Raw genomic sequence first — 57671 nt, 5'->3', positions numbered from 1 at the left:
GCGGATAAACAAAAGAAGGTGGTATTTTTCCACGGGCTGGCGCGTCTGAGCGGTGCCGGAAGCGACACGGCAGCCGATGCATTCATCCGCTATGCCGGCGGGATCAATCCTCTGTCGGTTTATTCAGGCTATAAGCCCGTATCCGAAGAATGGCTGGTCAAAGCTGAGCCCGATGTCGTGCTGATGTTATCTGATGGCAACGGCGGACCAACCCGCGAAGAGGCTTTCTCTGTAAAAGCCCTACAGGGAACTCCCGCCGCCAAATATAAGGCGCTGATCGTTCTGGAAGGGCCTTACATGATGGGATTTGGCCCAAGGACTGCGGAAGCAATCCGAAAATTAGCTGCAGCACTTTACGAATAATATAAAAAGCCCCTCCGATGGAGGGGCTTTCTGTTTTCATCTGCAAGAAAGACTATTCAAAATCTTCCGGCAGCAGACCTTTCGGGAAGTTCTGGTAAGAAACAGGCCGCAGGAAGCGACGAATGGACATGGTGCCCACGCTGGTCGCGCCAAAGTTTGTCGATGCCGGATACGGTCCACCATGAACCATTGAATCAACAACTTCTACGCCGGTTGGGAAGCCATTCACCAGCACACGGCCTGCCTTGCGTTCCAACACTGGAAGAAGACGGCGTGCGTCGTCGAGGTCGCCAGCATCCATATGAATAGTGGTCGTCAGCTGACCTTCAAAGCCGCGAGCGAGCTTTTCCATTTCGTCAACAGAACCAACACGAATGACCAGACCGAGAGGACCGAACACTTCTTCACCCAGTGCATGATCAGACAAGAAGCGTTCGCCAGTCGTCTCAAACAGATTTGGTGAAGCCTGGCGACCCGATGACTCGGTTTCGTAAAGAGGCTTAACGGCATTGCGCGTATCAAAACGCTCCTTACCGTCGTGATACGCCTGTGCGATACCATTGGTCAGCATAGTCTGCGGACCAACCTTCTTGAGGCCTTCAACAGTCGCTTCCGTAAAGCGATCAGCGTCAGCACCGTCGAGAACAACGGCAATGCCCGGATTAGTGCAGAACTGGCCTGCGCCCATGGTCAGCGAACCGGCCCAGCCCTGTCCGAGCGTTTCGGCACGTACCTTCATTGCCTCTGGCAACAGGAACATCGGATTAACCGAACCAAGCTCACCGAAGAACGGAATTGGTTCCGGACGCGCTGCGCAAAGATCAAACAATGCACGGCCACCACCGAGAGAACCTGTAAAGCCTACAGCCTTGATGTTTGGATGCTGCACAAGCGCATGACCAACATCGCGACGACCGCCCTGAATGAGCGAGAACACACCCGGATGAACCCCGGTCTTGGCGATTGCAGCTTCAACGGCCTGAGCTACGATTTCGCCCGTGCCTGGATGAGCGGAGTGGCCTTTCACGACAACTGGGCAACCGGCCGCTAGGGCCGCTGCGGTGTCGCCACCTGCTGTCGAAAATGCCATCGGAAAGTTGGAGGCACCGAAAACGGCTACAGGTCCGATTGGACGTTGAACAAGGCGAATCTCAGGGCGCGGAGCAGGCTGACGATCAGGAAGCGCTGCATCAAAACGACGATCAAGGTAATCGCCTTTTTCGATATGATCAGCGAACAGACGAAGCTGGCCAGTCGTGCGCCCAGTTTCGCCCTGAAGTCGTGCTTCCGGCAGGCCGGTTTCTTGCGATCCGATGACGACGATATCGGCAATGCGTGCTTCAATTTCGTCAGCGATTGCGCGCAGGAATGCTGCACGTTCGGCGCGAGTCGAATAGCCATAAGTCCAGAAAGCATCTTCCGCAGCTTCACAAGCGCGGTTCACCAGATCAACAGTTCCAACTGCGAAAGAATGGGCAGGCCCACTTGCTGGTGCAGACTGAAATGTGCCGGCTCCGTCGAGCCATTCGCCAGCAACAAGGTGTTTTCCTTTGGGCGTGAATGCCATTCGTTCATCCTCCTGTAGAAATCGGCGTGCAATTAAGCCAGTATCCCACCGCATCTAGATTGCACTTGCCTAATGTTTGTATACATTATGTGCGCAGATATCAATTGCCTGTGGGCCCTCCCGTCAGGCATAGCCATGAAAGACGCATGATGAGCGAGACCACTATCCTGAGCATTGCAACGCTTCACGACCGCGTAGAAGCGATTTTTCGTAAAGCAGGTCTCAACGCTATACAGGCTGGAGCCGTCGCTCGTGTGATTGTTGCGGGTGAACGCGATCACTGCAAATCTCACGGCATATACCGTATCGAGGGTGCGCTTCGCACAGTCAAGGCCGGTAAGGTAAAAGCGGACGCAATTCCTGAAATCGTTACTCAGGAAGCCTCCAGTATCGTGCGCGTGAACGCAAATTACGGCTTCGCAAACCCTGCCTTCGAAATGGGTGTCCCAGCTCTGGCCGAACGTGCGCGCAAAAATGGCATTGCGGCACTCGTCATCAATGACTGCACGCATTTTTCTGCACTCTGGCCTGAAGTCGAAGCGCTGACAGCCGAAGGACTGGCCGCACTAGTCATGTGTCCGAGCTATGCAACCGTAGCACCAACTGGTGGGAACAAGCCGTTGCTCGGGACCAATCCTTTCGCATTTGGCTGGCCGCGTAAAGAAACATCGCCTTACGTTTTCGATTTTGCCACATCCGTTGCAGCGCGCGGCGAAATCGAACTGCATCGCCGTGCAGGCAAGCAACTACCTGAAGGCTGGGCGCTTGATGCTGAAGGCAATCCGACCACCGATCCTGAAACAGCGTTGGGGGGTGCCATGTTGCCATTTGGCGGTCATAAGGGTTCTGCGATCAGCACCATGGTTGAGTTGCTTGCCGCCATCATGATTGGCGACCTGACCAGCCCGGAAGTGCTTGACTTCCTCGGCACTACAACGCTTTCGCCAGTACACGGGGAACTTATTATAGCATTTTCACCTGAAGCATTCGCAAAAGGCCGCCCCGGCGACCCATTTGCCCGCGCGGAAAGCTTCTTCGAAGCAATTGTCGGTCAGGGCGCACGTCTGCCTTCGCAGCGCCGGTTCAAAGCGCGCGTTGAATCTGAAAGCGAGGGCATCAAGCTCACCAAGGCGGAAATCGATCAGCTTGATGTTCTCCTTGAAAAAGGCCTGGACGCAATTTCGTAACAAAGAAAAGCCCCGCTGAGCGGGGCTTTTCTTCACTGCTACGTCGGCGCTAACTTATCGCTCGCCCGACCCAGATCAAGATACATGCGCCGATGAAACCGGCCACCAGATAGCCGAGCCAGCCACCGAACGAGATGCCCAGAAAGCCAAAGATAAAGCTGGCAATTGCTGCGCCGATAATACCCAGAATGATGTTCATGAATATGCCAGTGTTGCTATTCATGAAGTTGGATGCAATCCAGCCCGCAAGACCGCCAATAATGATTGCAGCAATCCAGCCTACACCTGCTTCACCCATTTTAGTCTCCCTATCTAATTTGATGTATAAGGATATGTATCAGGCCACGGTTTCGACAAGGGGCTAGATCGCCGTGCAACCGACTTCTCAGCCAGCCAGCCGATTTGTAAGCGCTTGTTCTACACTTGCGCGTTCAGAGGGGGTTAAATCCAGTCTTTCGAACCGATCGTCAATCAGCACAGGCAACGTATTATCAGCGCGCACCGCGACAAGGCCGAAGGTCTCATCGCTTTTCTCATCATAATGAAGATAAGGCACTTCATGTTTTGCAAAGCTGGCAAGGACCGTTCTCCTCTTTGGGTGTGTCACCAAAGGCGTGTAGCCAAGTTTTACCCGCCCCATGCTCTCGTTGCGTGAGGTAATTTTTGCCCAGCATAGTTGCAGCATTGAGGCCGCTTTTGAGGCGGAGATGGAGCTTGCAATCAGAACAAAACGCTTGATGAAGAGGATGCAGGTGCCAATCATGATGCCAACAAGTAAGACGCCGACCGAAAGACGGTTCCAAAACTCATCCAGCGCAAGTGTGAGGGTTGCATTATTTGGGTTCGATTTTTGAACCACAACATCAGTTTCATAATCGCCGCTGGAGAGGCTGAGGAAGGAAAATTCTACGGACTTGAGTTTGTTTTCACCTTCATATCGGTAGGAGAGGGTCGCTTTGCACTCGGTGATCATTTTCTTGGTACGGCAGTTTCCGTCGAAAATAGTAGCATCCTCAATGATCAGTGGATCATTCTTGATGAGGTAATCAGCGTATAAGCCTGGTCCCCACGCAACGATGACAACAACAGATATGAGCGCGAAGATTATTGCCAGAAACAGCAGTTTCCATTTATCCGCAAAACCATGCTTTTTTACTTTGATCGGGCGGACAGGAAGGACACCAGACAAATCTGGCAATGTGTAATGATCACTCATAGATTTAACATCTTTAGTTATTGATAGGGGAGGATGTGTCATCTAGCGGAGCATTAGGTGGTGCTTAAATAGAATTATCGTCTTTCCAGTAACGTAAGGTTACGGCCCGTATATTTGAGAGAGTGGCCCCTCTTTCTAATAGGTGGTCAGTTGAGTCTTGTTCTCATAACAACACGCATATGTCGTCTGGTAAGCAGTTTTATCGGAACCAATATCCGACCGAACGCATTTTGATGGTGACAACCACGTCATAATGCCGTTCTGGAGAATCAATAATGCGTCGTATTATTCTAACTGCCGCTGCTGGTCTCGCAATGATTTCCTTCGCCAATGCACAAACCGCGACGATGACAGAGGAAACGCAAACGGAAGTATTTGTTACGGCGAAGCCCACCGATGTGCTCAGCTACAATCTGATTGGTCTTAGTATCCTGAATGGCGACAATACGAACATCGGCGAAATTAAAGATCTGATTATCTCGGAGGGCCAGCTAGCAGGATATATCGTGTCCGTAGGAGGGTTTTTGGGCGTGGGCGAGAAGTATGTTGTGGTGAGCCCTGAAGCTGTAGATATCACCTACTTCGATGATGAGAAAAAATGGTCTGCTGTGATGAACTCCACCAAGGAAGAAATTCAAAAAGCTCCAGAGTTCAAATATGAAGGCCGCTGGGCCAAGTAGCAATTCGCTCGGCCTGCGCAAAACACTATGCTTATTATGCTGAAAAACGAGTGGAACGGTTCTCTGTTTCGCTTGTTTTCTTCAGGGAGAGGCGGCTGTGTGAACCGAACACGACGGTACTAGAAAACACGGGGATTTTTTAGGTTTCTTCCCGTCGCCAACGAATTAGCAGCTGAGTTTTTGTCCCGCCAGACTGTCGCTTTTTTGTATTGATTCTTGATAAATTAATTATCGCCAACTCACAGTTTGACTAACGGATTGCGACGACCTACTGCGGAATTTTACTCATGGAATCTGCAATGAAATCCTATTTGATAAATCTTGATCGAAGTCAGGATAGGCTGGAGTTTATGGCCTCGGAGTTTGAGAGACATGGGATCCTGTTCGAGCGTGTTTCTGCTGTCGATGGCAGGCAGCTGTCTGATGTCGAGCGTAAATCTCTTGCTTCATTAAGTGAGCGATGGCCTGCACCCTTGTCGCCTGTTGAGATCGGGTGTTTTCTTTCGCATCGCCGTTGCTTAGAGCGAATCGCTACTGGAGAGGATGAGTTTGCAGTTATTTTTGAAGACGATGTCAGGCTGAGCCAAGGAGCAGCCCGGCTGTTATCGACGTCTGATTGGATTCCTGACGATGCGGATATCGTGAAAATTGAATCACATGGAGCGCAGGTGCTGATTTCGCGGACGGTAAAGCTAGAAGGACCGTATTCGATTGCGCGCCTGCTTTCGCGACATTTGCTATCTGCGGGCTACATCATTTCGCGAAAAGCAGCGCAGCGCCTACTCCCGCTGATGGAGAAGACGCCAGCACCTCTGGACCATTTTCTTTTTGATCCAGATGACGGGCCGTTTAGCAACATGATTGTCTATCAGTGTTCGCCCGCGATATGCAGACAAGCGGGCCTTGAAAGCACTCTTGGAGTAAGAGGGAAATCTAAAAAGCGTCCAACTTTATTCAGGCTGATCGGGCGTGAATTGCAGCGATCCATAAAGCGCAGCAAACGCAACATTGTAGGCGCTTGGACCAATATCACAGCCAATGGGAAATGGGGACCAGTTCCTGTCGACACTGATATCATATGATTCATGTGCGCTGGGCTTAGATCTCGCGCAACCTATTTCCGAAATTCACGAATATGAATTGACCCACATAGGCTGCGATAGCTGCTTTGAGCAGATCACCAGGCACGAACACTAGGTCTCCGACGAGAGCTGCCAACGGAGATAAGCCAACATAGACGATGAGCCAAGCGACACCGAATAGATGGTCGATGAGGACGCCTATTGTCGCTGCAAAGAAAAAGCCTACAAACGTTTTCCAGCCACCATTGGTACCTCGAGCTACTTTGTCGGAAATCCAGCCTGTCACAAATGCAGCTGGCAGGAAACCAACGAGATATCCAGCTGTTGGGCTTAGGAAAATACCGGGACCGCCTCGGCCTCCAGCCAGAACCGGTAGACCGATTGCAACGAGTGCGATCAGCAACAAGATCGAAAGTGCGCCTCCGCGTGCGCCAAGTACGACGCCAGCGAGCAAGACACCCAGGCTCTGTGCATGGATAGGGACAGGAACGAAGGTGAGCATAATCGGTGGTATCAAACCTAGCACCACGATGATTGCTGTAAATAGCGCGATCATAACCAAAGATCTCGTTTGCACGTCTTGCACCTTCTTGTTGCCGCATATTGTTGTCTAAGCGGCTATGCGTTTTTCGTGTCTGTGCTTAATTCTGTTTGCGCAGTTCATTGCGAATGCACCTGGCATCAATGGCATTCGCAATTTCGTTTGCACTTTGTAACGTGCCAATTACCATTGGTACAATCACCGTGGATAGCCGCATTTTCAGCCCCCGTGCGCGATGTGCCTCCGCCACTGATCTGTAGCGGGCGTTCACCTCGGGAACAAAGCGGATCACCAGCCCGATTGCCAGTCCGATATCGCGGGCATTACCTATGCCGATCGCCTCAAACGGTCGAGCGGCTTTGGTTATCGTGTCAATAAACTGACCAATCGACGTAGTGGCGGTAATCACGGCGGCAAAGAGGGTCAATGAGCCTAGCCGCATCAGAACAATGGAAGCTGCTTGAACACTATCTGCATAGGCGGTCCAAACGACAACTACACCAATCGTCAGGAGAAGCGGCCATGACTTTAGCCATTGGATAACAGCGGTTCGGCTCGAGACTAGCGAGCCAGCGACGACAAGTGAAGTTACAACTCCGAGATTTGCAGGAGATTTAAGGATAAACAGAACGACACTTAACCCGAAAAGGGCAATGAGCTTGACCGCTGGCGGTATTCGATGAACCGGCCCATCGCCGCGAACTTCATAAAAGTTCATGACGCGAGTGCCAGATAACGGGCAATCGTCTCGTCAGCTGGGCCGTCATCGATCAGCTTGCCTTGATGGAAGAGCAGTACGCGGTCGAAGCCTGAAAGCAGGGTTAGATCATGGCTGACCACGATAACGTTCTCTTGAAGATCACGAATAGTGCGCTCGACGATATTCCTGTTTCTCAAATCGAGCTGATTGGTTGGCTCGTCCATAATGACAATATCGGGAGATGTAACGAGAACTGAGGCGAGCGCTGCAAGCTGGAGTTCGCCACCGGATAGCTCATGTGCCCTGCGTTCTGCCAGATGCGTAATTCCGACACGGTCCAGTACGCTTGAGACTGCGACGGCTGTTTCCTGCTTGCTGAACCCACGCGATTGAAGACCCAATGCAATATCGTCTTTTATCAGCGGTAGCACGATTTGGTTGGCGGGGTTCTGGAAGATATAGCCAACAGCAGCGCGAACCTTCGCCCCATCACTCGCGGTATCGTGGCCATTTGTCACGACGCGGCCTGACGACGGAAGAACAAGCCCATTTACCATGCGCGAAAAGGTGCTCTTTCCTGAACCATTCAAGCCGATGATGCCGATACGTCGTTCCGAGAGCTCGAGCGAAAGCGGCTCCAGCACTACCTTATCGGCAAATTTCGCTTCAGCTCTATCAAACAGAATGTTCAACTTTTGATCCCACACAATGCGACTTTGCTTTGCCCTTCGCAGAAGTGGCGGTCAAGGCATTCTATGCAAAAACACATGGCTAAAGCTGGCTATAGAGTGTTGTAATAAAGGCCTTTAGGTATTCAGCTTTCCATTTCTGAGTTGCGCTACCTTTGCAAAAGTTTCAACAAAACGACGGTGGTTTCGTCGATTTGAATAAAATACTCCCACAAAATTTGTCACATCAAAGGCTTGAACGGTTGATCCATCAGTGGAACTCTGATCATCTTCTATGAAGGCGTGACTTAGGGAGGGGATCGCTGAATGTCTGTTGTAATGCCCGAATTGCGTGCTGATACCATTATTTATAACGGCACGATCTGGTGTGGATACGAAGAGGGCACGGTTGAAGCCCTGGCAATCTGGCAAGGCAAGGTACTTGCCGCTGGTAACAAAGATCAAATCTGGTCTCTCAAAGGCGACAAGACACAATTGATCGATCTGAAGGGGCGCTTTGCTACCCCGGGATTAAATGATTCTCACCTTCACCTGATATCAGTTGGGCTTACACTCAAATGGCTTGATGCGACGCCGAAGGCTGCGCCCACATTGGAAAGCCTGCTTGCTGCGATACGCGATATGGCCGCCTCCGTACCCCCAGGGACATGGATCAGGGCGCGTGGCTATGATCAGACCAAGCTCGATATAGGTCGTCATCCTCATAAATCAGAACTTGATGCTGTCGCTCCAAACCATCCAGTCATGCTGGTGCGTGCCTGCGGACACGTTTCGATCTTCAATTCGAAAGCTTTTGAACTGGCGGGTATTGATGAAAAATCACCTGTGCCAGATGGTGGTTTGATCGAACAGCAAAATGGCGTACTGACCGGAATGGTCGCCGAAAACGCACAGGGTGCGGTTCGAAAAGCGATCCCCAAAGCCACTACGGTAGAGATGATCGAGGCCATTGAGGCTGCTGGCAATCTGCTGCTTTCATATGGCATTACAAGCGTTATGGATGCAGCCGTCGGACAGGTTGCAGGGTTTGATGAAATTCGCGCTTACAATTTAGCGAAACTTCAGAAACGATTGCCGGTACGCACTTGGCTGGTGTTGCTGGGCGATCCTGGGCCGTCGATCGTACAAAAATGCTACGAGGCAGGACTGGTATCGGGCGCTGGCGACGATATGCTGACAGTTGGTGCTGTCAAAATATTTCTTGATGGTTCGGCAGGTGGGCGCACAGCATGGATGAGCAAGCCTTATCTAGGTGACGATAACAATATCGGCGTACAGATATTGCCTGATGCGGAACTGGAAGCCCTTGTCCTGGATGCCCATAAAAAAGGTTATCAGCTTGCATGTCACGCGATTGGCGATGCCGCCATCGGTCAGCTCATCACAGCCTATGAAAAGGCGCTTGCCGCTCATCCTGATCCTGATCGCCGCCACCGTATCGAGCATTGCGGCTTCTCTACGCCTGAACAGCATGAACGGATGAAAAAGGCCGGCATCTATCCGTGCCCGCAGCAGGTTTTCATCTACGACTTTGGCGATGCCTATATTTCAGTGCTCGGGGAAGAAAAGGCGTTGTCGAGCTACCCGCTCAAGACGTGGAAGGACCTCGGGTTCAAACCAGCAACAGGCAGCGATGCGCCGGTTTGCCATCCCAACCCTTACCCTAATATCTATTCGATGCTGACGCGCGAAACAGGTAAGGGAACGGTCATGGATGCGCGTGAGCGCGTTTCCATTGAAGAGGCACTCCAGGTCTATACCGAATATGGTGCATTTTCGCAAAAGCTCGAGAAGGTGAAGGGTAAACTTATACCGGGGCAGGCGGCCGATATCGCAGTCTTTTCGCGCAATATGCTCACGGCAAAACCAGCGGAAATTCTCAACGATACGCATTGCGTGCTCACCATTCGTGAAGGCGAAGTGGTGTTCGAACGTTCGTAGGGAGGCCAAGCAGCGAAGCTTTGGCCAATCTGCCTGAAACGTTCATTCGATAACAAAAACAAAGTAAAAAAGGGGACAACTATGAGAAAATTTACATTGCTTGCAGCGATGTCCGTTGCATTGATGGCGGGAACCGCAGCTTACGCTGCTGACGAGCCACGTTCTGGAGGCGTCATCAATTTTGTTGCGCCTTATGGGGACAGCTTCTCGACGCTGGATGTTCAATCGTCGCCAGCGACACAGGACGAATTTTACGCGAAAGCCATTCATCGCACGCTTTATGATTGGGATGCGGATCAGAACAAGCCTGTTTTGGGTCTCGCAACAGATGTGAGCGTTTCGGAAGATAAGCTCCTCTATACTTACAAGCTGCGTCAGGATGCATTTTTCCATGACGGTAAACCGCTGACAGCAGATGATATTATCTGGAGCTATACCCGGATAATGGACCCAAAGAAGGCATTCCCACCCGCGCGGTACATTGCGGAGATCAAGGGAGCGGAAGAATACACGCAGGGTAAGGCCAAGGAAATTTCCGGCCTGAAGAAGATCGATGATCATACGTTGGAAATCACACTCAAGCAGCCAATTGATCCCGGCTATCAGTTCATGCGCAACAATACTGCAATCTATCCAGCGGGTCAGGGCGACAGCGACGAATTCCAGCGGCATCCGATTGGTCTAGGACCTTACAAGTTTGCCCAGTATGTGCCGGGATCCCGTCTGACAGTTGAAAAGTGGGACAAATATTACGAAAAAGGCAAACCTTACGCCGACAAAATCAACATCATGATCATGGGGGATGCCTCCGCACGCGACGTTGCGTTCCGTAATAAGGAAATCGACGTGGCGGTGCTTGGACCGGCGCAATACACCGCCTATCTCGCGGACCCTGAGCTTTCCAAGAACATGGTCGAGGTTGCCGAGGTTTACACTCGCGCCGTCGGCTTTAACCCGGATTTCAAACCATTTCAGGATAAGCGCGTCCGTCAGGCGATCAATTACGCCATCGATAGTGATCTGATCATAAAGCGTCTGGTCAAAGACAAGGCTTACCGTGCGGTTGGTTGGCTGCCGAACTCATCACCTGCTTTTGACAAGGATGCGAAGCCATATCCATATGATCCTGAAAAGGCCAAGGCCTTGCTTGCAGAAGCTGGTTATCCAGACGGGTTTGAATTTGAGCTGACCGCAACACAGAATGAAAGCTGGGGTCTGACCATTGTTCAAGCTATTATTCCGATGCTGGACAAGGTCGGGATCAAGGTGAAAGCCAAGCCTGTGGAAGCGTCAGTGCTTGCTGATGTGGTTCCTGCCGGTAATTTCCAGGCCTATATGTGGTCGCTTGAAAGCGGCCCAGATGCCTTGACGGCAATGCAGTGTTTTTATTCGACGACACCGCAATCAGCATGCAACTACCAGAAGTTCGCTAATGCTGAATTCGATAAGATTGTCGATGAAGCAAAGCTGGCTAAAACCGAAGAAGAGAAAAACGAGCTTCTGAAGAAAGCCAACAATCTGTTGCAGGAAGAAGCACCAGTCTGGTTCTTCAACTACAATAAGGCCGTCATGGCACATCAGCCATGGCTACATGGTTTGCAGCCAAACTCGGCAGAGCTCGCGGTTCAGTCCTATGAAAAGCTTTGGGTGGACGACACGGTTCCGTCCGGTCGTTAGAGCGCGTTTCGATCTGATTGAATCAGATCGGTGCACTAACCGTTTGTTTTAGCGTGCATCTTTTCGAAAACCGTTTCATATTTTTCGGGATACGCTCTAATTCAAGCTGATCTGGATCGGCCCGCTCGTTTCCGGGCGGGCCACTGATCCCCTTTGCTCCAGCGTGTTTCACGCTGATCCGAAAGGAGGACCGTGTGCTCTATTTTATTGTGCGCCGCGTTTTGCAGATGATACCGACAATTATTGCGGTATCACTGCTGATCTTTGTCATTTTCAGTGTTGTTCCTGGAAGCATCGCGACCAGCCTTGTTGCCAATGGCAAGGGTATGAATGACCCGAAAATGGTTGAAAAAATCACACAGGAGTTTGGGCTCGACAAGCCCGTTCATGTGCGGTTTGGCAACTATTTGGTTCAGTTGGCACAATTCGATCTTGGCACCTCCTACCGGTCAAGGCAGCCGGTTGTTTCGCTCATTCAGGAACGTATGTGGCCGACGCTTAAACTAGCCTTTGCTGCCATGGGCTTTGCTATTCTGCTCGGTGTGCCACTCGGGTTTCTGGCAGCGCTCAAGCCCGGAAGCATTCTTGACAGCGTAACGATGATAAGCGCGGTGTCCGGCCTCTCGCTGCCGCAGTTCTGGCTTGGCTTGCTTGCCATGTACCTCTTCGCTCTGACGCTCGGGTGGCTGCCAAGTTTTGGCTATGGAGATGGCGGCATACGCAACATCATCCTGCCGGCTCTTACATTGGGCGTTGCACCACTTGCATTGCTGGCACGGACGACACGTGCGGCAGTGCTTGAAGTCATGGGTGCCGATTTCATCCGCACTGCACGTTCGAAAGGCATGAACAGTTTTCGCCTTGTGAAGTGGCATGTCATGCGCAATGCGCTGGTGCTGATCATCACGACCATTGGCCTGCAGTTCGGGTCGATGATGGGGCAGGCCGTAGTGGTTGAGAAGCTGTTCTCCTGGCCGGGGCTCGGTTCGTTGCTTATCGACAGTGTTTCGATGCGTGACATTCCTGTTGTTCAGGGGGCAATTCTCGTGATTGTATTGTGGTTTCTCACCATCAATACGATCGTTGACATCCTCTACGCGGTCATTGATCCGCGCATAAGCCACGAGTAAGCCCATGAAACTCCGTTTCAATCTCGTATTCGGCGGCCTTGTATGCGCTATCATTATGACGGCTGCAGTGTTTGCGCCGCTACTGGCCCATTATAATCCGGTTCTCGATGCTGACCTGATGAATGCAGAACTGCCTCCAGACGCGCAGTTCTGGTTCGGCACTGATGCGCAAGGGCGCGACGTCTATTCTCGTATCCTTTATGGTGCGCAGGTCTCTTTGACCGTCGGTGTCGTATCGCAGTGCATCAACACAGTTATCGGGCTCTGCTTTGGCATTTCGGCCGGCTATTTTGGTGGCTGGTGGGATGATTTCGTGAACGGCCTCACCAATCTGATGCTGGCTATACCTTCGCTGATTTTTGCTCTGGCGATCATGGCAGTTCTCGGACCCGGTCTGCCGAGCCTCCTGCTTGCACTCGGTTTGACGAACTGGTCATGGACATGCCGCATTGCGCGTAGCTCAACGCTATCGCTTAAAAAGCAAGGCTATATTCAGGCGGCGAAGATGCTTGGCTACAGCGATGTTCGCATCATGATCACACAGATTGTGCCGAATATGATCGGACCAATCCTCGTCATCGGTACGCTTGGTATGGGCGACGCCATTCTGGCGGAAGCCGCACTTTCTTACCTTGGCCTCGGTATCAGTCCCCCAGAACCAAGCTGGGGTAATATGCTCACCGATGCACGTGAGCTGATTGTCAGCGCGCCATGGGCGGCAATTTTTCCCGGCCTTGCCATCTTTTTTACCGTGCTTGGGCTCAATCTTTTCGGTGATGGCCTGCGTGATTGGCTCGACCCGCATATGAGGACGCGTAAGGTATGAGTGAAAAAGCACTTCTCGAGGTGGAAAACCTTCGCATCGACATCGCTTCGGGTTCCGTCCGACATAACGTGGTCGAAGACGTGTCCTTTACAATTGGCGCTGGTGAAACATTTGGTCTTGTTGGAGAGTCCGGGTGCGGAAAGAGCATAACCGCTCTGTCGATGATTGGACTGTTGCGCAAGCCACTTTTGGTCACAGGGGGCGCGATCCGGTTCAAAGGGCAGGATCTGCAATCCATGTCATCGCGCGACATACGAAAGCTGCGTGGCAATCGGATCGCGATGATCTTTCAGGAGCCGATGACAGCTCTTAACCCTTTGTCTCCTGTTGGTCGGCAAATCGCAGAAATGTTCGTACTGCATCAGGGCGCAACATGGCATGAGGCCGAGCAAAAGGCAGTCGAAGCGCTGGGCAGCGTTCAGGTTCCTGCGCCTGAGCAACGCGTGAAGAACTATCCGCACCAGATGTCAGGCGGTATGCGCCAGCGCGTGATGATCGCCATCGCGCTGGCCTGTAACCCTGATCTATTGATTGCGGACGAGCCCACGACCGCGCTCGACGTGACTGTTCAGGCAGAAATTCTGCGTCTGATGCAGGAACTTTGCACAGCACGAGGCACTTCGGTGCTTATGATTAGTCACGATCTTGGTGTCATTGCCAAGATGTGCCGGCGCGTGGGGGTCATGTATGCGGGACATCTTGTCGAAGAAAGAGTAACCGCAGGCCTCTTTCATCATCCGACGCATCCTTATGCCCATGGTCTTCTTGCCTCGCTTCCACAGCTTGGCTCCCGCCAGAAGGAAGGTCAGCGCCAATTGCAGGAAATCGAAGGTGTTGTTCCCTCAATTTCGGCATTCCCGCAAGGTTGCAGGTTTGAGCCACGCTGTACGCGCGCGACAGACATCTGCCGGGCTGAAAAACCCGGATGGACGCCGTTGCAAGATGCAGGCTCAGTGAGGTGCTTTCATCATGAATGACATGCATTCGACAAAATTTGCAGAGCCTTTGGTCAGTATTGATGATCTTAGTGTTCACTTTCCTATAAGTAGCGGCATATTCAGCCGGTCGACACAATTGCTGCGTGCTGTCAACAATCTCAGTCTTACCTTGAACAAAGGTGAGTGCCTGTCCATTGTCGGAGAATCCGGCTGCGGCAAATCCACACTCGCACTCTCCATTGTTGGCTTGCAGAAGCCAACGAGCGGGCAAATTTACTTTGAAGGAAGACCTATCACAGACAGGGATGAGCCTTCACGATTAGAGCGCGCGAAAATGGCGCAAATGGTTTTTCAGGACCCTTTCGCTTCTCTTAATCCGCGTCAGACGGTTTATACGTCGCTTGCTGCCCCGTTGCGGCTTCATGGAGTGAAGTCTCGCAGCGAAGTGGATGGACGTGTTGACGAAATCTTGCGTCTTGTCGGCCTGAAACCAGAGCAGGCAAAGCGTTACCCACATGAGTTTTCAGGCGGCCAGCGCCAGCGTATCGGGATAGCGCGTGCTCTGCTGCTTAATCCGAAAGTTATCGTGCTTGATGAACCCGTTTCCGCACTTGATGTTTCTATCCGCGCGCAGATCATAAACCTGCTGCTGGAACTTAAAGATCGGCTGGGCTTGTCCTATATTATGATCAGTCATGATCTGAGCGTCGTGGAGCACATGAGCGACCGTGTGGCTGTGATGTATTTCGGGCAGATTGTTGAAAGCGGTCCATGGGACCGGATATTTTCAAACCCGACGCATCCCTACACACGCCGACTGATATCGGCCATTCCAGATCCTATGACAGAATTGTCGGGTGCGCCTCTGATTGATGAAAGAAGTCCGCCTCAAGCGCCAGAAGGCTTCGGGTTTTATCCAGAAAGTTTTGGCACTCATGATGTGCATCAGTTGCCTCCGATCACGCAATTGGTCGACATCGGTGGTGGTCAGAGCGTTCGCGTCATTCAGAAAGCATAAAAGCGCTGGTGGGCCAGCGCTTTCGTCAGTTTTGGTGAGATACGGCCTCTAACGACCTCCATCTCTTTAAGCTTCAGTCAGCCGTGATTATTTGCGCAATTCAGCTTCGATGTCGTCGAATGCTTTATCTTTGCCGATGCCGGTCAGGAAGGGTAGGCCCTTGATGACCGGCTTGGTAACTGAAGCCGAAATAGGCGTTGTGGAGACGATGAAATCCACATTGTCGGCAAGAGAAGGAACTTCCGTTGCTTTTGCCTGTTGAGCATTGAAGGTCAGCCCACGCTTTTTCATTTCTTCGGTAACGGCTGCATTCACTGCCGTAGATGTCGCAACACCTGTGCCGCAAGCGAAGAGAATTGTTTTCATTTTAGCCATGGTTTCCTCCAATTGGTGTTCGTGCATTCAATGAAATGCGCAAATATCGTATTTTTCTTGTCTCGAATTCAGTTGTAAAGACCTGCGCCCGTAGGATGATTAGTCGTTATTGCAGTGCGGCCTCAACGTCTTGAATCGTGCGCGCTGCTTTCAACCTGTCGAGCGCATCAGCATCCTGAATGGTTGCCATGATCTGCTGCAAAGTCTCAATCTGTTTGTCCTTGTCATTGATGGCAAGCAAAAACACATATCCAACCGGGACAGCTTCTTCCGGATCTTCCATATTGGCAAACTGGATAGGCGATTTCAGTGTCGCGAATGCAATACCAGCCTTGATTACATGCTCAGGATCGGTGTGAGGCACTGCAACGTTATCGTCCCGCTCAAGCGGCAATCCTGTCGGCATTATCAATTCGCGGCTGACGACAGCGTCGGTATAGCTTGGCTTGACATAACCCAGCTTCTCCAGCTTGCCAGCCAATATCCGGATAATCTCTTCGTTGGTTTTCGCTTCGCTCTGAAGCTCAATCGCTTGTGGGTCGAGATAATCAATCAGACCAGCAGCCATTCCATTCTCCGTTTGAAAAAGACCGCACGCCGAGATCGACGTGCGGCTTAGATTATATTGCAAAGGTAATTTCCACTGTTAGGTGGTTATCTCGTCCGCAGGTTCATCCTCTGCACCGGCCGCGCGTTCCCACGCCAATGTATTGCGGCGATAGAGCATGAAAAGTGCAGCAATAACAACGGCTATCACAGCGATACCAATAGCACCAAGCCACTGGATAGCTGAGATAATGATGTAAGGCACCCACAGGAATCCATCCACCACTGAAGTAATCTGCAGAGCGTTTTCAGGCAGCTTGAAGCCCGATGCAACTGCGGCACTGGTGAACAGTGGTGCAAGTGCATTGGCAACATAGAAGCCGATAGCCAAAGTGATCGTGCCCACCACGACCATGCGGAACACGTTTCCTTTCAGAAGCGGTGCAGTCATGGCAACGATGAACGGAATCACAGCGAGATCGGCAAACAGGATCACGCGGTTGCCCGGCAAGATCACCGACAGAATAATCGCAATCGGCACCAAGATCAGCGACGACGAGATTGCCGCCGGATGGCCGATGAGGATCGCAGAATCGAGACCGACAAGAAGTTCACGGTCGCCAGTACGTTTACGCACGAATTCCTGCGCCGCATCAGATACTGGCAACAGGCCTTCCATGAGGATTTTTACCATGCGTGGCAGAAGCAGCATAACAGCTGCAAGCGTCATGCCTGTGCCGAGAACCTTGGCGAGGATTGTGCCGAAATCGCCAGCATTGTAAAAAGCGATAAGACCAAGCACCAGACCGATAATCAGACCAAGAACAACAGGCTCGCCAAACACACCGAAGCGACGTTCAATGGTTTCGGTGCTGATATTGATTTTGTTGATGCCAGGGATGCGATCCATGATCCAGTTGAGCACGATGGCAATTGGCAGAATTTGTGCCGAAGCCAGATGCGGTACGGAAACCCCGGGTATGCCGTAGAATTGCTGAACAGCGCGCGCCGACCAGTCCGCAAACAACAAGGACAGTGCCGCAACCATTGCTGCAACGATGATGCCGTAAGCAAGGTTATCGGTTGCCGCAACAACTAGCGAGCCTACGAAAGCAAAATGCCAGAAGTTCCAAACGTCCACATTCAGTGTGCGCGTCCAGCGCAGCAGCAGAAGAACGATGTTGACCAGTATGCCGACCGGGATAACCCAGAGACCCACGGATGAACCAAAGGCAATTGCCGCAGCGGATGGCCAGCCAACATCAACGATGTCGCGCTTAATGCCGGTGTTGGTCACAATGGCTTGAGCCACTTCACCGATAGAGGTGAACATAAGGCCGAGTACCAGATTAATACCGATGAAAGCGACGCCAATGGTTATGGCGGCGCGAAAGGCTTTGCCAACTTTTGCCCCGAGTATCACTGCAATAATGAAAATTACGACAGGCAACAGGACTGTTGCCCCAAGCGTATCGACTGCCGTTTTTAGTCCGCTCAGAAATGCGTCCATTCTAATCTCCTCCCCCCGGACACTTCCAAAGTGCGCCGAGCTCACAGAACGCCATTATTAGCTCGCACGTATCGACTGTTCAAAATGAGAATTGGGCGAAACGGCAGAACATTTGTATTCTATAGCAAACTAAAGTTGAATAACAAGATGGCATTTCGAGGAGGGTTGATGTCGCATAGAATGAACACTGGTATTGACTTAGAAACAAATGTTCATTAATTGATAGGTTATCAGAGGAGACTGCAAAAGTTTCGCAAGGACGTTCAGGAGGAAACGATGGCAACCAACGTGGCGTTGACAGGTTTGGCGCGTGATATGCAGGCCCGGGCGGATAGTGGGCGACCAATTCGCATCGGACTGATTGGCTCAGGCGAAATGGGCACCGATATCGTCACACGCGTTGCGCATATGCCGGGTATCGAAGTTGGTGCTATCTCCGAACTGCGCGTTCCAAACGCCCTTAAAGCTGTCGATATCGCCTTTCAGGAAGAAGGTCATGGTCGTGAGGTTTCCACGGCTTCTGATCTCACCGCTGCGATGGAAGCGCATAAGGTTGCCGTAACCGATAATGCTAATCTGATTCTTGAGAACGATCTTATCGATGTTGTGATCGACGCGACGGGTGTTCCGGCTGTCGGTGCTGAAATCGGTCTTCGTGCAATGGAACATGGCAAGCATCTTGTCATGATGAATGTCGAAGCTGACGTCACCATCGGCGCTTATCTGAAAGCCGAAGCGGAACGTCTTGGCGTGACCTATTCGCTGGGCGCAGGTGATGAACCGTCATCCTGTATGGAACTGATCGAGTTTGTGACCGCAATGGGCCACCCGATTGTGGCTGCTGGCAAGGGTAAGAATAACCCGCTCAACATCGACGCTATTCCAGACGAGTATCTGGAAGAAGCAACGCGCCGTAATATGAACGTGCGTATGTTGGTTGAATTCGTCGATGGTTCAAAGACCATGGTCGAAATGGCTGCCATCGCCAATGCTACCGGACTGGTCCCCGATAAAGCCGGCATGCATGGCCCTGCAGCAACGCTTGATCAGCTTAATAAGACCCTGATCCCCGAGAAAGACGGCGGCGTGCTGTCGAAGGTCGGTGTCGTTGATTATTCGATTGGCAAGGGCGTTGCTCCCGGCGTCTTCGTTGTTGCTGACATGTCCCATCCGCGCATTTCCGAACGCATGGAAGATTTGAAGATGGGGAAGGGGCCATACTTCACATTCCATCGTCCATATCACCTGACTTCTCTTGAAGTGCCACTCACCTGTGCGCGCGTCGTGCTTTACGGAAAGCCGGACATGGTTCCACTTTCAACGCCTGTCGCTGAAGTGGCTGCCGTTGCCAAGAAGGACATGCAGCCCGGCGAAAAGCTCGATGCCATTGGCGAATATTGCTACCGCGCCTGGATAATGACCACCGGCGAGGCACTTAGTGCTCACGCCATTCCTTGCGGCCTTCTGCAGGGTGGCAGTGTAACCAAGCCGATCAAGAAGGGTGAACTCATCACTTACGATAATGCTGCAGTCGCCCCCGGTTCCAAGATTGCTGAACTGCGCGCGCGTCAAGACAAGCTCGTTTACGGAGCGTGAGGACAAAAAACCATGGTTCAAGCCAAAAAAGTCGAACCGCAGGATACGGGTGACCGTCACAACTTGCCTTATGCTTTCCGTACTTACTCCCCGGATCAGCTTAAGGAAGCGCTGCATAAAATGTATCTCATCCGCCGCTTTGAAGAGGGTGCGGAAGAAAGCTACACACGCGGTCTTATTCACGGAACGATGCATCTGTCCATCGGGCAGGAAGCTAGTGCGATGGGCTCGTGCCTGCCGCTGAATGATGACGACATGATCACCTCGACTCATCGTGGTCATGGTCATTGCATCGCCAAGGGGGCGGACGTGAAGCGCATGTTTGCCGAGTTTTTCGGCAAGGAAACCGGCTATTGCAAAGGCCGGGGCGGCTCGATGCACATTGCTGACGTGTCCAAGGGTAATCTTGGTGCAAATGGCATTGTCGGCGGTGGTATTCCGATTGCTGTCGGTGCAGCACTCTCTGCCAAGAAGCAGAAAAATGGCAAGGTTGTCGTGTCGTTTTTTGGTGACGGTGCGAATAATGAGGGCGCGTTTCATGAAGCACTCAATATGGCCTCCGTCTGGAAGCTCCCGGTCGTTTTCATCTGCGAAAACAATGGCTACGGCATGTCGACGTCGACGAAGCGGTCGACTGCGGTTGCAAACGTGGCTGACCGTGCCTCGGCCTATAATATGCCAGGCGTAATTGTCGACGGAAACAACCTGTCGGAAGTGGCAGAGGCCGTCAATAACGCCACAGAACGCGCACGGCGCGGTGATGGGCCAACGCTGATTGAAAATAAGACTTACCGCATCAGGGGGCATTCCAAGAGCGACCGCAACCGCTATCGCACCAAGGAAGAAATTGAACATTGGCAGAATGATCGCGATCCGATTGCGCATTTTGAGGCTGATATGAAGGCTTACGGCTTCATCAATGATGCCGAGATCGAGGCAATACGTGCTGAGGTCGAGAAGGAAATCGCTGACGCGATTGAATTCGCCAAGAACAGCCCTGCGCCTGATTTGACCAACCTGACCCGCGACGTTTACACGGACGATATTTGAACATGGACACGACAATCCGTGAGTTGAGCTATTCGCAAGCCATCCAGGAAGCTATGGCAATTGCCATGGAGCGCGACGAACGCGTGTTTCTTATGGGTGAAGACATTGGCGTCTATGGCGGCGCATTTCAGGTGACCGGTGATTTGGTCCATCGCTTTGGCGAAGACCGCGTTATGGATACACCGATTTCTGAACTCGGCGGCGCCGGCGTTGCCGTTGGTGCGGCACTTACCGGCATGCGTCCGATCTTTGAATTCCAGTTCTCTGACTTTGCCGCTTTGGCGATGGAGCAGATAGTCAATCAGGCCGCAAAAATCCGCTATATGCTTGGTGGCGCGGTCTCGGTTCCGCTGGTCATGCGTTTTCCAGCGGGTTCGGGAACGGGCGCTGCGGCGCAGCACAGCCAGAGCCTTGAAGCATGGCTGGGCCATGTTCCCGGCCTCAAGGTTCTGCAGCCGTCAACGCCCTATGATGCAAAAGGCATGTTACTTGCAGCCGTTGAAGATCCTGATCCAGTCATGATTTTCGAGCACAAGCTCCTCTATAAGACCAAGGGTCCCGTACCTGAAGGATTCTACACTGTGCCGATCGGCAAGGCCGATGTGGTGCGCGAAGGCCGCGATCTTACCATCGTCGCCACCGCAATCATGGTTCATAAGGCGCTTGATGCTGCCGCAGAACTCGCCAAAGAAGGCATTGATGTTGAAGTGATTGATCTGCGCACCGTGCGTCCGATTGATCGTGAAACCATCATTAAAAGCGTGAAGAAGACTTCCAAGCTTCTATGCGTTTATGAAGCGGTCAAGACACTTGGTATTGGTGCTGAAATCTCCGCGATCATCGCAGAAAGCGATGCTTTTGATTATCTTGATGCACCGATTGTGCGTCTTGGCGGGGCGGAAACTCCAATTCCGTATAATCCCGACCTTGAACGCGCAACCGTTCCACAGGTGCCTGATATCTTGAAAAGCGCGCGTGATCTGGCTAAGGGAGTACGCTGACCATGGCTGTGGAAGTCATTCTCCCCAAGGTCGATATGGATATGGAGACGGGGCAGATTTCGCGCTGGTACGCCAAAGATGGCGATACTGTCACGAAGGGCCAGCTTCTCTTTGAAATTGAGACTGACAAGGCTGCGATGGAAGTCGATGCTCCGGCATCAGGAACTATTGCGGATATCAGTGCCGTGGAAGGCGCTGTTGTGCCGGTTGGCCAGACTGTCGCCTGGATTTATGATGAAGGCGAAGAGCGAGTTGGGACTTCAGCACCTGTTGTCGAAGAGAAGCCTGTTCCAGCTTCCGTCAACACTGTCATTGAACCAGCCGTCCAACAACAAGTTGAGCCTAAGTCCTCCCAAAATGATGCAGTTGACTCGGCTGATGGTGTACGGGCAACGCCGCTTGCACGTCGCCTTGCGCGTGAAGCGGGCGTTGATCTTGCAAGTGTCTTGGGTTCTGGACCCAAAGGTCGTGTCCAGAAAAAGGACGTTGAAAGCAATGTCGCCGTCACAAAGCCGTTGGCTGCAAAGACTAAATCGTCTGTACGCACAAACACAGATGGTGCTGCCATTGGTCAGTTAAGCGCAGTCTGGTTGCGTGAGGGTGAGGCCAATCGCTTGCCGATTGTTTTGATCCACGGCTTTGCGGCTGACCTCAACTCATGGCGTGGATTGTTTGCCGGGGCATCGCTCGGTCATCCGATATTGGCACTTGATCTTCCGGGACACGGCAATTCACCACGTGTCGTTCCTGAAAGCATAGATGACATTGCCGCTGCCGTCGAAACGACGCTTGCGGCCTTCGGTGTGACGTCATGTCTATTGGTAGGTCACTCGCTTGGCGGAGCAGTTGCCACAGTCACCGCTGCGCGTGGTGTTGTTGATGTGCGTTCTCTACTGCTGATTTCTTCAGGTGGTTTGGGGCCGCAGGTCAATGGTGCGTTCATAAAGGGTCTTATCGGCGCGAAAAGCGAAGCAAGCATCGTTCCCTGGTTGAAGCTGCTCGTTGCCGATGAGAGTCATCTGACGAAGCCATTCATTAATGCAACGGTTGCGCAAGCTTCCGACGCAGAATTGCGCACTACGCAAGGCGCGATTGGCGACAGGTTCTTCGCGGATGGCACGCAGACTTTTGAGGTTCGTTCAAGCATTACGTCGCTGGCTATACCGGTGCGGCTCATCTTCGGGGCAGAGGATCGGGTTATTCCCGTTGCCCATGCACACGGCTTGCCAGGAAAAGTGGGCATCCACATTTTTGCAGGATGTGGACATATGCCACAAATTGAAGAGCGCGGTGCTGTGCTGCAAATCCTTAAAGAGTGCGCAATGGCTGCCAATTGATGCTTAGTTGCGGTGATTGGAAAAGAAAGCACATCGTTTTGTGACGATGTGCTTTTTTGTTTTTAGTCTGATTGCGCTCTGTCTTTAAGCATCTGTGCAGCGCTTTCTTCATCGGTGATGAGAACTGTTGGCCTCAGAAGTTCGATTGCGCCAAGCAGGGCAGCGATCTTCTCTTTCCCGCCCGATGTGAGAATGCGTTGCGGTGATTTTTGAAGGCTTTCGATTTTGGCCGACATTACCCTGTCATGCACGGGATCATCCACGATCTTGCCACTCTTGTCATAAAAGTGGAAAAGCACGTCGCCAACAGCGCCATTTTCAATAAGCGAGAGCTTCTGCTGTTCGTCAATCAAACCGACACGATAAGATGTGCTGCTTGCGGTTTGAATGTCACCAACGCTAAGCAGAACCATGTCGAGCTCTTCAGCCATGTCGAGCACGGTATTGAGCCCACAACGCTCGATAAGGGCTATCCGCGTTTCCTTGCTATCAACCAATGCAGGCGCGGGGATCAAATATCCTTCACCCTGAAAAATCTGCGCGAACTGCCAGGCAAATTCCGGCGGGTTAGAACGGCGCGGTTGAACGATGCCACCGAGCAGAGAAATGACCTTCAGATCATTCAGCGGTCGCGCACCGATATGTTGAAGGGTGCTGGACAGGGTTCGGCCCCATCCCACTCCGATTGTCATACCATGCTGAACTTTTTCCGAAAGATAAGCGCCTGTCGCAGCACTGATTGGTGGAATAGGATCGATATCTGGTGATGAGAGCGGCGCTACAATAGCGCGCTCCAGACCGAAGGTCTTTTCCAGCTCCACTTCGAGTGCGGTCAAGCTTGCCAGCTTGCCTTCGATGGTAATCTTTACTTCATTGCGCGCACGGGCATCAGCAAGAAGGCGAACGATTGTCACCCGACCAACACCAAGCGCTTCCGCGATGTCATTCTGGGTCATTTGTTCGACGTAATACATCCACGCCGCACGCGTTCTCAACCGGCTCGTGCGGTTTTCTGCGGCAACGCCTTCCGATCCAATGATGAGGTCAGCTGTCTCCGGATTCTTTTGAGTCTTCTTGCCGGCTTTTTTCAAAATAATCCCTCAAATTATTGGCGCATTACTGCATTATAGAAGTGATACTCTTAAAGCGAACCTATTGCTTTTCCATGTGAAGGCAAACAATAATTCATGCGCTCTGTCCATGTTATACTGATGGCGCTGCGGTTAAGGAAAATGAATATGTTGCGCATTCTTTCGGAAGAAATTGCAGTCAATCTGAAGGACCGTCTGCGCGAGGTTCGATATATGATTCGTCGCAATCGTCATGAAAGTTTGCAGGGCGAACAGGCAGCTCCCCGGCCGCGTGAAATCGTGTCGCCGGAACTGCTTCTGGGTCATGCAGCAAGCATGATGGATAAGGCGCTGACGACGGCTGAAACAATCTCCATTTCGTTGATTTCGTCTAATCCAACCGTCCATAACAGGGCGCCCCATACCAAAAGTCTGGCAGTGTATTTTGGTAGTGGATCGGAAGGCGTGCGCTCTTTCCGCAAGGATATGTACTATCTCACGAAGGAGGTACTTCGTCGCAATCAGCTGCAGAATGTGCTGATCCAGGAGGCTGTGTTCGTCACGGTCCATGCAAAAGTGATGCGCAAGCATGGGGCTTTATTGAAGAGCGCATTTGCCGCCGAAGCGGGTGACAAAAAAATCAATGAAACTGCCAAGGCCGTCACGGCAATTTTCCTCCAGTTTCTTGCGGAAAAGCCGGTTCGCTTTATCTCACTCGATGGCCATCGCGACCCCCAAGCCTTGCGTAGATTTGAAACGATGTGTTTCGCTGCTGTCGGCTTGGCATGTGGTTTGGTGACGGCCAAAGCCGCCGATCTGGAGGGAATTGATCTGCTGGAAAGTGCCATTTTGGCTTTGGATGCGCGGGATGAGCGTCTGATGCAGGCTACCGAAGACCGCGATCAGGCGCAGCTTGAAAATCTTTTCAAGACCTTGATTGCGCACCTGCCATAAAGCAAAGCCCGGATACTAAGATCCGGGCTAGCTATGCAACCTAAGCGATATCCTAGTTTGCCAACATATCCGTAATAGCCTTTTTTGCGCGCGGAATTGAAGCCGGGCTCATACTGAGTTCTGTCAGTCCCATGCGCAGAAACTCGCCAATGAGTTCGGGCCTGCCTGCTGCTTCGCCGCACATGCCGACCATGATGCCAGCTTCGGTGCCCGCCTTTGCGGTCATCTCAATTGCGGCCATGACAGCCGGGTGGCTTACATCGTTTAGTTTGGCGACAGTAGGGTTTAGCCGATCAGCGGCCATCACATACTGTGTGAGATCATTGGTACCGATGGAGAAGAAGGCGGCTTCCTTTGCGAGCTCTCTGGCAGCGAACACAGCTGCAGGCGTCTCGATCATCACACCCAGATCGAACTCCGCATAGGCTTTGCCTTCGCTTTTAAGTTCGCTGATGCATTCTGAAATCAGTCGCCTGGTTGCACGGATCTCTTCGACATCCGAGATCATCGGCAGCATCACCTTGAGATTGCCGTTGACGGCTGAGCGCAACAAGGCGCGCAGCTGCGGTTTGAACACGTCCAAACGATCCAGACACATGCGAATGCCGCGCCAGCCAAGGAAAGGATTTTCCTCTTCAGGAAACTCGATACCTGCAATGGGTTTATCGCCACCGATATCAAGTGTGCGGACAATAACCGAATACGGTGCAAATGCTTTGAGAAGCGCTGAATAGGTTTCAGTCTGCATGTCTTCAGACGGCAAGTGAATATGCTTCATGAAAAGCAGCTCGGTGCGGAAAAGTCCAACACCCATGGCGCCGGCTTCAAGGGCGACGTCGATTTCTTCAAGCGCGCCCATATTGGCTGCGACTTCGATGATGGTCCCGTCTGCGCGTCGAGGGATTATCGAGCGATAAGCATCAAGCGCCTGCTTTTCCTGCAATGTTGTGGCAATACGTGCTTCGATGTCGTTGCGAGTGGCTGCATCCGGGTCCGAATGGACGATGCCGCTACTGCCATCAACAGCAACGATTTTAGAATTTTTGAGCTGCAGAACGGCGCTTCCGAGGCCCAAAACGGCGGGTATGCCATGCGTGCGGGCGATGATTGCAACATGCGATGTTGCACCGCCATGTCCGCAAACAACTCCTTTGATTTTTTTGAGCGGAGCGCGCGCCAAATCCCACGCACCAATGTCTTCGGCGATAAGTACGGACCCTGCCGGTAAGCTTTCCAGATTGATGTCTTCTTTGCCGAGAAGGGCGAGGCAAATTTGACGGCTGACGGCATGCACATCATCCGCGCGTGCATTGAGATAAGGATCGTCAAGTGCCGCAAATTGTCCGGCAACTGTGGATGCCGCTCCTAGCATTGCCGAAATTGCATCCATGCCCCCGCGAATGAGCGAGATAGCTTCTTCAGTCAGGCTGTCATCAGCCGCAATATCTTTCAATGCTGCAATGATGCCGCGATCTGTATCCGCGAGGTTTCCTGTGGTGAGCGATTCATCCATGCGTTGTTGCACAGTTGCGATTGCCGATTTGAAATGGGCAACTTCGTTTTCAATTTCAGAAGTTGCGAGCTTTCGACCGAGTGGCTTGATTTTTTCCGGGAAGAACGCAAACGCAGCGCCTAAAGAAACGCCTTCACTTGCACCGACACCCTTTATTTGCCCATTGGGTAACTTTGCGATTGTTGCTGGTAGGACAGTAGGCACCGACTTCGGTTGAATGTCTGGTGCTGCAGCGACCGGTGTCACAGCGCTGTTTTCTTCAAGGCCAGCTTGAGGGTTTTCCAGATAGCCTATCAGTGCTTCGATTGCTTCAATGGCATCAGCTCCATCGGCGCGTACTGTGACTTCATCGAGCTCTTTGACACCAAGAAGCATCAGCTTGACGGAGCTTTTGGCACTGACGCTTTTTCCTGCCTTGGCGATTTCGATGTCGCTTTCAAAACCCTTGGCCAGTTTAACGAAGCGGGTTGCTGGGCGTGCATGCAGCCCTTCGTGCACCCGGACGATAGTCGAGCGTTCCATTTATATAAGCCTCAAAGCGACACCTGAAACATTCCAGCATCTTGTTTGCCGGAAACTATTCCAATTATCTGTTTTAACACGCAATTTTGACGATATACTTGGCAGGTCTTAGCCGCCAATAATGATAATCTGGCCTTCTTTCAGGACAGAAACAAGCTCTTCGCCGGCAATTTCGCTGGCGCAAATTTCACCCGGACGATCTGTGGACTGGGCGCCGGTAAACGAAATAACAACATGGCCAATTTCGCGTACTTTCTGCCATGCGCTGTTGCCGACGGCAGTAATTTCTGCGTTGAGCGAGCCTATGGTGATACGGGTTCCGACGGCAGGCGCGGAGGCTTCAGGCCCTTCTTCCACGACATGCATTACGGACACTTCTGCAAGTTCGGGTGGGGAGCCATCGGCAAAGAGAATGAGAACGCCGCCTTCGGCGAGATCCGCAACTTCCGGGCCGATCGCGGTGATCCGCGTTTTCAGATGTATCGACATAGAGGCGGTCCTTTCTTGATATTGTCGTTCGATGCCCTGGAAAATTGATCGGGAAACATCGCTATTGCACGAATTAGGGAAAGCCTGCCGCTGTTTTTGCCGCGGCAGGTTGAGAGTTTTAAAGCACTGCGAGACTGACTACCCAGGCGATCAGGACAGAAAGCGGACCCATGATCTGACGGCTGATCAGAACAGCGGGAACACCAATTTCGATTGTCTTGGGTTTCGCTTCACCGAGTGCCAGACCAACCGGTACGAAGTCGCAACCGACCTGCGTGTTGTAGGCAAAAAGCGCGGGCAGAGCCATGGCCGGGGCAATGGTGCCGTTTGCGATCTGCGGTCCAATAATTGCCACACCGACAACCTGTGCGATGACCGCACCAGGCCCCAAAATCGGCGACAGGAATGGCAAGCCACATATTGCAGAGAGCACCAGCAAACCGACAATGTTATTGGCTAGTGGTCCGAGTGGCTGTGCGAGAATGTCACCAATACCGGTATAAAGGATGAGGCCAATCAGCATCGTTACGAATGCCATGAACGGCAAGACGTTACGAATGACCTGATCGATTGTGCGGCGTCCGGCCTGGAAGAAAATACCAACCACACGGCCCATCACACGGCCAATGCTGCTGATAAATCCTACAAGTCCACCTTCGCTTGGCTGTTCCACCGGTTGATGCGCTTCTTCTTCAATAGATGCTGCAGCAGGGGCTGCGGCGGCTGAACCGTCAGCAAGAATAATATTCTCCGGCTTCACGCCAGAAACGTAGATGTCTTCAGTGATAAATTGCGCCAGTGGCCCGGACTGCCCGACCGGCGTGATGTTCACGGTCGGAATGCGCTTGCGCGGATAGACACCGCAACGGGCCGTTCCGCCGCAATCGACAACTACGACAGCCATTTCGCTTTCAATCGGAGGTGAGCGAAAACCGTCAACGGCTTCTGCACCAGTGAGTTCAGCGATCTGGCGCGCAAGGGGGTGAATGCCGCCGCCCGTGACAGATACAACTTTGCTGCGCTGCTCAGTCGGTTGAATGATAAGCGGGCCGCCCCAACCGTTGGAGCCGCGGGAAATCTTAACTGCTTTATAGGTCTTTACCATGTCGTCCTCCCCAATTCCCGCTTAAAGCTCAATGCCCTGACGCCGCGCCATAATGGCGGTGATGCGTTCGGTAAGCATGCCTTTGAGAAGGATCACGACGAGACCCACGATTGCGTACCAGATTGCCACGTTGATGTGGTAGCCGGTTGGTACAGCGCCTTTCTTCTCCAGTTCGAGAAGCGCGACGAGCACGCCACCCCAGACGAAATATTCGCCCGGATTAATATGCGGAAACAGACCCAGTGGTGGATGCACATAGGAAACCGCAGCATCATAGAAGGCGGGCTTGTATTTTTCATCCAGGAAAGACCCGAATGTATAAGCCATCGGGTTTGTCAGGAAGAAGACAGAGAGAACGGGCAGAACCGTATAACGGGTGAGGGCGATACGCCCCGCGCTACGCGCAATACCATGAACGCGCTTTTCGCCGACCAGTTCTGTTACGGCATAAAAGGCAGTCATCAGCACGACAAGCGTCGGGATAATGCCGGTTACAAACCCTGCGAAGACTTCGCCGCCTTTTTGGAAGACACCGATGAAATGCTTGCCGATTGAGGCAAGCCAGCCAAGCTGCTCTTCCTGTTGGACGTTCTGAAGGCGCTCTTTAAACTGATCTACAGTAATTCCGCTACTGCCTGCATCTGCGGGTCCAGTCGTTGTTGCTTGTGCCAGTTGCAGAAGATCGTTTCCTGCTTGGTCGGCGACATGTTTGCCATGCAGCGCAGCGTCAGAAATCATGCTGCCAGCCATATGTATAGATTGCATTGTTACGTCGGCATGTTGTGCCAACATCGTCACTATCGACATTGTTCCTCCTCGGTTGCTTGTTTTAGGCAAGCAACTCCTATGCTCCCACTGCTTTTAAACCCTCGAGTTCGAGCCCGTCGGACTGACCTCTTATACGGCCGATCTGTTCCATCGCCTGTTTGGCGGCAGTCACCACTTCAGGCGTGCCTTCTACGATTGAGGGATTGTCCTGCAATTCGCTGAGGCGCATTCCCTCAAAGCCTTCGCGACGGATAAACTGGGCAAAAACCGTCCGACCGCTCATTTGCAGGAAACGTCGCACCACCAAATCGCGGTCTACAACGAGCAAAACAATGACGCCTCTGCCGAAGCGTCCGCGCACATGGCCTGCGCCAACAAAGCCGTCAGAATATTTCGATGTGATGCCTTTCATCACATCGGAATAGTGGCGCATCTGGAACCAGACGCCCAAAGACTGAAAGCCCCAAAGCAAGGCGAGTGCCAGCAATGCCCATTGCCAGATAGCCATTTTTGTTCTCCTCCCACGAAGAACGAACCAGATATTTTCCAAGTTCGTCTTTCATCAATTAGAGAACATTTGTCTTCTAGAATGTCAATATGTATAATTTTGTCGATAAATAACGGCGAAAGACACCTGACTTTTGAATCGGTTTCGCATAATGTCATTTGCAAACGGGAGGCCGCTCGCAACATGGACTTGCTACTCAGAGAACAAATGGCATCGATGCCTGATTTGCGTCATCGGCTGCGTCAACTGCGTTGGTTCAGGGCCACATTTCGTAAGCATGCGAGCTTGCTGCATGAGCTTTATGGTGTCGAATATGAGATTGACGAAAAGAAGCTCACCGAAGCCTTTCTGAACTGGGTGGAACTCGTTGATCAAAACAAGCGCTTCGCCAAGGTGGATCGTAAGGATTTCATCGCCTTTGCTGCGGGTCTCGTGTTGCGAGAGTTGATCCGTTTGTCGCCCGCCAAGGTCGTTTCGCCACCCAAGCACGCTGCAGGAGATTCCGCTCGTCTTTACGAGATTGTTCGCTTCTGGCCGGAGGGATTTCTCTATACAAACTACTGTATCTGCGCGATTGCCGCTGTGCAGGAGCAAGAGTTTGGTACGGTGCCAGATATCGACCAATGTGCCGATGAGCTGCGAACGTGGTGGTCTTACAAGGAAAATGTCTCTGAAATGCCAGGTTATGCGATAGCATTTCTTGATAAATTTCTCGGTAGTGAACCAAACTGGGTTATGCCAGACTTGGCCTCGGCGCGCGCTGCCGTTAAACGTGCGCTTGGCGAAAACAGTCCTGTGACGAAGATTCAAAGCACGTAATCACCGACGATTTCTGATTGATTGCTTGTCCGTGTTAGCGCCACGGGTCGACCACTGGTGACTTCATTTCTGATCCAGTCCGTCAAATATTTCGCGCCGATAGTGTTATGGCTGTGCGCATGAAATACCCCAATAATCTCACTGAAGCATCCATTGTGTCACCTTTAGCAGGGGTGGTCTCTCCCAAAGTATGATGGCGTCTCTTAAAATTCTTACATTTTTCGATAGATGATCGACAAATGTAAGAATTTTTATTAACAATAGGGATGAGCGTAAGAGGAAGGCGCTCTCCGGCCAAGATCAATAAGCAGAAAAAGCCGAGAATCCGGGCTTTCGATGAGCTTTAAACAAAATGTGTTGACAAGCGACAACATACACTGACAAATGTCAGTGCGGGGTGGCATAGTTCAATTAGGCAGAATGTCTAGTGGATTTCCCGTTCATTTTGCGGGGTGGGAGCCTTGATACTGGGAGGAGATGACATGTCATCGTATGGCGTGGATAGGCAGACGGTTTTTCTGCTTTTGATCAATGGTGCAGTGCTGGCTGCTGGTGCGGCTTTTGCCGGCGCCAATTTCATGGACAGTTATAATCTGCAGTCTATGGCCGCTCAGGTGCCTGAACTTGGTCTGCTTGCGCTCGGCGTCATGCTCGCAATGATCTCTGGAAATGGTGGTATTGATCTTTCCGGTATTGCGCTTGCCAATCTCGCAGGAATTATAGCGTTCCTTGTTGCCCGCAGCATCATTCCGGTTGCTGATGCGCCGCTTCTGTTCTCATGGACATTTGCTGGATTAGCGCTCGCAGTTGGACTGGTCGGTGGGTTGATCAACGGAATCATGATCGCTTATGCGCGTTTGACGCCGTTGATCGCGACGCTTGGTACGCAGTTGGTTTTCACTGGCGTTGCAGTGTTCCTGACCAATGGGTCTGCGATCAGCTTAGGCTATATCGAACCGCTCGATAACTTCGGCAATATGCCAATTCTCAGCATTCCGATGTGTTTTGCGCTGTTTCTCGCAATCGCTGCTTTCTTGGCTTTTCTTCTGAAGTACACACCCTTCGGTGTGAAGCTAATGCTAATGGGCAGCAACTCGAAAGCCGCGCGTTACGGCGGTATCAATGAAAAGCGTATGCTGCTTATCACCTATACGATTTGCGGTGTGCTTGCATCGGTCGCAGGGATCATCATCGCGGCACGCAATTCTTCCGTGAAGTGGGATTACGGTGGCTCTTATGTGCTGATCGCCATCCTTATCGCAGTGCTTGGCGGTGTTAAGCCGGAAGGCGGATATGGCAAAGTGTTGTGCGTGCTTCTGGCAGCGACAGCGCTTCAGATTCTCTCAAGCCTGTTCAACTTCATGAACATTTCCAACTTCTTCCGCGATCTTGCATGGGGTGTGTTGCTTCTGGTGCTACTGGCATCAGCGCGCGTGCACCTTGGCTACTGGTTACGGCTGAGACGATGACCAATTCCCTGATGGCCTTGCGGGGAGGAAACTTGCAGGCCGTCAGGAATGAAACCCAACAATAAGCATCATTATAATTGGAGGAGAAGCATGCGTATAATTTCCAAACTGACTGCCTGCACAGTGCTCGCAGGCGTAGCGATGGGTGGCATTGCCGTCGCGCAGGACAAGCCAACCATCACAACAGTTGTAAAAGTTACCGGTGAAAACTGGTTCACCCGCATGAATGAAGGTGTCGATGCATTTGGTAAAGACAATCCTGACGTTAATGCAAGTCAGGTCGGACCTGCTAAGGCAGACGCCGCGCAGCAGGCTCGTATTCTCGAAGATCTCGTTGCTAAGAACGTGTCTGCGATCGCAGTTGTGCCAATGGACCCATCAGCGCTTGAAGGCGTCCTGCGTCGCGCGGCTCAGCGCGGTATCAAGGTTATCGCTCACGAAGGCGACAGCCTGACCAATGTCGATGTTGATATCGAAGCCTTCGATAACAAGGCATTCGGAACGCGCATCAATGAAGCACTTGCAAACTGCATGGGCAAATCCGGTAAGTGGACGTCTTTCGTAGGTTCGCTCGGCAGCCTGACGCACAATCAGTGGGTTGATGCTGGTGCGGCCAACGCAAAGCAGTATCCAGACATGGAACTGGTTGCCGAGAAGAATGAATCCTTCAACGATGCCAATAAAGCCTATGAAAAGGCAAAGGAAATCCTGCGAAAATATCCAGACATCAAGGGTTTTCAGGGCTCCTCCGCTATTGACGTGATCGGCATTGGCCGTGCCGTCGAAGAAGCTGGCCTTCAGGACAAGACCTGCGTTTATGGTCTTGGTCTGCCAAAAGATACGGGTCCATATCTCGAAAGCGGCGCTGTTGATCAGATATTCTTCTGGGACCCGAAAGACGCCGGCTATGTCATGAACAAGGTCGCAGATCTGGTTCTCAAGGGCGAGGAAATCAAGGACGGTATGGACCTTGGTGTTCCCGGCTATGAGAAGATGACCGTGATCAAGGGTCCGGGCAAGGGTGTCATCATGCAGGGTCAGGCTTGGGTGGACGTAGACAAGTCCAACTACAAGAACTTCCCGTTCTAAGAAGCACTCCGCTTGTCTGATAATATTTCGGGTCTGCTTCGCACCACAGCAGTCCCGAAACTGCGGTATCGCACCCGAACAGTTTGCGCGCCTTGAACCAATACACGGCGCAAAAGTGTCTGAGAGTTTCAGGAATTGTCCATGCACGCTACAGATTCAACACCTGCATCATCGCCCCCCTTTCTTGAAATTCGAAACGTCAAGAAATCCTTTGGTGGCGTCAAGGCGCTTAAAGAGGTCAGCCTTGTTATCGAAGCAGGCCAAATCTATCACCTGATGGGTGAGAATGGCTGTGGGAAGAGTACGTTGATCAAAATCCTTTCCGGCGCGCAGCCTGCCGATGAGGGGCAGATTTTCATCGATGGCGAACCAACAGGCGCCCGTGCTGGCGACATTGGCGCTATCGGTTCTTTGCGCGCAGGCATCGAAACGGTCTATCAAGACCTATCATTGCTTCCCAATCTATCTGTTGCCGAAAATGTAGCCTTTACCGAACAACTCGTTGAAGCATCGGGTAAACTTGCGCGCAGGCTCGATGTTTCTGCCCTGAATGAAACGGCGAGACGCGCTTTGGCCGAGGTTCATCTGCCAACCGATGCTGCCTCCCTGAAACGTAGAACCGACACGTTGCCACTTGCCACGCGCCAGCTGATTGCGATTGCCCGCGCAGTTGCTTCCGAAGCGCGTCTCGTCATCATGGATGAGCCGACAACGTCGTTGACACGGCAGGAAGTCGTCAATCTTTTGCGCGTTGTCGAGGGACTGTTGAGCAAGGGCGTCGCCGTTCTTTTCGTGACCCACAAGCTCGACGAATGCAAGTCGCTCGGCGGACGCGCCATCATCATGCGTGATGGTTTGAAAGTTGCAGAGCTTGACGTTGCTACGCATACCAAGGCCGAGTTCAGTCATTGGATGACAGGTCGCGAGATTAGCGAAACCCGGTATCGCACCGAGCCAAAACTCGGCGAAGTGATGCTCGATGTTGACCAACTGAGTGATGGGCAGAACTTTGAATCTGTTTCGCTTTCCTTGAAAAAGGGCGAAATATTAGGCATAACCGGCTTGCTTGACTCGGGCCGTAATGAGCTGGCGCTCGCGCTTGCCGGTGTTGTGCCTGCAAAGTCTGGAAAAATCAGACTGAACAGCAAAGAAATTGCGCCGCAATCGGCGGCTGACGCAATCCGTTTTGGCATTGGCTATGTTCCAGAAGATCGTCTTACAGAAGGGCTTTTTCTGGAAAAGCCTATTCAAGACAACATAACCTTGCCAATTCTTGATCGGTTGCGCAATGCGCTGGGCATGATCAGTGGCAGAAGAGCCAAGAAAGTTGCAGAGGATAGCGTAGCCGATCTGCAAATTGTTGCACCAGACGTATCGATTCCCGTTCAATCGCTGTCAGGTGGCAATCAACAGCGTGTTCTGATTGGACGTTGGCTGACGATCAACCCGCAACTGCTTATCCTGCACGGTCCGACCGTTGGGGTTGATGTTGGCTCCAAGGATACAATTTTCCGCATCATCCAGCGCCTGGCTGACGATGGAATGGGTGTCATCATTATCAGCGACGATCTGCCTGAACTCTTGCAGAACTGCGATCGCATTCTCGTTATGCGACAGGGCCGTATCGTTGCCGCACACAATGCCGATGGACTGACTGAAGACGCGATCTATGCATCCATGGCCAGCACTGCAAAGGAGATCGCGCAATGACCGACATCGTATCGGTAGAAAAGACCAGCGCGAAAGATCGTGGCGTTTTGCTTCGTCTTTGGGACCTGATGGGTGCGAGACCGGAACTGTTCACGCTTTTGCTGACAGTGATCACCTGCTTGGTGGTAATCGCAGCCAATCCCGATTTCCTACAGATGAGCAATCTTGTCGATATCCTGCGTGCATCCGTCGTGCGTGGTTTGTTTGCCATGGGTGTGTTGGTCGTGTTGGCGTCAGGCGGTATTGATGTCTCGTTTACAGCTATTGCCGCTTTCGTCATGTATGCGCTGACAATGTTGGTGACGAACCTGTTCCCCGAAATGCCAATGGCAGTCATTCTTGTGCTGGCAGCGTTGGGTGGCGCGTGTTTTGGTGCGCTGAATGGCTTCCTCGTGCAGAAGCTACAAGCGCCGTCGCTTATCGTAACGATTGGCACGCAATATGTGATCCGAAGTTTCCTTCTGACCTTCGTTGGTACGGCACTTTTCATGAATATCCCGGCTGCAATGGATGCGTTCGGTAAGGCGTCTTTGTTCACGCATCACGCATCGAATGGTGTTGTGTCGGTTCTACCTGCTACCGTTCTGGTGCTCGTGGTTACTGCTTTCGTAACGTGGTTCATCCTTGAGCGCACATTGATGGGACGTGCGATTTTCGCGGTTGGCGGCAATCCATCCATCGCAGAGCGTCTTGGTATCAACCTTTTCCGTGTCCGTATCTTTGTCTTTGCTTATGCAGGTTTGCTGGCTGGTATCGCAGGCGTCGTGCACGTTTCCAGCAATCGTCTTGCTAATCCTTTTGACCTTGCAGGGATGGAGCTGGAAATTATTGCCGCTGTTGTGCTCGGCGGAGCGCGTATCACCGGTGGTTCGGGTTCGGTGATTGGGACGCTGCTGGGTGTACTGTTGATAACACTCGTCAGCAATGTGCTAATCTTTGTGGGTATTCCAAGCACGCTGCAACTGGCAATCGTTGGGGCTTTCATCCTGCTCGCTGGCACGATCTTCGCTTTACGCGACAGGACTTGAAACAAGTCGGATAAACAGAACCATCAAACATTTAAACTGAATTACGTTGGGCGGTCTGTGTTTTTTCGCAGACCTCTCCCAACTGAAATCTGGGAGGATTTCATGTCTCACGATGTGTCCGTTATAGGGCTCTATATTCTGGACGTTCTCGGACGCCCAGTGGATGCGATTCCGGCGGGCGGCAATGTCGAGTTTATCGACGAAATCCGGCTGACAGTGGCCGGGACAGCTGGCGGAACCGTAGTCGATCTTGCCAAGCTTGGCCTCAACTGTCTTGCGGTCGGTGCAGTGGGTGACGACGAGAAAGCCGATTTTGTACTGGCAACTCTGCAACGCTTCGGCGTTGATGTCGCTGAGATGCAGCGCTTGAAGGGTATTCCAACATCCTCATCTATATTGAATATTCGCCGCAATGGAGATCGTCCGGCGCTGCATGCGCGTGGTGCATCCGATCACTTTGAGATTGCCGACACTGCACTGGATGCAGTTCTGGCGCCGCCAATTATCCATCTTGGTGGAACAGGTCTATTGGCAAAGCTGGATGGCGAGCCGAGTCGAAAGCTTCTTGCGGAAGCAAAAGCACGAGGTCGGACGACCACGTTCGATCTTCTGGGTGCCAATGATGGCACGCTTGATCTTATTGCTCCTCTCTTTCCGCATATCGACTACTTCATGCCGTCGATTGAGGAAGCGAAGCAAATTTCGGGCGCAGAAAACGTTGAAGATGCCGGCCAGTTCTTTATTGAACGGGGCGTCAAGCACTGCGTTTTCACTCTTGGTGGGGATGGCGTATGCTTCATGGATGCATCTGGGGCGGTTTTGCGCCAGCCAGCATTCCAGATCGAAGTTGTGGATACGACAGGTTGTGGCGATGCGTTCGATGCCGGCTTTATCACGGCTTTGCACCACAAAATGGATATAAAAACAGCGCTTAATTTTGCGCAAGCCTCCGCAGCACTGGTTGCGACAGGGCTAGGGTCCGATGCTGGTATCCGCTCATTTGAGGACACGCTTAACTTCATGAATACTGCGGCAATCAAGCAGTAATGAGAAACGCGGCGGAGCGTCTGAACCGATCCGCCGCATCATGATCTATTAAGCGAGTAACAGCTGGGCTGCTTCGAAGTCGGTTACGAGATGAGTGGCATAGCCCCCAGCTAAGACCGCGCGGACGGCTTCGACTTTGCGCGCACCACCGGCAACGCAGAGCCTGCGCGGAACACGGTGCAACTCATCAAGTTCGATACCAATCACGCGCTGATCGAGTTCGCGAACGACCTGTTTTCCTTCACTGTCAAGGAAACGGCAGATCAACACTGCAACTGCGCCATCCTTGGCATAGGCGTCGATTTCGTCATCGCTGGTGACGTCGGCAATACGCATCGTGCTTTCTGACGACAAGCCTCCGACGCCAAACACGATCATGTCTGATTGAGCAATTAGCTCAAACTGTTTTTTAAGAGCGGGCTCGCCCATCAAGGCATCGCGCAATCCGGCGCTGCTCAAAATGGCAGGAGCGAGCATATTCACACTGGTTGCTCCAACATTGCGTGCCATGATCGATGTGCAAAGCTCCGCCGCAAACTCACGCTTGCCCATGGATGAGCCCGTGACCTGAACGACGGTAAGTCCGTCCACGGGGCGCGGAAGCGAAATAGCATCCGCGATTGCAAGAACGGTCCGCCCCCAGGATACACAGATGGTATCTCCCGGTTTTATCATGCGTTCGATGAGGCGTGCGCCGCCGGTTCCCAACGCTTGTAGTCGCGCTTCAGAGGAAGCTGCTTTTTCGCTGGGAATGACGAGAACTTCGTCCAATCCATATTTGGCGGCAAGTTTGTGCGAGATTTCGGTGCGTGTCAGAATTTCCGAGTTCATCAGAATCCGCACTACACCCCGCTGCCGCGCTTCCTGTAGGTAGTTGACGATTGTGGCACGAGAAACGCCCATCTTCTTCGCGATATCATTCTGGGTGAGCTGGTCTTCATAATAGAGCCACGCCGCCCATACGATCGCGTCATCAAACTCAGCCGGGATGGCATGCGTAGACGGTGTTAGATCGTCCGATGTCATACTGATTTCCTGATGTTAGCCGTTAATCTGACTCGCACAGAAACGAGTTTTAATCAACAAGCCAATCAAGGAAGTTGACTATTGTCAGTATATAGTGTCAATTGTTTCAAGAGTGAGGAAATGTCTTCATAAATTATTGTTTTGCCATGGAAAATTATATTTTCCGTGCGCGCTTGTCTATGTCTGCGGCTTGGAGGTTGCAGATCGCCAACTGAGGAGCAGGCAGATGAAGTCGAATTGGTCGGATGCGGATTTCAACGCAATTGTAGGTGCTTATGAGAAGGCGGGCATCAATCGCGATATTGCCATCCGTACATACACCACACGTTTACTGGGATCTGAGCCAAAGCTCGTGCTGCACGGTGGTGGAAACACCTCAGTCAAGACGGTGCTGAACGACCACGATGGTACTCCTGTAGAAGTGCTTTGCGTAAAGGGCAGTGGTTGGGATATGGGCAAGATTGAGCCCGCAGGATTGCCTGCGCTCCATCTTGAACGTCTCAAGGCGATGGTCAATTACGATAAGCTAAGTGACGACGATATGGTGATGTTACAACGCCGCCTGTTGCTCGATCCGTCATCCCCCAATCCTTCGGTAGAAGCAATCCTGCACGCCATTCTTCCTTTCAAACATGTCGATCACACCCATGCCAATGCGATTGTCGCGCTGACCAATCAGCCAAATGGTGAAGCAATCATTCGGGAATTGTTCCCGGAAATGATCATTGTTCCTTATGTCATGCCGGGATTCGATCTGTCCAAGGCTTGCCTGAAAGCATTTTCCGATCGCCCGGATGCACCGGGCATGATCCTGCTGAAACACGGCATTTTCACATGGTCTGAAGATCCGCGTGTTGCTTACGAGAATATGATCGAAGCAATTGATAGGGCCGAGAAGCGCATTGCTGTGGGCAATCCGCGGCCATTCGGCCGGGCGAGCAAAAATGAACACACGAAAGAGCTTGCTTCAATCGCTGATATTGCGCCGATTTTGCGAGGAATAATCGCGCTTCCGGGCAAGGAAGAAGGGCGTCCGCGCCGGTTCATCATGGAACATCGCTCTAACGATGATATCCTCGATTTCTGCGGTGCTCCCAATGTTACCGATCTGGTACGTCGCGGCAATGCAACGCCTGAGCACGTCATCCATATCAAGCGTTATGGCGTTTCCCTTCCTGCACCATATGCAAATGACCTTGAGAGCTGGGCGCTGATCGTTAAAGACAGCGTCACATCTTACGTCGCAGCTTATAAAGACTATTTTGAGCGCAACAATGCACGTGTTGGCGGCGGCAAAACCATGCTCGATCCGATGCCTCGGGTATTTTATATTGATGGTATCGGTTTGTTTGCTGCGGGACCTACGCAAAAAGCTGCACGCATCGGTGCGGATGTGGCTGAGGCAACCATCGAAGTAATACGTGGCGCTGAAGGGATAGATCGGTTCGAGGCTCTTAGCGAAGAAGACCTCTTTGACATTGAATATTGGTCGCTCGAGCAAGTCAAACTCGCTAAGCAGACGGAGAAGCCACTAACCCGTCAGGTTGCGGTCATTACAGGTGGAGCAGGCGGGCTTGGGCTTGCTATTGCGGAGCGTCTCAGAGAGCAGGGTGCTGAAATTGCTTTGATCGACATCGATGCGGAGCGTGCGAAAGCCGAAGCAAAGCGTCTGGGAGGAAAAGCAATCGCTTGTGACCTGACTGATGCTGAGTCTGCCGAAAGGGCCATTGCAGACATCGTGGCAACCTACGGCGGCGTGGATATTCTGGTTTCAAACGCTGGTGCAGCTTTTCAAGGCGCGTTGGCATCTGTCGACGATGCTTTGTTCAAGAAGGCATTCGATTTGAACTTCTGGAGCCATCATTACATCGCCCGCGCTGCGGTGAATGTCATGAAGCATCAGGGAACGGGTGGTTCCATTGTGTTCAATGTGAGCAAGCAGGCCGTTAATCCGGGTCCTGATTTTGGCCCTTATGGAACTTCAAAAGCGGCACTCATGGCCCTGATGCGTCAATATTCTCTGGAACATGCTGCGGATGGGATTACGGTCAACGCTGTCAATCCAGACCGCATTCGCACGGGCTTGATGACCGGCGAAATGGTTGAAGAGCGTGCACAGGCGCGTGGCGTATCACCGGAAGTCTATATGCGCGGCAATCTTCTCAAGCGTGAAGTGCTGGCGGAAGACGTTGCGGAAGCATTTCTGCATCTCATTTCAGCGCGCACTTCAACCGGTGCGGTTGTTACAGTCGACGGCGGCAATGTCGCCGCGATGATGCGCTGATATCTGGCCATTTTAACCTGGGGACAGTGCTTGTAAACGCTGTCCCCATATCTAATTTTCTTCTCGTTTATTCTTCGATATCGACTTTCTCGAAACGATGCGAACCGAGCGGCTCCATCACATAGTTTTTGACCTTCTTGGACATTGGCAGCACAACAGTTGAATGGGCCAGTGGAACCCAAGGTGCCTGATCGCTGATGATTGCCTGTGCTTCCTGATAAAGCTTGGTGCGTTCGTCCTTGTTCGAGCTCACGCGCGCTTTTTGCAGAATGTCTTCAAGTGGCTGGTAGCACCAATTGGCATTGTTGCTGCCTCCCACGCCCGAGCAGCTAAAGAAATAACTGAGCAGGTTGTCGGGATCACCATTGTCGCTGGTTCCTCCCAGAACAATTGCGCCATCGCGCTGCTTGTCGCGCGCTTTCTTGAGATATTCGCCCCATTCGTAAGAGACGATTTCTATTCCGATACCGACTTTCGCGAGGTCAGCCTGCATTAATTCCGCGGCGCGGCGTGCATTCGGCATGTAGGGGCGGCTGACAGGCATCGCCCAAATCTTCATTTTGAGGTCTTTGACGCCAGCTTCATCCAAAAGCTTTTTTGCAGCAACCGGATCATAGCTATATCCCTTGATGTCGCCATTATAGCCCCACATAGTCGATGGCAGCACGCTTTGCGCGACCTGACCCATGCCCTGATAAACAGCGTCGACAATGGCCTTGCGATCAACGGCCATGTTTATAGCGCGGCGCACTTCCAGCTTATCGAATGGCGCATCTAGTGTGTTCATCGCGAGATACGCGACGTTCAGTCCCGGCTGTTCCATCACGGTCAAGTTTGGATCGGTCTTCAATCCAGCAACGTCGGCCGGAGCAGGATAGGCCGCAACATGGCATTCACCGGCCTGCAATTTCTGCATACGAGTGGCGGCGTCGGTGGCTATCACAAAGATCAGGGTGTCAATTTTTGGTACGCCATCCCAATAATCAGCATTTGCAGCAAAGCGAATTGCGGCGTTGATCTGATAATCGACGAAGCGGAAAGGTCCTGTACCGACCGGCTTATGGTCAAGATCTTCGCGCTGACCAGCTTTCTCTAGCTGCTCGGCATATTCAGCCGACATGATCGAACCGAAATTCAGCGCGAGCTTTGCCAGCAGGGAAGCATCTGGCTGGTTCAGCACGAATTTGACTGTATGGTCGTCAACCTTGACCACTTCCTTGATGATCGCAGGCATGTCCATTGCATTGAACATTTCCCAGCCCGCACCAACGAAATAATTGTTCCACGGATGCTGCTTATCGAGCTGGCGATTATAGGTGAAAAGCACGTCGTCTGCGTTGAAGTCGCGCGTTGGGGTGAAACTGTCCGTGGTGTGGAATTTCACGCCCTGACGCAGTTTCAGCGTATATTCGAGATTATCATCGGATATTACCCAGCTCTCAGCCAGACCTGGAACCACATTCGTAGTGCCGCTTTCGAACTCGGTCAGGCGATCATAAATCGTCTCGGCAGAAGCATCCCATGTGCTGTTGGTGGTGTAGAGTGCGGCGTCAAAACCTTCCGGTGAGCCCTCCGAACAATAGACAAGTGTTTTGGCCATTGCCGGAGCCAGTGCTACTCCCGAAAGCGCTACCGCTGCTGCTAATGAGAGTAAAGTCTTCCGCATTCTTTGTGATTTTATTTTCATTTTGTTCCCTCTGAGTTGTTGGGCTGCTTTCGCCGATTATTCTGCTCGGCCGTCAGTTGTTCCGAGGCCTCGCGCTGGTGCCCAAACCGGATCGGGTTTGGTCCACAGAACTTCATTGCGGATCAGCTTCACGAGCTCGCGCGCATGAAGATCGAGAAATTTTTCGCCTTTTTCTGCTGTTGCGCTGCGTGGATCGCCCCAGGTTCCGGTGACGGGTGCGCGTTCAGCAAAGGAATAGAAGCGTGAAACATCTGCCGGCACGTCAACAGGATGCCGCTGATTGCCAAAGGCCTGACCGAACATTTCGGTTTTTACGGCATCGCCAGCAATCGCCAGCATGACCGAAGCTTCGCCTTCGCAGGCGTGGTGCGGGCCGCTATCGACCTCGAAGATCTTTCCTGCTTCCTCGCTTGCCAGCATCCAAGGTGTGGTGACGACGATTGGCATTGCAAATTCGACTGCCAGTTCGCGTGCTGCAACCGCAAGCGGATCGATATTGCCACCATGGCCATTGACGATGAAAAGGCGCGAGAAACCGATTGCCTTCAACGACCGCACGATGCAACGGATGACGCGGCTGAGTGTTTCGTAATCAAGGGTAATCGTTCCGCCGAAAGGCAGATGGTGCTCACTCATGCCAAGCCACTGTCCAGGAAGGACGGCGATTGGAATTTCATCGGCGACTAGGCGTGCCGCACGTATCGATGCTGCCGAAGCACTGGCGGTGTCTGTAATGACCGGCAGGTGCGGACCGTGTTGTTCCAGCGATCCGATAGGCAATACGGCAAGGGCACCGGGTTTGCCAGCGATCTCACGCAGAGCAGGCGCAGTCATGCGCGCCCATTCAACTTCCTTTGTCATATCAGTCCTCTCTCAGTTATTCCAAGTGGAGTGTGTTGGGTGTGCCTTGGCTTAGGCGTCATGTTTGCCGGCCTCGGGCGTTGGTCCATAATGTGCATGGTCGTCCATCGGATTGACGCAATGTGACCCGATCAAACTGAGCGACAACCGCGCAGGAATGATTTGGGAAGATGCGAACACGACTTCCGATAGCAGGCTGCGTATCTGAACACCGAACGAAGCCATGTTCTTCTGAAAGACGCTCAACTTCCCATGTTTGTGGAGCTGCGGTGTTCACACTGACGGCAATCCCGAACCCACTGCCACCGGAACCGTGTGCGCCAAGGTCGGATGAAAGAGATTTTGAGCCCGCATCGACGATGAAGTGGTAGTCATTATGGGCAACAACGGTCGCGATTACTGAAAGTGACATATCATCCGCAGACGTGATGCCCAGTCGAAGTGCCGTGCGGTCGAGAAAAACGTAGTTGCCTGGGCGGATTTCGGTAATACCGGCAGGGATCGGTGCGCCGAGACAAGTCGGCGTTGCTCCCACAGAAATTCTTGACACCGCAACGCCTGATTTTTTCAGCTGTTCTGTAAGTTCCAACAATGCCTGCGCTTCTGCATTGGCAATATTCGCAAGCTCTTCCGCAGACTTACTGCCATAAGAGTGCCCAGCGTGGGACAAAAGCCCTTCGAATGTGAGATGCGGGTGCTTTGCAATGCGGTGAGCCAATCGCTCGGCTGCAGGATATTGCGGTTTAACGCCGACGCGTCCCAAACCAACATCGACTTTTAAAAAGACGCCGAGTTTAACGCCATGCGCTTGCGCCGAAGCCCCAATTGCTTCAACGCCTATCTCGTGTGCTGCAATGAATAAAAGTTCGGTCTGGCGAACCTTCGCGCTCCGCACGAGTCGGTCAATGGATTCAGGCCGGACGATTGGATAGGCAAGGGTGACTGAAGGCACCCCGCCTTCAACGAAAACCAGGGCTTCTTCCGGTTTTGAAGCTGTGACGCCGATTGCGCCGAGTTCAAGCTGCCGTTGCGCGATTGTAAGATTCTTGTGCGTTTTGATGTGAGGGCGCAAAGCAACACCGGCTTGGTCGGCACGCCGTTGCATTCCCTTGAGGTTTTGCATCAAGCGCTCGTCATCGATCTCGACATAGGGTGTCGGAAGGTCGGCGGGTATTGAGCGATTGAAAGCTTCGATTGCCGTAAGATCAGACAATGTTGTCTCCAACAATGGGACTGGCTGCACGCATCGCTTCAGCCAGCTAATTCAGCTGTACCCGAAGGTAGTCATTGCAGGTTCGCACAGCTCTGAAAGGCAATCAATTAATTTTCTTATAGGAAACATAATTTTCGCAAAACATTCTGCAAAATAGCAGGGTCGGCAAAGGTTATTCGCTCATTCAGCTCGAAACTTGATGGTCTGCTGATCGACGAGAGTGGAAACCAATTCGGTTTCAGGCGTGGAGCAAACACACAGGATTTGCGCAGGTTCTTCGCTCACGCTGAGATAGGCGTGGCCTGTCATCGCGTCAAAATAAGCGGAGTCGCCCTTCTTGAGACGCAGTGGTGCATAGATCTCGGAATGCAGCTCTAACTCCCCTTCAACTACATAGAAGAACTCTTCGCCTTTGTGACGGATAAGAGGGCCAAATTCTTCAAGGGTGCGGGCATGCGCGACCGCTAGAATAGGGACCATCGCCTTCTTGTAGATTTCCGTGCAGAGATAGAGATAGTCGTAATTCTGCGTGATGATCGACTTGCCTTCGCCAGATTTCGTGTACGTGCGGCGGCCCATAACATTGGACGTGTCGTCGGCACTTGCGATCGTCCCAAAAAGTTCGGCTATGTCGATATTCAACCCCTGTGCAAGCTCGATAAGTCTGTCATAAGTGAGCTGCATTTGATTGTTTTCGACCTTGGAGAGGGTCGATACGGCCAGCCCCGTCATCGCGCTCACTTCGGCAAGCGTCCAATGATTGCGATTGCGAATGTCCCGCAGAATATCGCCAAGGCTGGACTTCACATCATTCATTCTTGACGTCTCCAATTCGCCATCGGCTAGATCGTGTTGAGCGTGCGGTAAGCCGGGAGCTTATACGACGGAATAACCAATTCACTAACACGTTCGCGTAATCAATGTGCTCTTGAAATGCAATTCAATCCGCGAGGTAATTTAAGACTAGCCCAGCGGATCGGCAACTCTTGGCCAATAAGGCTTTTTCAGTTTGGTAAATGGCAGATTTTCGAAACGAGGCTGCAGCGCACCTGGCGCGCTGACATAGAGGATTTCGCTTGCGATGGGTTCAAAACCGGCCCGGAAATGATTGCTGGATTTGACAACGATAATCTTTTTCTGTGACGGATCGAGACCCAATCCTGTCATGCATTCTGGGTGGAATGTTTGGGTGCGAACCGTGTTCAGAACGATGTCGATGCTTCCTGAGCTGACCCATACTGCATCGCCAATGCTGAGCGGCGTTGGCCCGAAACGCTGTGTAATATCAGATGCGATACGTCTGATTTTGACTGTAAGGTCCAGTGGATCGCCAGACACTTTTCCAATCTTGCCTCCGATTCTTAGTTCCAACGTCGCGCCTTCGCCTGCCTCGCGACACATGCGTACGGCAATCGGATCCCAGTAGAGACAGGAAGAAACATCTTCGATGCCGCGCTCAAGAATGCGGCGCAGGATGAAGGTTGAATCCCCCGGCGCTCCTCCGCCTGCATTATCAGAAACATCAGCTAACACGACGGGACCATTCTCGACCGCAATGGCGCGATCCAGCGCTTCATCGATTGTCAGGTAATCGCCGCGCATCTCCTCGCGTGCCACATATATTTCATGGCCAAAGCTTTCGGCAATGCGTGCAGCTTTGCTTGAATCATTGTCGGTGACAACGAGTGTTTTGGCTCCCACATCTGCAACGTCACCCCACGGAAAGCCATGGCCGAAAGATATGGCCAGCACACCGTCCTGCCCTTCCATTTCTTTCATGCGATCGACTATTCCACGCAGCGGCGCTTTGTGCGGATGGAAAATGCTGACAAGACGGCAGTCATAGGCAGCCATGATCGGTCGGATTTCATCTGCAAGCGTGCGTTCCAGCATCGCAAAGAGCTGTGCCGCAATCGTCTCGATATCGGTGTGCGGGTATTCTTTATAGGTCATGATTATAGAAGCATTATCGATCATGAGGTCGGTGATATGACAGTGAAGATCGAGTTCAACTGCAATCGGAATTTCTGGTCCGACGAGTTTGCGGACGTGTGAAATCAGATCACCTTCAACATCGTCATAGCCGTCTGCAACACAGGCGCCATGAAGCGCCAGCATGACTGCGTCGACCGGCATGGCTGCTTCCAGGTCGCCGAGAATGGTCTTGCGGAAGTGTTCATAAACCAAGCGTGTCGTTCTCCCGCCTGGTTCTGCCACCGCGCAGAGGCTCTCAACGACATTCCAGCCCTTTTCCTGCGCGGCATTGCGCCAGACGAAAAGCTGTGACGAACAACAGTTCAGAGGCCTTTGGGTCGCGTCGCCATAGGCGATAAGGTTTTCTGAAAAGGCTTCAAGCCCAGTCTGCATCGGTGAAAATGTGTTGGTCTCGGTGTCCAGTCCGGCGATGAAAAGCTTCATTCTGATCTCTTGAATGGAAGAATTGAATTTTCTAATAATAAAAATATGTTTATTGTCAGAAAGTCAAATTGATTGCTTTGAATGTATAGTCGTATGTTCACGGCCAATAGGAGTCTCTGCCTGATTTCTCCAAATTCTCATGATGGAATTGAGCCATGACTGACACAATCGTTCTTGGAGCCGGTATGGTTGGTGTTTCAACCGCTCTTGCGTTACAGGAGAGGGGGCATCATGTGGTTCTTGTGGATCGCAAGGCACCGGGGCAAGAGACCAGCTATGGCAATGCCGGCATTATCCAGACAGAAGCTGTGGAGCCTTATGCTTTCCCTCGTTCGCTACGGGAAATCTTGTCCATTGTTTTAAAACGCGGCAATGATGTCGATTGGCGAATGCGTGACATGCCACATCTGGTTGACCCGCTGTGGCGTTATTTCGGTCAGTCGGCACCTAAACCTTATGCCAAAACTGTTGCGACCTATTCAAAGCTCATACTGCGAGCGAGCGAAGAGCATGCACGGTTCATACAGCCTGCAGGCGCAGATGAGCTGATTGTTCGGAAAGGTTGGCGTGCCGTTTATCGCACTGCGGAGAAGTTCGAACTCGCGGCAGAAGCCGCCGAACGATTGAAGCAAATATATGATGTTCCGCACACGGTGTTTGGGACGAGTGAAATGGCATCGCTTGAACCAACGCTGCGTCGTTCGCTCGCTGGCGCTGTTCATTGGACCTCTCCGTGGACGTGCCGGGATCCGGGAGAATTGGTAAGCCGCTACGCATCACTTTTCGTTGCGCGCGGTGGAATATTTGTCACGGGAGATGCCGCGACATTGCAGCAACATATTGGGGGCTGGCGGGTGTTGTCGCAAGCGGGGGCAATTTCCGCTGAGAATGTGGTAATTGCTCTGGGTCCGTGGTCGCCTAAACTGCTTGAAGCTTTTGGTTACCGCATCCCTATGGTCTTCAAACGTGGTTATCATCGCCATTTTGCCGTTGAGCAAGAACCTCAAGTAGCGACGCTGGATATTGAGAATTCGACTTTCATCGCACCAATGAATAAAGGGCTGCGCATTCTGACCGGAGCGCATATGACCCCACCGGGAATTGTGTCGTCGTCTCGCCAGATACTACGCGCTGAAGCGGCTGCGGGCGAGCTTTTTTCCTTACAGGAACCTGTTGAAGAAATTCCGTGGTCAGGGACACGTCCCTGTATGCCGGACATGTTGCCGGTTGTAGGGCCGAGCCGACACAAGGGTCTTTGGTTCCACTTTGGACACGGTCATCAAGGTTTTACGTTGGGACCTACAACAGCTTCTCTTTTGGCCGAGCAGTTTGATGAAAACAATGTCGATCCGCTTATGACGCCTTTACTGCCATCAACACGAGATTGGAGCTGATGTTCGCTGGCTAGGACATAGCCAAGAACTTGGCGCAATATTTCTGATGCCTATCCGCAAAATGTGTTTTTGCGGATAGGCAATTATTGAAATGTTTTAGCTATTAAAAACGGAAGCGGAAACCGAGTGTGCCTTTGTAGCTATAGCTGTCGCCGAAATTCTCCAGGCTTGTATTGACTGAACCTTCGCCATAGATCGAATATTTGTCGCTATTCCAGTTGTAGCTGCCGCCCAGACCGATGCCACCCCAGAGACGTTCGTTCTTGCTGGCGAAGCTCGTACCGGAGACATCGACCTTTGTTCCATCCAGGAACTCGTAGTAAACGTTTGCGATCCCATAGAGATAGGTTCTGTCGATAAGTCCGTTAGCGTTGTACCAGGAGTTCTGCTGTTCAAGAGACAATCCGATCCGGCCTTGCAGGCTTCGACCACGATCAAGACTGATGCGAGAATCGAAAGCATCATTGAAGCTGTCAAAATCAATGCTCGAATAGGTCAACTGAGCTTGTGGCGTGAGTGACCAGCTCTGGTCGATTACAATACGTTTGCCGCTTTCTGCGGAAAATGCATAGCCGAAGCCGTTGTTGCTGTCTGCCAGCCCCATATTGGCAAGATCGGACATCAGATCGCTGTCATACCAGGTAACTTGCGCTTGACCGTCGAGATAGAAGCCGTTGTCGCCATACCAGGTCAGCGTACCGCCAAAGCCATAGCCGTCCGTTGAAATTTCGCCGTCGCCATATAGCGAACTCGTTTTGGCTTTGCCGTGGGCATAGTGGACAGTGATCCCGCCAATCAGCTTGCCATTCTCTGTTTCAGCCAGCACGCCGTCGAGGCCTGCCTGAAGCTTGAGTGTATTAAAACTGTAATCTGTTCCTGACGTAGAGAAGCGTGGATCGGCGTTGGTATGAGCGCCCTCAATGCGACCCCACACACCATTGCCCTCGATCAGGTTACCAGCTTCTGCCGCAGGAGCGTAAGGCGAACCGATTGGGTCGGCTCCTTCTGCAAGCATGACGTTGCCAGCGTTGCTCCAATAGCGGTTGCCCACACGCTGTTGCAGTGTTGGCAAGCTGTTTAGGCCAAGTAGGAGTTGTGGATAAGCTTCGTAGCTGGGAACTCCCGGCTGGTAGAGGGGAATTTCTTCACCATCGTCGCCACCGCCGTTTGTGCCGCCGCCGTCAGTCGGATCCTTGATGGTTGAGCGCAGATACCAGTCACCATCATTCGGGTTGGCTTTCCCGTTTTTATAGAGTTGATAGGCATAAGCACCACCTACAACTGCAGGCGCGCCTTGAAACTGATAATCCCCAAGCAGGGTAAATGTCGCATTGGACGCGCCGTTGATATCAACGATTTTGATGCCTTCGCTAGTCTGAGCGCCGCTACCGGCCATATTCTTGACCGCCAGAATGCCCGTTCCATTTGCATCGCCGTTAACGACAAGCCTATCGGTGACTGAACTATCGTTGCCGAGTACCGTTCCGATCAACACTGTGCCATCATTTCCGGTATAGTTGCCGGTCACGGTCAGCGTCGTCCCTGCGTTTGGACCAAGGTCGACAATTCCTGAATTGCTCAGTGATTTGAGTGACTGATTGAAATCATTCAATGCCAGAGTGCCCGTTTGAGCAACGGTGAAATTTGAGTTGGAACTGAAATAGTTCGTTCCGCCTGCCGCAAGCGTTCCAGCCTCGACAGAAGTCGCACCTGTATACGCGCTCTGCTTGTTGAGAACGGTTACGCCGGTCCCGATATGACGCACATCACCTGCACCTGAAATTACGCCGTCGAAGACAAGAGTACCAGACCTGTTAAATGCCAAAGTGCCGTTGTTGGTGACATCACCGACAATCGACCCTGACGTTCCGCCATCGCCAAGCTGAAGCAGCCCCGATGCAATAGTGGTGCCGCCAGTATAGGTTCCCGCCCCGGTGAGGACCAATGCACCGTCACCTGTTTTAGCCATTGCACCGGCTCCGGCGATATTTCCCTGTTGAGTGAGGGTCGTTCCCGCATCCGTTTCGATGGTCGCATTGCCAGCTCCGATGGTCGTCGTGCGATTCATCGAGATATTGCTGGTCGAATGCAGCGTGCCTGCATCGATGCTAAGCGGCCCGGAAGCCGCGCCCAGATTTGCATCAGACGCGATCTGAACGGTTCCACCGTTGATCGCGGATCCGCCAGCATATGTGTTGGTGCCATTCAGGACGAGCGTTCCTGAACCGATTTTTGTCAGTCCGCCGTCGCCACTTACGACGCCATCATATTCAAGCGTGGTCGCGCCGATTGTATCGATCGTGCCGCCTCCAGTTTGGAGAGCGGTAGCGCGGTCAATGGTGAAGTCGGCCGTTGTTCTCAAGGTGCCGCCATCAAAGGATATACTGCCTGCTGCATCGCCCAGATTCGCATTGTTGGCGACTTGAAGCACGCCGCCATTGATCGCAGTGCCACCGGTATAGGTGTTGGTTCCTCCAAGAACGAGCGTGCCCAAATCGGTCTTGGTCAGTTGAGTGTTTCCAGTCAGCACAGAGTTAATTGTAGCAGTATAACCGGCGCCTGCAGCCGTACCATCACCGACACGAATGATCGAAGACGGAGATCCAACCAATGTGATTGCATCGCCTGTAACAATATAACCGTTACTCGCAAACTGCATTCCTGATGCGCGCACGTCGCCGACGCTATTGTCGACTGTTACGGTTCCGGCAGTCGCCATGAAAATAGCAAAGGCATCGTCCTGATACGGAGCATTGATCGTTCCGGTAGGTTCTGTCCAATTGATGTTGGCGCCGCCTGAGCCAGAGCTCTGCCACGTGCCCGTCCCACCGTTTACTGCGCCGTTGCCGATGGCTCCGTTTGCCGCTGGCCAGACGTCCCAATAAGTCAGGTTTAGCCCGCTTGTGTTGACCAGATTGACCTGATTGGCAACTGCGGTCTGAACGTAGTAGCCGCTCGCTGGGATGGTTCCAATCTCCAGACCATTATCGGTCAGGTTGCCGTTATAGCTGATGACGCGATAGACACCGGGATCAAATGATCCACCGGGAGTGGCAACAACATTGATTGTACCGTCGAGTGTCAGGTCCCCCTGAACGGTCGTCAAATCGTTGAGTGGGCCACCGACCACATTGGCCTGCCCAAAACTATATTCGAGACTGGATCCGCCGCTTAGTGCAAGATCACCATTGATTGTCAACGCTCCTGGCGCATCTCCTGCCCGACCAGGTGCGAGTGTGCCGCCATCCTGTATCGCGACGTTACCACCAATCATGCCAACACCACCGATTGTTGCGCCGCTGTTCACGCTCGTTGCACCGGTTGCCGCGGTTTGATCTCCATTCACATAGAGCGCTCCGCCAGTTACCGTCGTTGCACCGCCATATGCATTAGCGCCTTCAAGGTTAAGCACACCGGCACCTGCTTTGGTGAGCGCTCCCGAACCAGAAATCGCCTGCGCGATGTTGGTCGTATTGCCATTGGTGTCGAATGTGCCGCCTCCAGCGTTCAGGACGATGGCGCGACTATTGGCGAGATCAAACGATGTGTCGAAACGCAGTGCGCCACCATTGAAAGTGAGGCCGCCATTCGCATTCCCTAATGCATTGTCCGCTGAGACGGCAACTGTACCTTCATTGATCTTTGTGCCACCTGAGTAGGTATTTCCGGCAGTTGTTGCGGGTGCCAATGTCAAAACTCCGGCACCTGTTTTTTCTACCGCACCAGAGCCGACGATCTGGCCCGTGTAAGTGCCATTATCGGGTTGTGTGAAGCGAACAAGCCCATCATTTTGCACATTATTGACGTTGTTGACGGCGATGGTTTTAACCGGAAGGCTTTGAGCGCGTGCTTCAAGAACGCCATCCGGGCGGACAATCACAGTGCCTGTGTAATTGACGTTGTCGCCTGTCAGAGCCAGCGTTCCGTCATTCACAGTCACGGTGGTAAAACCGGAAAGACTTCCGCTCACGGTCCATAGGCCATCACCATTCTTTGTCAGCGTGGTGAAGTTTCTGAGCGCCCCCGCCAGTGTGTCGCTTGAACCTAAAATACCCTGCAAAATAAGATCGTTAATGCCACCGCCGCCATTAATGTTGCCTGTCACGACTGAATCGGGCTCAAAGGTGAGCGTATCATTGCCGCCTGCAAAGCTCAGATCGCCGACAACTTGTCCACCAGTTCGATTGATGAAATTGATGCCTGCACCACCATTGGTGCCGATGACGCTGCCGCCGCCGAGCTTTTGTATCGTTCCGTAATTGTCGACGGTATTCTTTGCACCAGTTACCTGGTCTTCAAACCAGATAGCCGCACTGCTCTGGCCCTGAATAAGACCACGATTGATGATCGTGTTGCCGAAACCATGGACGTTGACAGCCTCAGCGCGCGTGTTCGTGCCGTTGGCGATCACCTGACCTCCTTGTTCGACAATGAGCTGCCCGTTGCTGCCGAACTCTATTGTGTTCGGTCCGGTACCAAACAAACCCGAGCCTGAAGGGGTGGAGCTGTTTGTGACGCTTCCACCATTGCGCACTGTTATAGTTCCACCATCGCCAATACTGATCGCGTTGGCGTTGATTGTATTGATTTGCGCTCCCGACTGAACTTCGACAGTTCTATTGTTGTTTGTGCGCCCAGTACCAACTGTCGCAGTCCATACAGCAGGTGCTGCGGACGTACATACGGTCGCGCTACCCGTCGTCGTGCAAGCAGCCAGCGCTTGCGTGGGGACAAGCGTGATGGTTGCTGGAAGAAAAACAGTAAATGCGAAGGCGGAACAGGTTGAAAGAAGGGCGGATTTCCGAGGCAGCATGCCGTACTCCTGAATCAGCTTAATTAGTTTTAGCTAACACAACGGAATGCAATTTGGGGTAGCATATTTGCAACATTTGACTGGATTAAATTGATAAATGCGATTTTGGGTTGTGAGATCATGAGTTTAAGCGCTTTGCCTTGCACTCAATGCTTGTGGAAAATGTAGCGTCTCGGGATGGTTGGGCGTACTTAAACCGCAAGTAATAGATGTTTGGCGTGCACGCCAGTACTAAATGATTGACTTTGTCGAGAGTAAACGAGCGCCAAATAAAGACGCCTAACGGTCCGTGCACTTAGCCTTTTTTGGTTCAATCTCTAGATGCCAAATGCAATCTAGGATTGCTTTTGGGGTTGTAATGAAATGCAAATATTATTATTAATTTCAATAAGATAAACAGATATCCGTTCTTCCAAATCGATGCTCCCACCAGACCGGCGATGAAAAAGCGATAAAGTCGAAATACGATGAATGTCGTATTGCTACTTGGGATTTTCCTGCTGATTTATAAAGCTCAATATACGACGGAAGATTTAAATAGAGGCGGTTCTAAAGTTTATTTCCATCGTTTGCTTGATCGATTGTGTACTGTTATCAAACGAAGGGGATACAGCTCTCATATTGATTTTGAATGCAAAGCCGTTTCTTGTTGGGTGTTGTTATATATGTAATAAATGTCCCGATATAGTCGTGTATAATTTTCTATAATACTTAGTAACTGTCAAAATGAAGTCAAAATTAGAAAAGCAATGTCCATAAAAGATAAGAAATGGTCAGAAGATGGTACGTAATTATAAAAGATAATGCTAATACTTGCTAACAATTTGTGATGTTGTTAGAGTGATAAAGGCGAGTGATGAGCGGTGACTCCATCTTGGGTTGAAGGCGGCTCGGCACTCCGGGGGAATTCCATAAAACTGATTGAGATCTATCGCGATTAGAAGCATCTTTGTGCGCTTGCCTTAGGTGCCGCGACGCGGGTGGATACCAAGGGACGGGGCGGCGTCATGTCAGACGAAAAGCGTGTACGTGCATTTGGGGCGTCGAAAAGTAAATCGGCGCGGCTTGCCGTTCTGGTGAGCATGCAGATCGCGATAAGTATCCCAGCAGCTTATGCGGAAGACCCGCCGCCACAACCTTCGAAGACATCATCGATTGGCCAAACTGTTACAAATCCCGTCACTGTTGCCACGACAACAGTCAGCTCCTTAAGGGTAGATCCGGCCGGGACGGCGACCGCTGGCAATACTGCCTTCGTTCAAACAGCGGATGGTTATACTTTCCTCGTTAAAACCGAAGGCGAGGTATTCTACAACAGCGATGCTCCGCCTGTGGCATTCGTCGTGGCATCGGTTGACGGCGATAAGGCTGTTGTTACCAGTACTCAGGCCACAGGCAGTGCCGAATTCGCCCTCGTTCAGTCCACGGTAGATTTCAATGACAGTTTCAATAGTTCGGGTTCAGAAGGGATACTGACGCCTCCTGTTGATGTGGCCGGGCCAAACGGAGTGAAACAGGTCAATTATGGTAAGAACGGCAGTAATGGCCGTGCTGGCGCGTTATTTGTCCCACCCTCATCAGGTGGCGATGGTGCGACAGGCCAGACCAACACACAGACGCTGAGTGGCAACGTCAATGCTACCTCTAATATAGGCTGGGAAATCGGTAGTGTTGGGGGCAACGGCGGCAAGGGAGGTAATTCCTATGCGAGCTTCTGGAGTGGTCGCGATGGTGGTGACGGAGGAGCAGGCGGCAATGTTAACGCCACGCAGTCCTCGTCAAGCACAATCAAAACAACCGGCGATGCGAACCATGGTATTTTTGCTTATAGCCGAAGCGGTGAAGCAGGCGATGGCGGCGGTGGTTTTGCTGCGCCTGGCAGTGGCACCGGTGGACATTCTTCAAATGGCGGCAATGTCACAGTCAACCAGTATGGGAAAATCTCAACCGACGGCCAGAATGCCCATGGTATCTACGCTCTGAGCGTGAGCAACAATGGTGGCAATGGTGGCGACCAATGGGGACTCGTCGGTGAAGCTGGGAGCGGCGGTTATGGGGGCAATGGCGGTCAGGTAAACGTCAACACCTATGCCGGCGCACAGATCCTAACCGAACAAGATTATTCCAACGGTATCTTCGCGCAGTCGATTGGCGGTTCAGGCGGTTCAGCTGGAACCAGCGGAAACTTGCTCGTCTCGCTGATTGGTCAAGCAGACAATGGCGGTAATGGTGGTGCAGTTACTGTCAGCAATGGCGGTGCAATCCAGACCAAAGGTGTGGCATCACGCGGCATCATGGCGCAATCGATTGGCGGCGGCGGCGGTGCGGGCGGTACAGCCGCAGGTCTCGTCGCACTTGCCATGGGCGGCGTCGGATCGAATGGTGGCTCGGGCGGCGCAGTGAGCGTGACGAACACGGGAAGCGGAGTGATCCACACAATAGGTAATCTCGCCGACGGGATTATGGCGCAGTCAATTGGCGGTTCTGGTGGCCAGGGCGCCGATGCCTATGGTCTGGTCAGCATAGGCGGAAATGGGTCGAAAGGAGGTAGCGGTTCTACCGTCTCGGTTACAAATAACGGTCGTATCGATACTGAAGGTGATGGCGCTCGCGGCATTATTGCGCAATCGATTGGCGGCGGCGGCGGTGATGGCGGCTCCAGCGGCGGTATGGTTGCGGTCGGCGGTAGTGGTAATGGCGGCGGAGCCGGATCAACGGTCAGTGTCACCAATGACGGTCTGATCACGACCAAGGGCGATGATGCCATGGGCATTCTTGCACAATCGATTGGTGGCGGTGGCGGCAATGGCGGTTCGTCGGGTTCTGTTGGCCTTTTCGCGGGCGTGGGAATTGGTGGCAAAGGCGGCGCAGGTGGCGCGGGCGGCAACGTCAATGTGACCCTGTCCGACACGGATGCCAGCCAGCCCTCATTGATAATGACGTCGGGTGATCGCTCAACCGGCGTATTCATCCAATCAATCGGCGGCGGCGGCGGCAATGGCGGTGGCGCGGTCAGCGTAGCCGTCGGTGCATTTGGCGCGGCTTCGGTTTCGGTTGGTGGCGCAGGTGGCAGCGGCGGTGCCGGCGGCACTGCAATCCTGACTGGAAGTGGTAACGCAGCTGTTCAAACCGCAGGTGCTGATGCAGCGGGCATCTTGTTGCAATCGATCGGCGGCGGTGGCGGTAACGGTGGTTACGCGATCTCGGCAGCTGCTTCTGCTGGGCCTGTTTCGGGTTCCTTGGCAGTTGGGGTTGGTGGCTCTGGCGGATCAGGCGGTGCAGGCGGCGAGGTGCGCGTCGGTGAAGTTGATGGTAGCGGCAACCTGATTTCTTCCGGATTTTCCGGCAGCGTTGTAACAACCGGCGAACGTTCGGCTGGAATGATTTTCCAGTCAGTAGGCGGTGGTGGCGGCAATGGCGGTTTAGCGGTGGCTGCAACTGGCAGTGGCTCGCTGATCTTTTCGGGCAGCGTATCTGTTGGTGTCGGCGGTTCAGGCGGCAATGGCGGCAATGGTGGCCTTGTCCGCGTTTACACTGATGCAGATATTACCACGCGTGGTAACAGCTCATCCGCGTTGCTTGCACAATCAATCGGCGGTGGCGGCGGTAATGGCGGCGGCAGCATTGCTGCTGGCGTGGCTGCGAGCGGTGGTGGTGCAGGAACCATCAGCGCAGGTGTTGGCGGCAGCGGTTCTGGCGGTGGCACAGGTGGTACAGTTAATCTTATTGCCGGTGGCGATCTCATTCGGACCACTGGCCAGTTTTCGACTGCAATCGTTGCTCAATCTGTGGGTGGAGGTGGCGGCAATGGCGGCTACACGATTGCAGCAGGTGCAGCAGGTGCCGGTGCTGGCGCGGGCGCTGTTAATGTCGGTGTAGGCGGTTCCGCGGCTGGCGGTGGTGCCGGCGGCGCGGTCAATGCTCAGATCGATGCTGTCGTTGTCACTGAGAACGACGATTCTGGAGCTATTCTTATCCAATCGATTGGTGGCGGCGGCGGTAATGGCGGCTTCTCGATTGCGGCCGGTGCAGCCGGTGCAGGTGCCGGTGCGGGCAGTGTTTCTGTTGGACTTGGCGGTTCAGCGGGTGCTGGTGGTGCTGGTGGCACAGTTGCGGCGCAGATCAACAAGAATGTTGGCACACAGGGTAATCGCTCCGCAGGTGTGGTTGCACAATCGATTGGTGGCGGCGGTGGTAATGGCGGTTTCTCCGTTTCAGGTTCGGTATCAGGGGCTGGTGCGGGCAGCGGCTCGGTTTCGGTCGGACTAGGCGGATCAGGAGGCAGCGGCGGTGACGGTTCCACGGTTACGGCGACAATCGACGGTAACGTAACGACGGAAGGTGATGACTCTACAGCTATTCTTGCCCAGTCGATTGGCGGCGGCGGTGGTAATGGTGGCTTCAATATATCCGGTGCGATCAGCGGTTCGGGCATTGGCAGCGGCGCAGTTAGCGTCGGCCTTGGTGGCGGGGGTGGCGCAGGCGCGATTGGCGGTGCGGTAACACTTACCAGCAATGGTTATATTTGGACCCAAGGTGATCGTTCTTCAGGCTTCGTTGCTCAGTCGATTGGCGGCGGGGGCGGTAATGGTGGTTTCAACGTTTCCGGTTCGATTGCAGGTTCGGGCACCGGCGCTGGCACGGTCATTGTCGGGCTTGGTGGTTCGGGTGCTGGCGGTGGCAACGGTGGTTCGGTCACTGCTACCTCAAACGGAACAATTCTGACGGAAGGCTTTGCTTCATCTGGCTTTGTCGCACAATCGATTGGCGGTGGCGGCGGTAATGGCGGCTTTAGGCTCCAAACCCAATTAAACATTTGATCAAATTACTTCTTCATGATTCACTCTCCTGATAACGGGAGTTTTGGAGCATGGCAGGAGAATTCTGGCTTGATGATCGGCAATGGGCAGTGAT

At 52.5% G+C, this 57671-nt stretch carries 46 protein-coding genes (1 of these 46 running past the window's edge); 24 read left to right on the top strand and 22 right to left on the bottom strand.

All coding sequences use genetic code 11. The features are described from left to right. Window positions 1-363 carry the final stretch of an ABC transporter substrate-binding protein gene (locus OIV19_RS09355; protein WP_264231414.1) on the top strand. The gene continues 546 nt to the left of window position 1, outside the view, so the window shows 363 of its 909 coding nt (coding positions 547-909); its start codon lies beyond the left edge, outside the window; the stop codon is at window positions 361-363. A gap of 52 nt (window positions 364-415) precedes the next feature. Here OIV19_RS09355 and OIV19_RS09350 read toward each other — a convergent pair whose 3' ends face one another. Beyond that, a complete protein-coding gene (locus tag OIV19_RS09350; protein ID WP_264231413.1) occupies window positions 416-1930 on the bottom strand; it encodes an aldehyde dehydrogenase (NADP(+)) in 1515 nt (504 codons plus the stop codon). 149 nt (window positions 1931-2079) lie between these two features. Here OIV19_RS09350 and OIV19_RS09345 point away from each other — a divergent pair, with 149 nt between their 5' ends. Next, a complete protein-coding gene (locus OIV19_RS09345; protein WP_264231532.1) occupies window positions 2080-3117 on the top strand; it encodes an Ldh family oxidoreductase in 1038 nt (345 codons plus the stop codon). Between the two features lie 49 nt (window positions 3118-3166). Here the strand turns inward: OIV19_RS09345 and OIV19_RS09340 are convergent, their stop codons facing one another. Together OIV19_RS09340 and OIV19_RS09335 are read right to left on the bottom strand one after the other, a co-directional pair. Beyond that, window positions 3167-3415: a GlsB/YeaQ/YmgE family stress response membrane protein gene (locus OIV19_RS09340; protein ID WP_095444706.1), complete on the bottom strand. Its 249-nt coding sequence runs from the start codon at window positions 3413-3415 to the stop codon at window positions 3167-3169. A gap of 87 nt (window positions 3416-3502) precedes the next feature. Continuing rightward, on the bottom strand, window positions 3503-4375 hold the full coding sequence (locus OIV19_RS09335; protein ID WP_264231412.1) for a hypothetical protein: 873 nt from the start codon (window positions 4373-4375) through the stop codon (window positions 3503-3505). A 233-nt stretch (window positions 4376-4608) separates the two neighbouring features. Between OIV19_RS09335 and OIV19_RS09330 the strand changes: the two genes are divergently transcribed. Next, the gene (locus OIV19_RS09330) at window positions 4609-5013 is read left to right on the top strand and encodes a PRC-barrel domain-containing protein (protein WP_151091765.1); all 405 of its coding nucleotides are present in this window, start codon (window positions 4609-4611) and stop codon (window positions 5011-5013) included. 299 nt (window positions 5014-5312) lie between these two features. After that, window positions 5313-6095: a glycosyltransferase family 25 protein gene (locus tag OIV19_RS09325; protein ID WP_264231411.1), complete on the top strand. Its 783-nt coding sequence runs from the start codon at window positions 5313-5315 to the stop codon at window positions 6093-6095. Window positions 6096-6111: 16 nt separating this feature from the next. On the opposite strand, the gene OIV19_RS09320 is transcribed toward OIV19_RS09325, so the two are convergent. From OIV19_RS09320 to OIV19_RS09310, 3 genes are all read right to left on the bottom strand, one after another. Beyond that, window positions 6112-6672: a biotin transporter BioY gene (locus OIV19_RS09320; RefSeq protein ID WP_498831037.1), complete on the bottom strand. Its 561-nt coding sequence runs from the start codon at window positions 6670-6672 to the stop codon at window positions 6112-6114. A 64-nt stretch (window positions 6673-6736) separates the two neighbouring features. Next, a complete protein-coding gene (locus OIV19_RS09315) occupies window positions 6737-7354 on the bottom strand; it encodes an energy-coupling factor transporter transmembrane component T (RefSeq protein ID WP_264231409.1) in 618 nt (205 codons plus the stop codon). Next, window positions 7351-8028: an ABC transporter ATP-binding protein gene (locus OIV19_RS09310; RefSeq protein ID WP_264231408.1), complete on the bottom strand. Its 678-nt coding sequence runs from the start codon at window positions 8026-8028 to the stop codon at window positions 7351-7353. The genes OIV19_RS09315 and OIV19_RS09310 overlap by 4 nt, the downstream gene beginning before the upstream one ends. A gap of 315 nt (window positions 8029-8343) precedes the next feature. On the opposite strand from OIV19_RS09310, the gene OIV19_RS09305 reads away from it, so the two are divergent. The 6 genes from OIV19_RS09305 (at window position 8344) to OIV19_RS09280 (ending at window position 15555) form a co-directional block, all read left to right on the top strand. Continuing rightward, entirely contained in the window at window positions 8344-9966 is a 1623-nt protein-coding gene (locus OIV19_RS09305) for an amidohydrolase (RefSeq protein ID WP_498831040.1), read from the top strand. A gap of 81 nt (window positions 9967-10047) precedes the next feature. Further along, the gene (locus OIV19_RS09300; protein ID WP_264231406.1) at window positions 10048-11643 is read left to right on the top strand and encodes an ABC transporter substrate-binding protein; all 1596 of its coding nucleotides are present in this window, start codon (window positions 10048-10050) and stop codon (window positions 11641-11643) included. A gap of 194 nt (window positions 11644-11837) precedes the next feature. Further along, window positions 11838-12773, top strand: a complete 936-nt coding sequence (locus OIV19_RS09295; protein WP_264231405.1) for an ABC transporter permease — start codon at window positions 11838-11840, stop codon at window positions 12771-12773. Between the two features lie 4 nt (window positions 12774-12777). Then, the gene (locus tag OIV19_RS09290; protein ID WP_151091748.1) at window positions 12778-13599 is read left to right on the top strand and encodes an ABC transporter permease; all 822 of its coding nucleotides are present in this window, start codon (window positions 12778-12780) and stop codon (window positions 13597-13599) included. After that, a complete protein-coding gene (locus tag OIV19_RS09285; protein ID WP_151091746.1) occupies window positions 13596-14576 on the top strand; it encodes an ABC transporter ATP-binding protein in 981 nt (326 codons plus the stop codon). Before OIV19_RS09290 ends, OIV19_RS09285 begins: the two co-directional genes overlap by 4 nt. Further along, window positions 14569-15555 carry an ATP-binding cassette domain-containing protein gene (locus tag OIV19_RS09280; protein ID WP_264231404.1) on the top strand — a complete coding sequence of 329 codons (987 nt, stop codon included), beginning with the start codon at window positions 14569-14571 and terminating at the stop codon, window positions 15553-15555. The genes OIV19_RS09285 and OIV19_RS09280 overlap by 8 nt, the downstream gene beginning before the upstream one ends. 87 nt (window positions 15556-15642) lie before the next feature. On the opposite strand, the gene OIV19_RS09275 is transcribed toward OIV19_RS09280, so the two are convergent. From OIV19_RS09275 to OIV19_RS09265, 3 genes are all read right to left on the bottom strand, one after another. Further along, window positions 15643-15930, bottom strand: a complete 288-nt coding sequence (locus OIV19_RS09275; RefSeq protein WP_024896488.1) for a PTS sugar transporter subunit IIB — start codon at window positions 15928-15930, stop codon at window positions 15643-15645. 106 nt (window positions 15931-16036) lie between these two features. Then, entirely contained in the window at window positions 16037-16498 is a 462-nt protein-coding gene (locus OIV19_RS09270; protein ID WP_264231403.1) for a PTS sugar transporter subunit IIA, read from the bottom strand. A gap of 78 nt (window positions 16499-16576) precedes the next feature. Further along, window positions 16577-17986, bottom strand: a complete 1410-nt coding sequence (locus tag OIV19_RS09265; RefSeq protein ID WP_151091740.1) for a PTS galactitol transporter subunit IIC — start codon at window positions 17984-17986, stop codon at window positions 16577-16579. A gap of 276 nt (window positions 17987-18262) precedes the next feature. On the opposite strand from OIV19_RS09265, the gene OIV19_RS09260 reads away from it, so the two are divergent. The 4 genes from OIV19_RS09260 to OIV19_RS09245 are packed head-to-tail and all read left to right on the top strand — an operon-like array spanning window position 18263 to window position 22970. After that, window positions 18263-19582: an NAD(P)H-dependent oxidoreductase gene (locus OIV19_RS09260; protein ID WP_264231402.1), complete on the top strand. Its 1320-nt coding sequence runs from the start codon at window positions 18263-18265 to the stop codon at window positions 19580-19582. A gap of 12 nt (window positions 19583-19594) precedes the next feature. After that, window positions 19595-20632: a thiamine pyrophosphate-dependent dehydrogenase E1 component subunit alpha gene (locus tag OIV19_RS09255; protein ID WP_151091735.1), complete on the top strand. Its 1038-nt coding sequence runs from the start codon at window positions 19595-19597 to the stop codon at window positions 20630-20632. A gap of 2 nt (window positions 20633-20634) precedes the next feature. Continuing rightward, a complete protein-coding gene (locus OIV19_RS09250) occupies window positions 20635-21633 on the top strand; it encodes an alpha-ketoacid dehydrogenase subunit beta (protein ID WP_151091733.1) in 999 nt (332 codons plus the stop codon). A gap of 2 nt (window positions 21634-21635) precedes the next feature. Then, entirely contained in the window at window positions 21636-22970 is a 1335-nt protein-coding gene (locus tag OIV19_RS09245) for an acetoin dehydrogenase dihydrolipoyllysine-residue acetyltransferase subunit (RefSeq protein ID WP_264231401.1), read from the top strand. A 62-nt stretch (window positions 22971-23032) separates the two neighbouring features. On the opposite strand, the gene OIV19_RS09240 is transcribed toward OIV19_RS09245, so the two are convergent. Beyond that, window positions 23033-24061, bottom strand: a complete 1029-nt coding sequence (locus OIV19_RS09240; RefSeq protein ID WP_264231400.1) for a sugar-binding transcriptional regulator — start codon at window positions 24059-24061, stop codon at window positions 23033-23035. A 147-nt stretch (window positions 24062-24208) separates the two neighbouring features. Between OIV19_RS09240 and OIV19_RS09235 the strand changes: the two genes are divergently transcribed. Continuing rightward, window positions 24209-24994: a hypothetical protein gene (locus OIV19_RS09235; protein WP_264231399.1), complete on the top strand. Its 786-nt coding sequence runs from the start codon at window positions 24209-24211 to the stop codon at window positions 24992-24994. Between the two features lie 52 nt (window positions 24995-25046). Here OIV19_RS09235 and ptsP read toward each other — a convergent pair whose 3' ends face one another. The 5 genes from ptsP to OIV19_RS09210 form a co-directional block, all read right to left on the bottom strand. Then, window positions 25047-27029 (bottom strand): phosphoenolpyruvate--protein phosphotransferase, encoded by a 1983-nt coding sequence (gene ptsP, locus OIV19_RS09230; protein ID WP_264231398.1) that lies wholly within the window; start codon window positions 27027-27029, stop codon window positions 25047-25049. 108 nt (window positions 27030-27137) lie between these two features. Further along, a complete protein-coding gene (locus OIV19_RS09225) occupies window positions 27138-27518 on the bottom strand; it encodes a PTS glucitol/sorbitol transporter subunit IIA (protein ID WP_264231397.1) in 381 nt (126 codons plus the stop codon). 118 nt (window positions 27519-27636) lie between these two features. Next, the gene (srlE, locus tag OIV19_RS09220) at window positions 27637-28623 is read right to left on the bottom strand and encodes a PTS glucitol/sorbitol transporter subunit IIB (RefSeq protein ID WP_151091721.1); all 987 of its coding nucleotides are present in this window, start codon (window positions 28621-28623) and stop codon (window positions 27637-27639) included. 21 nt (window positions 28624-28644) lie between these two features. After that, the gene (srlA, locus tag OIV19_RS09215; RefSeq protein ID WP_151091719.1) at window positions 28645-29430 is read right to left on the bottom strand and encodes a PTS glucitol/sorbitol transporter subunit IIC; all 786 of its coding nucleotides are present in this window, start codon (window positions 29428-29430) and stop codon (window positions 28645-28647) included. A 37-nt stretch (window positions 29431-29467) separates the two neighbouring features. Continuing rightward, the gene (locus OIV19_RS09210) at window positions 29468-29899 is read right to left on the bottom strand and encodes a transcriptional regulator GutM (protein WP_264231396.1); all 432 of its coding nucleotides are present in this window, start codon (window positions 29897-29899) and stop codon (window positions 29468-29470) included. A 183-nt stretch (window positions 29900-30082) separates the two neighbouring features. Here OIV19_RS09210 and OIV19_RS09205 point away from each other — a divergent pair, with 183 nt between their 5' ends. From OIV19_RS09205 to OIV19_RS09180, 6 genes are all read left to right on the top strand, one after another. Next, the gene (locus OIV19_RS09205; RefSeq protein ID WP_264231395.1) at window positions 30083-30718 is read left to right on the top strand and encodes a hypothetical protein; all 636 of its coding nucleotides are present in this window, start codon (window positions 30083-30085) and stop codon (window positions 30716-30718) included. A 482-nt stretch (window positions 30719-31200) separates the two neighbouring features. Then, entirely contained in the window at window positions 31201-32187 is a 987-nt protein-coding gene (locus tag OIV19_RS09200) for an ABC transporter permease (RefSeq protein ID WP_264231394.1), read from the top strand. 90 nt (window positions 32188-32277) lie between these two features. Then, a complete protein-coding gene (locus OIV19_RS09195) occupies window positions 32278-33276 on the top strand; it encodes an autoinducer 2 ABC transporter substrate-binding protein (protein ID WP_151091711.1) in 999 nt (332 codons plus the stop codon). 141 nt (window positions 33277-33417) lie between these two features. After that, complete coding sequence (locus OIV19_RS09190; protein WP_264231393.1) at window positions 33418-34986, top strand: sugar ABC transporter ATP-binding protein; 1569 nt, start codon at window positions 33418-33420, stop codon at window positions 34984-34986. After that, window positions 34983-36014, top strand: a complete 1032-nt coding sequence (locus tag OIV19_RS09185) for an ABC transporter permease (RefSeq protein ID WP_264231392.1) — start codon at window positions 34983-34985, stop codon at window positions 36012-36014. Before OIV19_RS09190 ends, OIV19_RS09185 begins: the two co-directional genes overlap by 4 nt. A gap of 102 nt (window positions 36015-36116) precedes the next feature. Further along, window positions 36117-37061 carry a sugar kinase gene (locus tag OIV19_RS09180; protein WP_264231391.1) on the top strand — a complete coding sequence of 315 codons (945 nt, stop codon included), beginning with the start codon at window positions 36117-36119 and terminating at the stop codon, window positions 37059-37061. Window positions 37062-37109: 48 nt separating this feature from the next. Here OIV19_RS09180 and OIV19_RS09175 read toward each other — a convergent pair whose 3' ends face one another. Further along, on the bottom strand, window positions 37110-38087 hold the full coding sequence (locus OIV19_RS09175) for a sugar-binding transcriptional regulator (RefSeq protein ID WP_264231390.1): 978 nt from the start codon (window positions 38085-38087) through the stop codon (window positions 37110-37112). A gap of 226 nt (window positions 38088-38313) precedes the next feature. On the opposite strand from OIV19_RS09175, the gene OIV19_RS09170 reads away from it, so the two are divergent. Next, a complete protein-coding gene (locus OIV19_RS09170; protein ID WP_264231389.1) occupies window positions 38314-40371 on the top strand; it encodes a bifunctional aldolase/short-chain dehydrogenase in 2058 nt (685 codons plus the stop codon). A 67-nt stretch (window positions 40372-40438) separates the two neighbouring features. Here the strand turns inward: OIV19_RS09170 and OIV19_RS09165 are convergent, their stop codons facing one another. The 5 genes from OIV19_RS09165 to OIV19_RS09145 all read right to left on the bottom strand — a co-directional run bounded on the left by OIV19_RS09165 (window position 40439) and on the right by OIV19_RS09145 (window position 46550). Further along, complete coding sequence (locus OIV19_RS09165) at window positions 40439-42037, bottom strand: ABC transporter substrate-binding protein (RefSeq protein WP_264231388.1); 1599 nt, start codon at window positions 42035-42037, stop codon at window positions 40439-40441. A gap of 57 nt (window positions 42038-42094) precedes the next feature. Beyond that, window positions 42095-42919: a creatininase family protein gene (locus tag OIV19_RS09160; protein WP_151091697.1), complete on the bottom strand. Its 825-nt coding sequence runs from the start codon at window positions 42917-42919 to the stop codon at window positions 42095-42097. A 58-nt stretch (window positions 42920-42977) separates the two neighbouring features. Next, the gene (locus OIV19_RS09155; protein ID WP_264231387.1) at window positions 42978-44132 is read right to left on the bottom strand and encodes an alanine racemase; all 1155 of its coding nucleotides are present in this window, start codon (window positions 44130-44132) and stop codon (window positions 42978-42980) included. 180 nt (window positions 44133-44312) lie between these two features. Then, on the bottom strand, window positions 44313-44948 hold the full coding sequence (locus OIV19_RS09150) for a helix-turn-helix domain-containing protein (protein WP_264231386.1): 636 nt from the start codon (window positions 44946-44948) through the stop codon (window positions 44313-44315). A gap of 147 nt (window positions 44949-45095) precedes the next feature. Further along, on the bottom strand, window positions 45096-46550 hold the full coding sequence (locus OIV19_RS09145) for a M81 family metallopeptidase (RefSeq protein ID WP_264231385.1): 1455 nt from the start codon (window positions 46548-46550) through the stop codon (window positions 45096-45098). A 155-nt stretch (window positions 46551-46705) separates the two neighbouring features. Between OIV19_RS09145 and OIV19_RS09140 the strand changes: the two genes are divergently transcribed. Then, entirely contained in the window at window positions 46706-47944 is a 1239-nt protein-coding gene (locus tag OIV19_RS09140) for an FAD-dependent oxidoreductase (RefSeq protein ID WP_264231384.1), read from the top strand. A 103-nt stretch (window positions 47945-48047) separates the two neighbouring features. On the opposite strand, the gene OIV19_RS09135 is transcribed toward OIV19_RS09140, so the two are convergent. Beyond that, window positions 48048-52757 (bottom strand): autotransporter outer membrane beta-barrel domain-containing protein, encoded by a 4710-nt coding sequence (locus OIV19_RS09135; protein ID WP_264231383.1) that lies wholly within the window; start codon window positions 52755-52757, stop codon window positions 48048-48050. A 1007-nt stretch (window positions 52758-53764) separates the two neighbouring features. Here OIV19_RS09135 and OIV19_RS09130 point away from each other — a divergent pair. Further along, a complete protein-coding gene (locus OIV19_RS09130) occupies window positions 53765-57577 on the top strand; it encodes a hypothetical protein (RefSeq protein WP_264231382.1) in 3813 nt (1270 codons plus the stop codon). Window positions 57578-57671: the final 94 nt, after the last annotated feature.

Origin of the sequence: Brucella sp. HL-2 (assembly GCF_025846885.2) — a bacterium.
In the GTDB taxonomy this organism is placed as follows: domain Bacteria; phylum Pseudomonadota; class Alphaproteobacteria; order Rhizobiales; family Rhizobiaceae; genus Brucella; species Brucella quorumnocens.
The sequence above is the reverse complement of the archived record's forward strand: the minus strand, read 5'-3'. Positions and strand labels throughout refer to the sequence as shown.

What these genes read in the sequence shown, in the direction of transcription:
- OIV19_RS09170 (WP_264231389.1), top strand. Translation starts at nt 38,314, where the DNA reads ATGAAGTCGAATTGGTCGGATGCGGATTTCAACGCAATTGTAGGTGCT.
- OIV19_RS09145 (WP_264231385.1), bottom strand. Translation starts at nt 46,550, where the DNA reads ATGAAGCTTTTCATCGCCGGACTGGACACCGAGACCAACACATTTTCA.
- OIV19_RS09225 (WP_264231397.1), bottom strand. Translation starts at nt 27,518, where the DNA reads ATGTCGATACATCTGAAAACGCGGATCACCGCGATCGGCCCGGAAGTT.
- OIV19_RS09330 (WP_151091765.1), top strand. Translation starts at nt 4,609, where the DNA reads ATGCGTCGTATTATTCTAACTGCCGCTGCTGGTCTCGCAATGATTTCC.
- OIV19_RS09195 (WP_151091711.1), top strand. Translation starts at nt 32,278, where the DNA reads ATGCGTATAATTTCCAAACTGACTGCCTGCACAGTGCTCGCAGGCGTA.
- OIV19_RS09200 (WP_264231394.1), top strand. Translation starts at nt 31,201, where the DNA reads ATGTCATCGTATGGCGTGGATAGGCAGACGGTTTTTCTGCTTTTGATC.
- OIV19_RS09345 (WP_264231532.1), top strand. Translation starts at nt 2,080, where the DNA reads ATGAGCGAGACCACTATCCTGAGCATTGCAACGCTTCACGACCGCGTA.
- OIV19_RS09305 (WP_498831040.1), top strand. Translation starts at nt 8,344, where the DNA reads ATGCCCGAATTGCGTGCTGATACCATTATTTATAACGGCACGATCTGG.
- OIV19_RS09335 (WP_264231412.1), bottom strand. Translation starts at nt 4,375, where the DNA reads ATGACACATCCTCCCCTATCAATAACTAAAGATGTTAAATCTATGAGT.
- OIV19_RS09340 (WP_095444706.1), bottom strand. Translation starts at nt 3,415, where the DNA reads ATGGGTGAAGCAGGTGTAGGCTGGATTGCTGCAATCATTATTGGCGGT.
- OIV19_RS09190 (WP_264231393.1), top strand. Translation starts at nt 33,418, where the DNA reads ATGCACGCTACAGATTCAACACCTGCATCATCGCCCCCCTTTCTTGAA.
- srlA (WP_151091719.1), bottom strand. Translation starts at nt 29,430, where the DNA reads ATGTCGATAGTGACGATGTTGGCACAACATGCCGACGTAACAATGCAA.
- OIV19_RS09235 (WP_264231399.1), top strand. Translation starts at nt 24,209, where the DNA reads ATGTTGCGCATTCTTTCGGAAGAAATTGCAGTCAATCTGAAGGACCGT.
- OIV19_RS09265 (WP_151091740.1), bottom strand. Translation starts at nt 17,986, where the DNA reads ATGGACGCATTTCTGAGCGGACTAAAAACGGCAGTCGATACGCTTGGG.
- OIV19_RS09300 (WP_264231406.1), top strand. Translation starts at nt 10,048, where the DNA reads ATGAGAAAATTTACATTGCTTGCAGCGATGTCCGTTGCATTGATGGCG.
- OIV19_RS09245 (WP_264231401.1), top strand. Translation starts at nt 21,636, where the DNA reads ATGGCTGTGGAAGTCATTCTCCCCAAGGTCGATATGGATATGGAGACG.
- OIV19_RS09180 (WP_264231391.1), top strand. Translation starts at nt 36,117, where the DNA reads ATGTCTCACGATGTGTCCGTTATAGGGCTCTATATTCTGGACGTTCTC.
- OIV19_RS09130 (WP_264231382.1), top strand. Translation starts at nt 53,765, where the DNA reads ATGTCAGACGAAAAGCGTGTACGTGCATTTGGGGCGTCGAAAAGTAAA.
- OIV19_RS09175 (WP_264231390.1), bottom strand. Translation starts at nt 38,087, where the DNA reads ATGACATCGGACGATCTAACACCGTCTACGCATGCCATCCCGGCTGAG.
- OIV19_RS09205 (WP_264231395.1), top strand. Translation starts at nt 30,083, where the DNA reads ATGGACTTGCTACTCAGAGAACAAATGGCATCGATGCCTGATTTGCGT.
- srlE (WP_151091721.1), bottom strand. Translation starts at nt 28,623, where the DNA reads ATGGTAAAGACCTATAAAGCAGTTAAGATTTCCCGCGGCTCCAACGGT.
- OIV19_RS09160 (WP_151091697.1), bottom strand. Translation starts at nt 42,919, where the DNA reads ATGACAAAGGAAGTTGAATGGGCGCGCATGACTGCGCCTGCTCTGCGT.
- OIV19_RS09260 (WP_264231402.1), top strand. Translation starts at nt 18,263, where the DNA reads ATGGCAACCAACGTGGCGTTGACAGGTTTGGCGCGTGATATGCAGGCC.
- OIV19_RS09325 (WP_264231411.1), top strand. Translation starts at nt 5,313, where the DNA reads ATGAAATCCTATTTGATAAATCTTGATCGAAGTCAGGATAGGCTGGAG.
- OIV19_RS09315 (WP_264231409.1), bottom strand. Translation starts at nt 7,354, where the DNA reads ATGAACTTTTATGAAGTTCGCGGCGATGGGCCGGTTCATCGAATACCG.
- OIV19_RS09135 (WP_264231383.1), bottom strand. Translation starts at nt 52,757, where the DNA reads ATGCTGCCTCGGAAATCCGCCCTTCTTTCAACCTGTTCCGCCTTCGCA.
- OIV19_RS09150 (WP_264231386.1), bottom strand. Translation starts at nt 44,948, where the DNA reads ATGAATGATGTGAAGTCCAGCCTTGGCGATATTCTGCGGGACATTCGC.
- OIV19_RS09255 (WP_151091735.1), top strand. Translation starts at nt 19,595, where the DNA reads ATGGTTCAAGCCAAAAAAGTCGAACCGCAGGATACGGGTGACCGTCAC.
- OIV19_RS09350 (WP_264231413.1), bottom strand. Translation starts at nt 1,930, where the DNA reads ATGGCATTCACGCCCAAAGGAAAACACCTTGTTGCTGGCGAATGGCTC.
- OIV19_RS09290 (WP_151091748.1), top strand. Translation starts at nt 12,778, where the DNA reads ATGAAACTCCGTTTCAATCTCGTATTCGGCGGCCTTGTATGCGCTATC.
- OIV19_RS09165 (WP_264231388.1), bottom strand. Translation starts at nt 42,037, where the DNA reads ATGCGGAAGACTTTACTCTCATTAGCAGCAGCGGTAGCGCTTTCGGGA.
- OIV19_RS09140 (WP_264231384.1), top strand. Translation starts at nt 46,706, where the DNA reads ATGACTGACACAATCGTTCTTGGAGCCGGTATGGTTGGTGTTTCAACC.
- OIV19_RS09285 (WP_151091746.1), top strand. Translation starts at nt 13,596, where the DNA reads ATGAGTGAAAAAGCACTTCTCGAGGTGGAAAACCTTCGCATCGACATC.
- OIV19_RS09210 (WP_264231396.1), bottom strand. Translation starts at nt 29,899, where the DNA reads ATGGCTATCTGGCAATGGGCATTGCTGGCACTCGCCTTGCTTTGGGGC.
- OIV19_RS09280 (WP_264231404.1), top strand. Translation starts at nt 14,569, where the DNA reads ATGAATGACATGCATTCGACAAAATTTGCAGAGCCTTTGGTCAGTATT.
- OIV19_RS09185 (WP_264231392.1), top strand. Translation starts at nt 34,983, where the DNA reads ATGACCGACATCGTATCGGTAGAAAAGACCAGCGCGAAAGATCGTGGC.
- OIV19_RS09270 (WP_264231403.1), bottom strand. Translation starts at nt 16,498, where the DNA reads ATGGCTGCTGGTCTGATTGATTATCTCGACCCACAAGCGATTGAGCTT.
- OIV19_RS09275 (WP_024896488.1), bottom strand. Translation starts at nt 15,930, where the DNA reads ATGGCTAAAATGAAAACAATTCTCTTCGCTTGCGGCACAGGTGTTGCG.
- OIV19_RS09250 (WP_151091733.1), top strand. Translation starts at nt 20,635, where the DNA reads ATGGACACGACAATCCGTGAGTTGAGCTATTCGCAAGCCATCCAGGAA.
- ptsP (WP_264231398.1), bottom strand. Translation starts at nt 27,029, where the DNA reads ATGGAACGCTCGACTATCGTCCGGGTGCACGAAGGGCTGCATGCACGC.